This window comes from Microvirga sp. P4_A5 (assembly GCF_056402495.1).
Map to the genome: position 1 here is coordinate 1 of NZ_JBFUHH010000013.1, position 57,188 is coordinate 57,188.

Annotated in this window: 54 protein-coding genes, 1 tRNA gene and 1 other RNA gene (1 of these 56 running past the window's edge); 31 read left to right on the plus strand and 25 right to left on the minus strand. The window is 63.2% G+C overall.

Going from position 1 to position 57,188, the window contains the following annotated elements; all coding sequences use genetic code 11:
* Nucleotides 1-38: 38 nt before the first annotated feature.
* From AC1DVM_RS06325 to AC1DVM_RS06340, 4 genes are all read right to left on the minus strand, one after another.
* Nucleotides 39-115, minus strand: a tRNA-Arg gene (locus AC1DVM_RS06325).
* A 102-nt stretch (nucleotides 116-217) separates the two neighbouring features.
* On the minus strand, nucleotides 218-1,657 hold the full coding sequence (locus tag AC1DVM_RS06330) for a sensor histidine kinase (protein WP_477252961.1): 1,440 nt from the start codon (nucleotides 1,655-1,657) through the stop codon (nucleotides 218-220).
* A gap of 9 nt (nucleotides 1,658-1,666) precedes the next feature.
* Nucleotides 1,667-3,085 carry a dihydrolipoyl dehydrogenase family protein gene (locus AC1DVM_RS06335; RefSeq protein WP_477252963.1) on the minus strand — a complete coding sequence of 473 codons (1,419 nt, stop codon included), beginning with the start codon at nucleotides 3,083-3,085 and terminating at the stop codon, nucleotides 1,667-1,669.
* A complete protein-coding gene (locus AC1DVM_RS06340) occupies nucleotides 3,082-3,879 on the minus strand; it encodes a TVP38/TMEM64 family protein (protein WP_477252965.1) in 798 nt (265 codons plus the stop codon). The genes AC1DVM_RS06335 and AC1DVM_RS06340 overlap by 4 nt, the downstream gene beginning before the upstream one ends.
* Nucleotides 3,880-4,145: 266 nt before the next feature.
* Between AC1DVM_RS06340 and rpmH the strand changes: the two genes are divergently transcribed.
* The 9 genes from rpmH to AC1DVM_RS06385 all read left to right on the plus strand — a co-directional run bounded on the left by rpmH (nucleotide 4,146) and on the right by AC1DVM_RS06385 (nucleotide 13,517).
* Nucleotides 4,146-4,280, plus strand: coding sequence for a 50S ribosomal protein L34 (gene rpmH / locus AC1DVM_RS06345; RefSeq protein WP_027314822.1), 135 nt, complete (start codon nucleotides 4,146-4,148; stop codon nucleotides 4,278-4,280).
* A 21-nt stretch (nucleotides 4,281-4,301) separates the two neighbouring features.
* Nucleotides 4,302-4,760 (plus strand): ribonuclease P protein component, encoded by a 459-nt coding sequence (gene rnpA / locus AC1DVM_RS06350; protein ID WP_477252966.1) that lies wholly within the window; start codon nucleotides 4,302-4,304, stop codon nucleotides 4,758-4,760.
* The gene (gene yidC, locus AC1DVM_RS06355; RefSeq protein WP_477252968.1) at nucleotides 4,753-6,600 is read left to right on the plus strand and encodes a membrane protein insertase YidC; all 1,848 of its coding nucleotides are present in this window, start codon (nucleotides 4,753-4,755) and stop codon (nucleotides 6,598-6,600) included. Before rnpA ends, yidC begins: the two co-directional genes overlap by 8 nt.
* A 138-nt stretch (nucleotides 6,601-6,738) precedes the next feature.
* Nucleotides 6,739-8,259 carry a CYTH and CHAD domain-containing protein gene (locus AC1DVM_RS06360; protein ID WP_477252970.1) on the plus strand — a complete coding sequence of 507 codons (1,521 nt, stop codon included), beginning with the start codon at nucleotides 6,739-6,741 and terminating at the stop codon, nucleotides 8,257-8,259.
* 71 nt (nucleotides 8,260-8,330) lie between these two features.
* The gene (gene yihA / locus AC1DVM_RS06365; protein WP_477252972.1) at nucleotides 8,331-8,987 is read left to right on the plus strand and encodes a ribosome biogenesis GTP-binding protein YihA/YsxC; all 657 of its coding nucleotides are present in this window, start codon (nucleotides 8,331-8,333) and stop codon (nucleotides 8,985-8,987) included.
* Nucleotides 8,984-9,355: a DUF423 domain-containing protein gene (locus AC1DVM_RS06370; protein WP_477252974.1), complete on the plus strand. Its 372-nt coding sequence runs from the start codon at nucleotides 8,984-8,986 to the stop codon at nucleotides 9,353-9,355. The genes yihA and AC1DVM_RS06370 overlap by 4 nt, the downstream gene beginning before the upstream one ends.
* Nucleotides 9,356-9,422: 67 nt before the next feature.
* Nucleotides 9,423-10,337 (plus strand): acetylglutamate kinase, encoded by a 915-nt coding sequence (argB, locus tag AC1DVM_RS06375; protein WP_477252976.1) that lies wholly within the window; start codon nucleotides 9,423-9,425, stop codon nucleotides 10,335-10,337.
* A gap of 77 nt (nucleotides 10,338-10,414) precedes the next feature.
* The gene (locus AC1DVM_RS06380; protein ID WP_477252978.1) at nucleotides 10,415-11,146 is read left to right on the plus strand and encodes a pyrimidine 5'-nucleotidase; all 732 of its coding nucleotides are present in this window, start codon (nucleotides 10,415-10,417) and stop codon (nucleotides 11,144-11,146) included.
* A gap of 97 nt (nucleotides 11,147-11,243) precedes the next feature.
* A complete protein-coding gene (locus AC1DVM_RS06385; RefSeq protein WP_477252980.1) occupies nucleotides 11,244-13,517 on the plus strand; it encodes a hypothetical protein in 2,274 nt (757 codons plus the stop codon).
* An 84-nt stretch (nucleotides 13,518-13,601) separates the two neighbouring features.
* Here AC1DVM_RS06385 and AC1DVM_RS06390 read toward each other — a convergent pair whose 3' ends face one another.
* Nucleotides 13,602-14,105, minus strand: coding sequence for a YciE/YciF ferroxidase family protein (locus AC1DVM_RS06390; protein WP_477252981.1), 504 nt, complete (start codon nucleotides 14,103-14,105; stop codon nucleotides 13,602-13,604).
* Between the two features lie 144 nt (nucleotides 14,106-14,249).
* Entirely contained in the window at nucleotides 14,250-15,437 is a 1,188-nt protein-coding gene (locus AC1DVM_RS06395) for a DNA recombination protein RmuC (RefSeq protein ID WP_477252983.1), read from the minus strand.
* A gap of 87 nt (nucleotides 15,438-15,524) precedes the next feature.
* Here AC1DVM_RS06395 and def point away from each other — a divergent pair, with 87 nt between their 5' ends.
* Genes def through truA form a run of 3 tightly spaced genes read left to right on the plus strand, consistent with a single transcriptional unit; the run spans nucleotide 15,525 to nucleotide 17,737 of the window.
* Entirely contained in the window at nucleotides 15,525-16,046 is a 522-nt protein-coding gene (def, locus tag AC1DVM_RS06400) for a peptide deformylase (RefSeq protein WP_477252985.1), read from the plus strand.
* Nucleotides 16,043-16,975 carry a methionyl-tRNA formyltransferase gene (fmt, locus tag AC1DVM_RS06405; RefSeq protein WP_477252986.1) on the plus strand — a complete coding sequence of 311 codons (933 nt, stop codon included), beginning with the start codon at nucleotides 16,043-16,045 and terminating at the stop codon, nucleotides 16,973-16,975. The genes def and fmt overlap by 4 nt, the downstream gene beginning before the upstream one ends.
* An 18-nt stretch (nucleotides 16,976-16,993) precedes the next feature.
* On the plus strand, nucleotides 16,994-17,737 hold the full coding sequence (gene truA, locus AC1DVM_RS06410; RefSeq protein WP_477252988.1) for a tRNA pseudouridine(38-40) synthase TruA: 744 nt from the start codon (nucleotides 16,994-16,996) through the stop codon (nucleotides 17,735-17,737).
* Here truA and AC1DVM_RS06415 read toward each other — a convergent pair.
* The 7 genes from AC1DVM_RS06415 to ffs form a co-directional block, all read right to left on the minus strand.
* Nucleotides 17,734-18,324, minus strand: coding sequence for a hypothetical protein (locus AC1DVM_RS06415; RefSeq protein WP_477252990.1), 591 nt, complete (start codon nucleotides 18,322-18,324; stop codon nucleotides 17,734-17,736). The genes truA and AC1DVM_RS06415 overlap by 4 nt on opposite strands.
* Before the next feature lie 87 nt (nucleotides 18,325-18,411).
* On the minus strand, nucleotides 18,412-19,581 hold the full coding sequence (gene dapE, locus AC1DVM_RS06420; protein WP_477252992.1) for a succinyl-diaminopimelate desuccinylase: 1,170 nt from the start codon (nucleotides 19,579-19,581) through the stop codon (nucleotides 18,412-18,414).
* Nucleotides 19,582-19,586: 5 nt separating this feature from the next.
* Nucleotides 19,587-20,429: a 2,3,4,5-tetrahydropyridine-2,6-dicarboxylate N-succinyltransferase gene (gene dapD / locus AC1DVM_RS06425; RefSeq protein ID WP_477252993.1), complete on the minus strand. Its 843-nt coding sequence runs from the start codon at nucleotides 20,427-20,429 to the stop codon at nucleotides 19,587-19,589.
* A gap of 85 nt (nucleotides 20,430-20,514) precedes the next feature.
* On the minus strand, nucleotides 20,515-21,120 hold the full coding sequence (gene recR, locus AC1DVM_RS06430) for a recombination mediator RecR (protein WP_477252995.1): 606 nt from the start codon (nucleotides 21,118-21,120) through the stop codon (nucleotides 20,515-20,517).
* A gap of 7 nt (nucleotides 21,121-21,127) precedes the next feature.
* Complete coding sequence (locus tag AC1DVM_RS06435) at nucleotides 21,128-21,448, minus strand: YbaB/EbfC family nucleoid-associated protein (protein WP_477252996.1); 321 nt, start codon at nucleotides 21,446-21,448, stop codon at nucleotides 21,128-21,130.
* Between the two features lie 20 nt (nucleotides 21,449-21,468).
* Nucleotides 21,469-23,283, minus strand: coding sequence for a DNA polymerase III subunit gamma/tau (locus tag AC1DVM_RS06440; protein ID WP_477252998.1), 1,815 nt, complete (start codon nucleotides 23,281-23,283; stop codon nucleotides 21,469-21,471).
* Between the two features lie 45 nt (nucleotides 23,284-23,328).
* An RNA gene (gene ffs / locus AC1DVM_RS06445) (signal recognition particle sRNA small type) lies at nucleotides 23,329-23,425 on the minus strand.
* A gap of 109 nt (nucleotides 23,426-23,534) precedes the next feature.
* Here ffs and AC1DVM_RS06450 point away from each other — a divergent pair.
* Nucleotides 23,535-23,951, plus strand: coding sequence for an HIT domain-containing protein (locus AC1DVM_RS06450; protein WP_477253000.1), 417 nt, complete (start codon nucleotides 23,535-23,537; stop codon nucleotides 23,949-23,951).
* A gap of 6 nt (nucleotides 23,952-23,957) precedes the next feature.
* Nucleotides 23,958-24,860 (plus strand): NAD(+) diphosphatase, encoded by a 903-nt coding sequence (gene nudC / locus AC1DVM_RS06455; RefSeq protein WP_477253001.1) that lies wholly within the window; start codon nucleotides 23,958-23,960, stop codon nucleotides 24,858-24,860.
* A gap of 3 nt (nucleotides 24,861-24,863) precedes the next feature.
* Here the strand turns inward: nudC and AC1DVM_RS06460 are convergent, their stop codons facing one another.
* Together AC1DVM_RS06460 and AC1DVM_RS06465 are read right to left on the minus strand one after the other, a co-directional pair.
* A complete protein-coding gene (locus AC1DVM_RS06460) occupies nucleotides 24,864-25,718 on the minus strand; it encodes a prephenate dehydratase (RefSeq protein ID WP_477253003.1) in 855 nt (284 codons plus the stop codon).
* Nucleotides 25,715-26,458 (minus strand): 3-deoxy-manno-octulosonate cytidylyltransferase, encoded by a 744-nt coding sequence (locus AC1DVM_RS06465; protein WP_477253004.1) that lies wholly within the window; start codon nucleotides 26,456-26,458, stop codon nucleotides 25,715-25,717. Before AC1DVM_RS06465 ends, AC1DVM_RS06460 begins: the two co-directional genes overlap by 4 nt.
* Nucleotides 26,459-26,701: 243 nt before the next feature.
* On the opposite strand from AC1DVM_RS06465, the gene AC1DVM_RS06470 reads away from it, so the two are divergent.
* The 16 genes from AC1DVM_RS06470 (at nucleotide 26,702) to AC1DVM_RS06545 (ending at nucleotide 46,100) form a co-directional block, all read left to right on the plus strand.
* Nucleotides 26,702-27,244, plus strand: a complete 543-nt coding sequence (locus AC1DVM_RS06470; protein WP_477253005.1) for a c-type cytochrome — start codon at nucleotides 26,702-26,704, stop codon at nucleotides 27,242-27,244.
* Nucleotides 27,245-27,355: 111 nt separating this feature from the next.
* Entirely contained in the window at nucleotides 27,356-29,239 is a 1,884-nt protein-coding gene (locus tag AC1DVM_RS06475; RefSeq protein ID WP_477253006.1) for an extracellular solute-binding protein, read from the plus strand.
* The gene (locus AC1DVM_RS06480) at nucleotides 29,236-31,098 is read left to right on the plus strand and encodes an extracellular solute-binding protein (RefSeq protein WP_477253008.1); all 1,863 of its coding nucleotides are present in this window, start codon (nucleotides 29,236-29,238) and stop codon (nucleotides 31,096-31,098) included. Before AC1DVM_RS06475 ends, AC1DVM_RS06480 begins: the two co-directional genes overlap by 4 nt.
* A gap of 113 nt (nucleotides 31,099-31,211) precedes the next feature.
* Nucleotides 31,212-32,324: a microcin C ABC transporter permease YejB gene (locus AC1DVM_RS06485; protein WP_477253009.1), complete on the plus strand. Its 1,113-nt coding sequence runs from the start codon at nucleotides 31,212-31,214 to the stop codon at nucleotides 32,322-32,324.
* A gap of 1 nt (nucleotide 32,325) precedes the next feature.
* A complete protein-coding gene (locus tag AC1DVM_RS06490) occupies nucleotides 32,326-33,489 on the plus strand; it encodes an ABC transporter permease (protein ID WP_477253011.1) in 1,164 nt (387 codons plus the stop codon).
* Nucleotides 33,486-35,114: an ABC transporter ATP-binding protein gene (locus AC1DVM_RS06495; protein ID WP_477253012.1), complete on the plus strand. Its 1,629-nt coding sequence runs from the start codon at nucleotides 33,486-33,488 to the stop codon at nucleotides 35,112-35,114. Before AC1DVM_RS06490 ends, AC1DVM_RS06495 begins: the two co-directional genes overlap by 4 nt.
* 14 nt (nucleotides 35,115-35,128) lie before the next feature.
* Entirely contained in the window at nucleotides 35,129-36,121 is a 993-nt protein-coding gene (locus AC1DVM_RS06500) for a cation diffusion facilitator family transporter (RefSeq protein WP_477253013.1), read from the plus strand.
* 58 nt (nucleotides 36,122-36,179) lie between these two features.
* Nucleotides 36,180-37,400 carry a phosphopentomutase gene (locus AC1DVM_RS06505; RefSeq protein ID WP_477253014.1) on the plus strand — a complete coding sequence of 407 codons (1,221 nt, stop codon included), beginning with the start codon at nucleotides 36,180-36,182 and terminating at the stop codon, nucleotides 37,398-37,400.
* Nucleotides 37,401-37,530: 130 nt separating this feature from the next.
* Entirely contained in the window at nucleotides 37,531-38,793 is a 1,263-nt protein-coding gene (locus AC1DVM_RS06510) for a GTP cyclohydrolase II (protein WP_477253015.1), read from the plus strand.
* Between the two features lie 92 nt (nucleotides 38,794-38,885).
* Nucleotides 38,886-40,139 carry a URC4/urg3 family protein gene (locus tag AC1DVM_RS06515; protein WP_477253016.1) on the plus strand — a complete coding sequence of 418 codons (1,254 nt, stop codon included), beginning with the start codon at nucleotides 38,886-38,888 and terminating at the stop codon, nucleotides 40,137-40,139.
* A 36-nt stretch (nucleotides 40,140-40,175) separates the two neighbouring features.
* Nucleotides 40,176-40,805 (plus strand): uracil phosphoribosyltransferase, encoded by a 630-nt coding sequence (upp, locus tag AC1DVM_RS06520; protein WP_477253018.1) that lies wholly within the window; start codon nucleotides 40,176-40,178, stop codon nucleotides 40,803-40,805.
* Between the two features lie 47 nt (nucleotides 40,806-40,852).
* A complete protein-coding gene (locus tag AC1DVM_RS06525; RefSeq protein WP_477253020.1) occupies nucleotides 40,853-41,764 on the plus strand; it encodes a 2-dehydro-3-deoxygalactonokinase in 912 nt (303 codons plus the stop codon).
* Between the two features lie 120 nt (nucleotides 41,765-41,884).
* Nucleotides 41,885-43,384 carry a phosphomannomutase/phosphoglucomutase gene (locus AC1DVM_RS06530; RefSeq protein ID WP_477253021.1) on the plus strand — a complete coding sequence of 500 codons (1,500 nt, stop codon included), beginning with the start codon at nucleotides 41,885-41,887 and terminating at the stop codon, nucleotides 43,382-43,384.
* Nucleotides 43,385-43,445: 61 nt separating this feature from the next.
* Entirely contained in the window at nucleotides 43,446-44,828 is a 1,383-nt protein-coding gene (locus AC1DVM_RS06535) for a leucyl aminopeptidase family protein (protein ID WP_477253022.1), read from the plus strand.
* Nucleotides 44,829-44,886: 58 nt separating this feature from the next.
* Nucleotides 44,887-45,234, plus strand: a complete 348-nt coding sequence (locus AC1DVM_RS06540) for a MarR family transcriptional regulator (RefSeq protein ID WP_477253024.1) — start codon at nucleotides 44,887-44,889, stop codon at nucleotides 45,232-45,234.
* On the plus strand, nucleotides 45,231-46,100 hold the full coding sequence (locus AC1DVM_RS06545; protein WP_477253026.1) for a C40 family peptidase: 870 nt from the start codon (nucleotides 45,231-45,233) through the stop codon (nucleotides 46,098-46,100). Before AC1DVM_RS06540 ends, AC1DVM_RS06545 begins: the two co-directional genes overlap by 4 nt.
* Here AC1DVM_RS06545 and deoA read toward each other — a convergent pair.
* The 9 genes from deoA to AC1DVM_RS06590 form a co-directional block, all read right to left on the minus strand.
* Nucleotides 46,090-47,406, minus strand: a complete 1,317-nt coding sequence (deoA, locus tag AC1DVM_RS06550; protein WP_477253028.1) for a thymidine phosphorylase — start codon at nucleotides 47,404-47,406, stop codon at nucleotides 46,090-46,092. The genes AC1DVM_RS06545 and deoA overlap by 11 nt on opposite strands.
* Before the next feature lies 1 nt (nucleotide 47,407).
* The gene (gene deoC, locus AC1DVM_RS06555) at nucleotides 47,408-48,169 is read right to left on the minus strand and encodes a deoxyribose-phosphate aldolase (protein ID WP_477253054.1); all 762 of its coding nucleotides are present in this window, start codon (nucleotides 48,167-48,169) and stop codon (nucleotides 47,408-47,410) included.
* On the minus strand, nucleotides 48,169-48,984 hold the full coding sequence (locus AC1DVM_RS06560) for a purine-nucleoside phosphorylase (RefSeq protein ID WP_477253030.1): 816 nt from the start codon (nucleotides 48,982-48,984) through the stop codon (nucleotides 48,169-48,171). Before AC1DVM_RS06560 ends, deoC begins: the two co-directional genes overlap by 1 nt.
* 2 nt (nucleotides 48,985-48,986) lie before the next feature.
* Entirely contained in the window at nucleotides 48,987-49,391 is a 405-nt protein-coding gene (locus AC1DVM_RS06565; protein ID WP_477253031.1) for a cytidine deaminase, read from the minus strand.
* A 1-nt stretch (nucleotide 49,392) separates the two neighbouring features.
* Entirely contained in the window at nucleotides 49,393-50,301 is a 909-nt protein-coding gene (locus AC1DVM_RS06570) for an ABC transporter permease (protein ID WP_477253033.1), read from the minus strand.
* Between the two features lie 2 nt (nucleotides 50,302-50,303).
* A complete protein-coding gene (locus AC1DVM_RS06575; protein WP_477253035.1) occupies nucleotides 50,304-51,407 on the minus strand; it encodes an ABC transporter permease in 1,104 nt (367 codons plus the stop codon).
* Complete coding sequence (locus tag AC1DVM_RS06580) at nucleotides 51,404-51,838, minus strand: VOC family protein (RefSeq protein WP_477253056.1); 435 nt, start codon at nucleotides 51,836-51,838, stop codon at nucleotides 51,404-51,406. Before AC1DVM_RS06580 ends, AC1DVM_RS06575 begins: the two co-directional genes overlap by 4 nt.
* On the minus strand, nucleotides 51,838-53,361 hold the full coding sequence (locus tag AC1DVM_RS06585) for an ABC transporter ATP-binding protein (RefSeq protein ID WP_477253037.1): 1,524 nt from the start codon (nucleotides 53,359-53,361) through the stop codon (nucleotides 51,838-51,840). The genes AC1DVM_RS06580 and AC1DVM_RS06585 overlap by 1 nt, the downstream gene beginning before the upstream one ends.
* Nucleotides 53,362-53,445: 84 nt before the next feature.
* On the minus strand, nucleotides 53,446-54,447 hold the full coding sequence (locus AC1DVM_RS06590) for a BMP family lipoprotein (RefSeq protein WP_477253038.1): 1,002 nt from the start codon (nucleotides 54,445-54,447) through the stop codon (nucleotides 53,446-53,448).
* Between the two features lie 154 nt (nucleotides 54,448-54,601).
* On the opposite strand from AC1DVM_RS06590, the gene AC1DVM_RS06595 reads away from it, so the two are divergent.
* Nucleotides 54,602-55,426 (plus strand): HesA/MoeB/ThiF family protein, encoded by an 825-nt coding sequence (locus tag AC1DVM_RS06595; protein WP_477253039.1) that lies wholly within the window; start codon nucleotides 54,602-54,604, stop codon nucleotides 55,424-55,426.
* Here the strand turns inward: AC1DVM_RS06595 and pheT are convergent.
* Nucleotides 55,423-57,188, minus strand: partial view of a phenylalanine--tRNA ligase subunit beta gene (pheT, locus tag AC1DVM_RS06600; RefSeq protein WP_477253041.1) — the 3' portion only. 658 nt of this gene lie beyond the right edge of the window; only the last 1,766 of its 2,424 coding nucleotides appear in the window; the start codon falls outside the window, past its right edge — the gene reads right to left on this strand; the stop codon is at nucleotides 55,423-55,425. The genes AC1DVM_RS06595 and pheT overlap by 4 nt on opposite strands.

The window sequence follows — 57,188 nt, forward strand, 5'->3', positions numbered from 1 at the left end:
GACAGGGACAGTCTAAGTGCTTGTGATTTAAGGAAAAATGGCGCGCCCGAAAGGATTCGAACCTCTGACCCCCAGATTCGTAGTCTGGTGCTCTATCCAGCTGAGCTACGGGCGCCTGCGGTCCAGCTTGCGAGAAGCGGCGTGGACCGGAGGCGGCTGATTAGATCGTTCTGGCGCGCTTGGCAAGCCCGTTTCTGCGAAGTTTGGTTCAGTTTGGCTATTGCGGCCCGTCGCCCAACTGACGGTCGGGAATGGTGAGGCGGAAACAGGTGCCGGTGGCGCCCTCGTCAAGGGTGATGGTGCCGCCGTGGAGGCGGACGATCTCCGCCACGATGGTGAGCCCGAGGCCCGTGCCGCCCTTGCGGTTGGAGACCTGGAACGGCGTGAAAAGATCGACCCGGAGCCGGTCGGGGATGCCGGGGCCGTTGTCCCGGACGCAGATGACGACCTCTCCGCCCTTGCGCACCGCGCTCACGTCGATTTCCGGCGTCCCCTCATTGGTTCCTGCCTGGCTGAGGGCTTGCACGGCGTTGCGCACGAGATTTACGAGGACCCGGGAAAGCTGGTCCTCGTCCGCGTCGATCATCAGTTGCTCCGGCACATCGATCCGAAAAACGATCCCGCGCTCCGGGGCGAGGTCGGTCAGGTTGGCGAGATCCGCGATCACGGGCTCGAGTTGCATCATCCGGCGATGCGGCAGCCGCTCGGCGGCGCGGCCATAGGCGAGGGTCGCCTCGCAAAAGGCAATGGCGCGATCGAGGGTCGCCACGAGGCGGGGCGCCACACGCTGCACGGTGTCGTCGCTGACGCGATCGAGCCGGTCGGTGAGCAGGTGGGCGGTCGTGAGCATGTTGCGCAATTCGTGATTGATCTTGCTGACGGCCAATCCGAGCTCTGCCAGGCGTCGCTTCTGACGCAGCTCGTCAGCCAGGGTGGTTTCCATCTGCGCCAGCGCCTGCTCCGCGAGCCCGATCTCGTCCCCGCGGGCGGTCGGTCGAATGACCCGCGACGCATCCTCGGGATTGGTCGAAAACTCGGCGATGTTCCCGGTAAGGCGCCTCACCGGACGAACGATCACCCATTGCAGGGCAAAATAGAGGAAACTCGCGGTGATCGCGGAGATGAGCAGCGACACCAGGAGAATGTTGCGGGAAAATTCGAGCATCGCCGAGCGCAGCGGGCGCGGGTCGAGGATCAGTTCGACGAAATCGACGCCCATGCCGGCGCCGATGACGCGGATTGGCTCGTTCCCGGGATCGACCAGTGTCTCGAAGGCGTCGCGGGTCAGAACCATCCACGATTCATTGCGAAGGTCGACGGTCCTCGCGACTTGGGAAGGCATGTCGCCCGCCGCGAGAAGGGAGCGCTTGCCGCCGCCACGAATGGCGATGGCCTTGGCTCCCACGCCGGCAAGAAGTCGCATTTCCAGTTCCTGCGGCAGGCTTTCCTCGGTGGCGGCATCCAGCACCAGGGCTGCGATCTGGGCCGCGGCGAGGCGGTCGCTGAGCCAGGTCCGTCGAAAATTGACGACGGATGGAACGTAGATCAGCACCTCGGCCACCATCACGAACAGGATGGTCAGCAGCAACAGCCGCGTGGACAGCCCGAAATGCCTCAGCAGGCTGGCGGGAGCAAGACGGGGCTGACCGGGTCTCATGGGGATTATCTAACCCCACCGCCGGACAAAGCCGAGAGCCCTGCGCAACCAAGGCGCCTGCGCCGAGAGTTTGAGATATTCCAAGGCGGCGCTTCGACCGACGTCCGAATAGGCGGGGCCTGACAAAGCAACCCCGGCAAGGTCGGACACAGCCAGTCCGTTTGCCATCGCCAAAGCCCACGGCGCCACGAGATCGTGGGCACGGGCCCCGACGATCGAGCAACCGAGGATTTTGCCGGTGGACGTCGTGACCACTTTGATGTGCCCCTCTGTCGTCCGGTCGGCGATCGCGCGGGAATTGTCGGCGAAGGGCGCCCGCAAGACGCAAATGGACGTGGATCTTTCCCTCGCCTGCGCTTCCGTAAGTCCAACGGAAGCGATTTCGGGAGCGCCGTGAACGAGCCGCGGCACTGCCGTTGGGTCAAAGCGCGTCGGCAACCGCAGAACGGCGTTTCGGAAAGCGAAACCTGCCTGCTGCGTCGCGAGCGGAAGTGTATGGTCGACCGCATAGACTTTCGGGTTGGTGGTGCGCAGGTGATGGTCGAGTTCGAGGCCCTCGGGTCCGGTGCGAATTTTCGCGGCGGCCAGGTTCAGGCCATCGAAAACCGGGCTCCTTCCGCTGGCCAGGACGAGATGACCTGCCTCCGGATGAACCTCCCCATGGGAGAACCTGGCCACGATGCCGCCATTGGCACCTTCCTCGAAAGCCACATCCGAGCCTAGTCGAAAATCGATTCCCTCCCGGCGCAGGCTCCGGTCGACGATTGCAACCATCTCGGGATCCTCCCGTTTCAGGAGGCGCTCTTCCGGCGCGATGACCGTAACGCGGGAACCGAGACGCCGGTAGGTCTGCGCGAGCCACACCGCTTCCGATTCGGCGCCGAGGATCAAAAGGTCTCGCGGCAACGCTGCCAGATCCAGGACCGAGTCTTCGGTGAGATACGGCACTGTTTCGAGTCCGGGAATGGCCGGGAGATCCGGCCGGCCTTCCGGCGCGAGGACGAACCGGCGTGCGCGGATGGTCGTGGATCCCGCCAGCAAGGTTGCCGGATCGGCGAAATGGGCTGTCTCGTGGATGACATGGACGCCCATTGCCCGGTACCGGTCGAGCGCCGCCATGGGAGCGTCGCGAGCCACGACGTGGCGCATATGGGAGCGGAGACCGGCCCAATCGATCTCGGGTTCGGCACGCTCACGCCCGATTCCCAGGTCGAAAGCGGTCCGCAAGGCGTGGGCTCGGTCGGCCGCTGCCCGCAGGGTGGCTGCCGACAGGCCCCGCTCCTCGGCCCGAGACGGTTCGCCAACCAGGACGACCGAAACGCCCAAAAGCGCCCCGGCGGCGGCAAGGGACAAGCCTGCGGGCCCAGTTCCCACCACGCACAAATCCGGCTGCAGCGTCGCGCCGCCTTTGTTCAGGGGCTTTTTCACCCGTCAGTCTCCTTGCGCCGAGCCTGCCATTTCCTCACGAGGATGGGACCAAGCGCAAGAAGGCCCAGCGCTGCAAGAGCTATCATGAGTTGCGGCGTGAGCAAGCTCTCGGGCTGAAACTGGATTTCACACGCGCTCTTTCCCGCCGCGGCACATTCGGAAACCTGCCGCTCGTGCGCCGCAAAGGCGGCGTCCAACCCGGATCCCGCCACCGCGAAGGCGTAACAGATGGGAATCGCGCCGAGCAGGGTCGCGGCCATGAAAGTTCTGAAACGCATTCCGAACAAGGCCGCCGCCAGATTGGTGATCCAGAAGGGCATCACCGGCAGGAGACGCATAAACAGGAGGTAGGAGAACGATTCCGCACGAAAATTGGCGGCGAGTTGCTGAATCCTCGGGCCCGCCCAGCGCAAAAGCGGCTCGCCGATGGTCGACCGCGCGATCAGGAAAATGCTGGCCGCCCCCGAGGTCGCGCCGAGGGCCGCAACGGCGCCCCCGAGCGGCCAGCCGAACAGGAAGCCTCCCGCCACGCTCATAAAAGCCGCGGCCGGAATTGAGAGCGTCACCATGGCGGCGTAGATCAACAGATAAAGCCCGATTGCCGCCAAGGGCCGTGCGGCAACGACCTCGCGGATGGCCCCGCGATGCCCGGCGAGCGATTCCAGCGTGAAATAGCGGTGGGAGCCGGTTGCAAAGAAGGCTCCCAGAAGCACAATGACAAGCGTGAGCGGCACAAGGCGCAGGAGACGGGCTTGCCCGTTCCGCTCCGGCTTCTCCATGGACGATTCGGCCACTCTGGCTCCCTTGCGACGATCCCGCTCTATCTAGCGTATCGGCGCATTCTGCACAGGTCGCGCCGGACCCAAGGTGGAGTTTTGCCGCCGGCGGAGGGGCAGACGAGCGTTGACTTTGAGGCCTCGTTCCGTCATAAGCCCGCATCTGACGGCGCCCGGTTTGGGCGCTGATCGTATTTTAGAAACAGTTTTGGGGCGGAAGCCCTCCAATTCAGACGGGCGCGAGCCGTGAGCACCGCTGCCCCTCATTCGACCGGAGAAGAGCCGTGAAGAGGACTTATCAACCGAGCAAGCTCGTTCGCAAGCGCCGCCATGGCTTTCGCGCGCGCATGGCCACAAAGGGTGGCCGCAAGGTGATTGCCGCTCGTCGCGCTCACGGCCGCAAGCGCCTGTCGGCGTAAGCCCGCACCCTGGCCGGCCCGGTGTGCGAGCCCTATGCAGGTTCGATCGGGCGCCTGACGAAACGACCTGACTTCGTTGCGGCGGCCTCCGGCCGCCGCTTTCATACGGAGCGGATGACGGTGCAAGGCCGCCTCAGAGAAGCGGATTGYGGACTTCGTTTCGGATTGACCGTCACCAAGCGGGTGGGTCATGCGACCGAGCGAAACCGCATCAAGCGGCGGCTTCGGACGGTCTGCCAGAAAGCAGGCGTGGATTTTCGTCACGTCGCCGCCGATATCGTGATCATCGGGCGCCGCGACATCCTGACCGCTGACTATGACCTGCTGATAGACGATCTTCGGCGTGCGCTGCGGGTCGTCACGAAACCCAAAAGTACGCAGCTTAAGAGCACGCAGCTCGAAAGCACGAGGCCGGAGGCTCCCCCCTCCTCCTCCTCACCTCCCACCAACGGCGAGCGTCGCGGACATCCCAATGCGTAACGAAAACAAGAACCTTATCGTGGCTATCGCCCTGTCGATGGCGATCCTGATCGGCTGGCAGTATTTCTTTGCCGCGCCCGAGGCGGAGCGCCATCGTCAGGCCCAGCAGCAATCCGCTCAGGTCAATCCGAACGCGCCCAACGCACCCGCGACCCCGAGCCAGGCCGGAGGGCCGTCCGTCCCCGTCCCCGGGACGGTTCCCGCCTCGCCTGCGGCACAAGCGGTCGAGAGCCGCGAGGCGGCGCTGGCACGCTCGCCGCGCGTCGCCATCGACACCCCGGCCATCCGCGGCTCGATCAACCTGCGCGGCGGGCGCGTGGACGACGTGTCGCTCAAGACCTACCACGAGACCGTCGACCCCAAGAGCCCCAACATCGTGCTGTTCTCGCCCTCGGGCACGCAGAACCCCTACTACGCCGAATTCGGCTGGGTCGGCGCCGAGCCGGGAGCGCTGCCGGGCACCAACACTTTGTGGACTGCCGACAAGTCTACCCTTACGTCTTCGAGCCCAGTGACGATGACCTGGGATAACGGTCAGGGGCAGATCTTCCGGCGCGTCGTGTCCGTCGACGACAAGTTTATGTTCACCGTCAAGGATTCGGTCGAAAACCGCGGGTCCGCGCCCATCACGCTTCATCCCTACGGGCTGGTGTCGCGGCACGGCACGCCGACCACGCTAGGCTATTACGTCCTGCACGAGGGCCTGATCGGCTTCGTGGGCGACCAGGGATTGCAGGAATACACTTATTCGAAGCTCGACAAGGAAAGCCCGGTTCCGGGCCAGAACACCCTCGGAAAGGTCTGGGATAACGCCGTCGGCGGCTTCTTGGGCATCACCGACAAGTACTGGGCGGCCGCTGTGGTGCCGGATCAGGCGCAAGCCTATCAGGGCTCGTTCACGGCGCGGCAGGACCCGACCGGCAAGGTCTATCAAGCAAATGTTCTCGGGGCAGCTCAGACGCTGCAGCCCGGCGCCACGACGGAAATGACCCAGCGCCTCTTCGCCGGCGCCAAGGAAGTCGCGGTCGTCGATCAGTATCAGGACGGCTACGGCATCAAGAACTTCGACCGCCTGATCGACTGGGGCTGGTTCTATTTCATCACCAAGCCGCTGTTCAAGGTTCTGGACTTTTTCTATCGCCTGTTCGGAAACTTCGGCGTCGCGATCCTGATCGTCACCGTCATCCTGAAAATCTTCTTCTTCCCGCTCGCCAACAAATCCTATGCGTCGATGGCGAAGATGAAGGCGGTTCAGCCCGAGATGACGTCGATCCGGGAGCGCTACGCGGACGACAAGGTCAAGCAGCAACAGGCGCTGATGGAACTCTACAAGAAGGAGAAGATCAATCCGGTGGCAGGCTGCTGGCCCGTTTTGATCCAGATCCCGGTATTCTTCGCGCTCTATAAGGTGCTGTTCGTCACCATCGAGATGCGTCACGCGCCGTTCTTCGGCTGGATCCGCGATCTCGCAGCGCCGGATCCCACATCGGTCTTCAACCTGTTCGGCCTGCTTCCCTACAATCCGGGAGCGGTGCCGGTGATCGGTCACTTCCTCATGCTCGGCGCTTGGCCGCTCATGATGGGCATCACCATGTGGCTGCAGATGAAGATGAATCCGGAGCCCCCGGATCCGGTCCAAAGGCAGGTTTTCGCCTGGATGCCCGTGATCTTCACCTTCATGCTGGGCTCTTTCCCCGCCGGTCTCGTGATCTATTGGGCTTGGAACAATCTTCTGTCGGTGACGCAGCAAGGCTTCATCATGCGGCGCAACGGCGTGAAGATCGAGTTGTGGGACAATCTTCGGGCGCTGTTCCGGAAAAAAGCCCCCGCAAAGGGCTAAACACACCGAGCCTCCGCAATCGAAATCCCCGGATCGCTTCCGGGGATTTTTTTGTCTCCCAAGCCTGGCCTTTGCGGGTGCGCCGAACGCGCTATATGCCTGCCATGACCAGCGGATGGCAGCGTTTCAGTGGCGCCGATGCACGATAACTCGCCCTCGGGCGCGGCCATGGCGCAGGAACGCGAGCTGAAGCTCGAATGCGACCCGCGCGACGTGGGACGCCTGCTCCATCACCCGCTTGTCGCAAGCGCGCTGCCCAGTCCGGAAAGCAGCGGAATTCTTGACGCCACCTATTTCGATACGCCGGACCAAACATTGCGGCGCGCCGGTATCGCGCTGCGCATTCGAAAACACCATGGCCGTCACATCCAGACGATCAAGGCCGAAAAAGGCCCGCGGAGGATCGCACTCAATCGCGCCGAATGGGACACGGAGGTGGATGGGCCCATGCTCGACCGGCGAGCCGCCGCAGGAACACCGCTTGCGCCGTTCCTCGACGACGAAGCCATCCGACGCCAGATCCGGCCCGTTTTCACGGTCAGAACGCGACGGCACGCTTTTCTGATCGACGCCCACGGCGCCACGATCGAACTCGTCCTTGACCGCACCATCGTGAAGTCCGGAAGACGCACCAGCCATCTCACTGAAATCGAACTGGAACTCAAGGCCGGCGAGCCGCGCGCCCTGTTTCTCACCGCGCAGGAACTGGCCCGCGAGGTTCCGTTGCGGCTTTCCACGCTTGCGAAATCCGACCGCGGCTATCGCCTGCTCGAACGCTCTCCACCAGCACCGGTAAAAGCCCGGCCGCCCCGTATTCGGGCCGGGACCGCGAGCGCCGAAGCTTTCCAGACCATCGCGCGCGAGGCCCTGTCACAATTTCTCCGGAACGAGGAATTGTGGCGGTCCTTTGCAGATCCCGAAGCGCTGCACCAGATGCGCGTGGGATTGCGGCGGCTGAAAACCGCCGTCTCGTTGTTCAAGCCGGCTTTTTCATCCGGCGGCGTCCGGAAGGTGAAGAACGAATTGCGACTTATCGCGAGATTGCTGGGCCCTGCTCGAGATCTCGACGTGCTTTCCCAGCGATTTCAGGATGAAGTCAACCAGCCGACTGAGAGCGAGGTTGCGGACGTCGAACAGCGGCGCGAGGCCGCCTATGCGAAAATCAGGCGAAAACTCGACAAACCTCGTTACAAAAGGGCAATTCTCCATCTGGCGGTGTGGATTGAAGGGGGCAACTGGCTCACCATTTCGTCGTGCAGGATCCAGAAGGCGCGAAGCCGACCCGTCGAGCGTCTTGCGAAGAAGCGGCTTGCGCGCGGCTGGAAACGAATCTTCCGCGACGCGAAGCGCATCGAGAAATTCTCCACCGAGAAGCGACACGCACTTCGGATGCGGATCAAGGGCCTCCGGTACGGTGCGGAATTTTTCGCCGACACTTTCAAAGAACGGCACAGCGGGCCCAGGAAAGAACTGCTGCGAACCCTCGAAAAGCTGCAGGACCTGCTGGGCGACATGAACGATTTTGCGCTCCGGCAGCAGGCCTTCCCGGACAGCGCCACCGAAAGCGCGGATCAAAGCGCCGCGGCCATCGATGCCCTGATGCCGGAAGCGCAGAAAGAGGCCCATCGGCTGCGTTCCCTGAAGCTCTTCTGGGAGTAGATTTTCGGCGCGTTCGGATCGCAGTGGCTACCCCGGCTTGAAGAAGCGCCCCGGACCGTCGATAAGAGGCCATGAGTGACATCGATCCTGACATTGATCCCTTCGTCGAGGCCGGCCGCAAGTTGTTTGCCGGCGAGGCGGATTTCATCTGGGCGGCCAACACGCTGAAAAACCTTCCGCCCATGTCGAAGGTGGAAATCGCGTTCGCCGGTCGTTCCAACGTGGGCAAATCGAGCCTTGTCAACGCCCTCACCGGGCGCAACACGCTGGCCCGGACGTCCCACACCCCCGGCCGCACGCAGCAGCTCAATTTTTTCGATATCGGAGGCCGCTTCCACCTCGTCGATATGCCGGGCTATGGCTATGCGGCCGTGGAAAAGGCGAAGGTTCAGGCTTGGACCAAGCTCATCCACGATTACCTTCGGGGCCGCTCCAGTCTCGCGCGGGTCTATCTCCTCATCGATGCGCGCCATGGCATCAAACCGGTAGACGAGGTGCTTCTTGAAACCCTCGACAAGGCGGCCGTTTCCTATCAGATCGTGTTGACGAAAGCCGACGAACTGAAGCCTGGCGGCATTGAGGAACGCACGGCCGAGACCTCCGCGAACATCGCCAAGCGCGCCGCGGCCTTTCCGGAGATCATTCCCACTTCCAGCCGGGCCGGAACCGGCATCGCGGACCTGCGCACATCGGTCGCGAGGCTGTTGAGCGAACGAGGCGCCGGATGATCCTTCCGGAGCGCGTTCTTGTGGCTCTCGGAGCGCTGGCAGGTGTCCTTGGCGTCGCCCTCTCGGCGGCAGCGTCCCATATGACCGGAAACGCCTCGCTTCAGATCGCCGCGCAATTCCTGCTCTTCCATGCCCCGGCGCTCTTGGTGCTCGCCGCCCTCGTCTCGCAGGGCGGGGTCAATGCCCGACTCGGTCGCCTCTCCGGCTTCCTCATGGCGCTTGGCTTGGTACTGTTCTGCGGAGACCTGTCGCGCCGCGCCCTGTCGGGCGTTGCCCTCGCGCCGATGGCCGCGCCCACCGGTGGGGTCCTGTTAATGATCGGCTGGGCCCTGGCGGGCACCTCGGCTTTTGTGCGGCCCAGATCGTAAGCCCTGTTTCCAGACCGGCCACGCTGGGCTAGAACCCAACCCGTTTCGTTCACCTTCGGAGCCGCCCATGTCCGAGAAGCCTTCCCCGGTCGACCAGCTGCCGGACGTTCACGTTCAGGCCGAAGTGCTCGTGCAGGCGCTGCCGCACATGCAGCGTTACGACCAGGAGGTCGTCGTCATCAAGTATGGCGGCCACGCCATGGGCGATCGCGCGGCGGCGGAAGATTTTGCCGAGGATGTGGTTCTGCTCGAGCAATCGGGCATCAAGCCCATCGTGGTCCATGGCGGCGGCCCGCAGATCGGCAGGATGCTCGAAAAGCTTGGCATCAAGTCGGAGTTTCGGGCCGGATTGCGCGTCACCGATCAGGCGACTGTCGAAGTCGTCGAGATGGTTCTGGCAGGCTCCATCAACAAGCAGATCGTCGGCTGGATCGGCGCGGAGGGCGGCAAAGCCATCGGCCTTTGCGGCAAGGATGGCAACATGGTGACGGCCCGTAAGGTCAACCGCACCACCATCGACCCCGATTCGAACATCGAGAAGGTGGTGGATTTGGGTTTTGTCGGCGAGCCCGAAACGGTCAACCGGGCCGTGCTCGATCAGGTGCTGGGTGCCGAATTGATCCCGGTTCTCGCGCCGGTCGCGGTCGGCAACGACGGGCAGACCTATAACGTCAACGCGGATACCTTCGCGGGCGCCATTGCAGGCGCGATGATGGCCAAACGTCTTCTGCTGCTGACCGACGTTCCCGGGGTGCTCGACAAGAACAAGAACCTGATCCCCGAAATGACCATCGACGATTGCCGCCGCCTCATCGCGGACGGCACCATCACCGACGGCATGATTCCCAAGATCGAGACCTGTATCTACGCGTTGGAGCGCGGCGTGGAGGCGGTGGTCATCCTCGACGGCAAGGTGCCCCATTCGGTTCTGCTCGAGCTTTTCACCGATCACGGCGCCGGCACTCTGATCCGCCGCGCCTGAGGCCTTTAAATCGTCTCCCTCCGGGCGTATATTGGAGCAATGGGGCCATCACGGCCCCATTGTCATCTTTGGATACCATGAAAGCCTCACCGGCCGATAATAGTCTCCCTGTAACAGAATCCCGCGCGTTCTCCCATGTGGACACCTGGGTGTTCGACCTCGATAACACCCTCTACCCGCACACCTCCCTCATCTGGCCGCAGGTGGACGAGCGCATCACCCTCTATATTGCCAACATGTTTGGAATCGACGGATTGTCGGCACGGGCCTTGCAGAAATATTTTTACCACAAGCACGGCACGACCCTGCGGGCACTCATCGACGAGCATGACGTCGACCCGTACGATTTTCTGGATTTCGCGCACGATATCGACCATGCGTCGATCGAGATCAACGCCAATCTGGGCGATGCCATCGAAAGACTGCCCGGCCGCAAGCTGATCCTTACCAACGGCTCACGCAAGCATGCCGAAAACGTCGCGCGGAAACTCGGCATTCTCGACCGATTCGAGGATATTTTCGACATCGCGGCGGCCAACTTCGTCCCCAAGCCGGATCGGCGGGCTTATGAGACGTTTCTTGAAAAGCACGGCGTGGAGCCGGCTCGCTCGGCGATGTTCGAGGATATCGCCAAAAACCTCGTGGTCCCCTACGAACTCGGTATGACCACCACCCTCATCGTGCCGCAGACGCTCGACCCGTTCCGGGAGGAATTCGAGCAGGAGGCCGTGCGCACGCCGCATATCGATTATGTGACGGACGATCTGGCGGATTTCCTTAAGGAATGCGTGGCCATGGGACGTCGCTGAAGTAACCGATCGTGGTCCCCCGTCGCGTCGCCGCTCCAATTGCCAAGAGCAACCCCTCCTGCTAGTTATGTTATATCAACATAATGGGGGGCGTCTCGTGGCGACGTACGATCAAGATACCAACGCCTATCTTCTCGAAGCCGGCGACGTGACGTTCACCATGCCGGCCGACCCGGCCGGCGGCATCGACGCTTCGGTGACTGGGAACAATCTCGACAATACCATCGCCGGAAATGCCGGCAATAATCTGATCGATGGCGGCGCGGGGGCGGATACACTTTCCGGCGGCCTGGGCGATGATACGTATGTGGTCGACGAGGCAGGGGATGTCGTGGATGAAGCGGCCGACGAGGGGGACGATACGGTCTTTGCGTTCATCAATATCGATCTGAGCCTGGCGGCTTTTGCCAACGTCGAGAACGCGACTCTCTTCGGCGCGGTCAATCTCGATATGACGGGGAATGACCTGGACAACGACCTGTTCGGAAATACAGGCGACAATTTTATCTTTGGCGGAATGGGCGACGATTATCTGACCGGTGGCGGCGGTCTTGACGAACTGGCCGGCGGAGAAGGGGACGACCTTTACTACATCGAGGACGCCAGCGCGGTCGTGACTGAAAACGATGGCGAAGGAGACGACACGATATTTTCGATTATCGACATCGACCTGAACAATTACGCCCATGTCGAAGATGTCATCTTGTTCGACGAGAACGATCACAACCTCACAGGGAACAATGGGGCCAACGGGCTCTATGGCAATATCGGAGTCAACAGCATCGTCGGTGGCGCGGGGAATGATTCGCTCATAGGCGGCGGAGGGGCCGACACGCTGGAAGGTGGGCAGGGTGACGATATCTATTTTGTCGATGATACGGACGGCACGCTGACGGAGCTCGTCGGCGAAGGCATCGATCAGGTGGTTGCGTCCGTCAGCTTCGCCCTCGGGGACGAGTTCGAAAGACTGCAACTGGACGCTCACGGCAACATCGACGGCACCGGCAACGGCCTGGACAACGAGATCATCGGCAACGATGGGAACAACCGGCTGAACGGCGGCGCGGGGGCCGACACTCTCGCCGGGAGCCTCGGCAACGATGTGTACGTGATCGACGGAGCCGACCTCATCGAAGAGTTCGCGCTAGAAGGGACCGACCGCGTCGAAATCACCGCGGCTTTCACTCCAAACACCTATACGATTGCGGCTTTCGTCGAGAACGTCACCGTCGCCGGAACGAGAGATTTCGATGTTACCGGCAATACGGCCGACAATTTCATCGCGGGCAACAGCGGACGAAACACACTGACCGGAGATGCCGGGTCCGATACGCTCGATGGTGGTGCGGGATCTGACGTGATGATCGGTGGCACCGGCGACGATCTCTACATCGTCGATTCCGTGGGGGATGTCGTCACCGAGAACGTTGGCGGCGGGACCTTTGATCGCGTCATCACGAAGGTCAGCTACACGCTCGGCGCGCAGCTTGAATATCTCGCGATGGAAAACGGGGCCGGCAATCTCGCCGGCACCGGCAATGCCCTCGACAACACGATGTTCGGCAATGACGGGAACAATGTGCTCGACGGTGGCGCGGGCCGCGACCAGCTCAACGGTGCCACAGGAAACGACACCGTCCACGGCGGCGACGGCGACGACACGATCAATGAATCCGGCGACGGCAACGACGTCTTGAATGGCGGCGCCGGGACCGACGACCTTCGCGCCGAGGGTGGCAACGACTTGCTGGACGGCGGCACGGGAGCGGACCTTCTGAAAGGCGGCGCGGGCAACGACAGCTACCTGGTCGATAACGCTCTCGACATCATCGTCGAAAACGGGGGGGAAGGCCTTGATGCCGTCACCGCGAGCGCGAGTTACGCGCTGAGCGCCGGCGCATCAGTCGAGATGTTGACGGCGGCCGCAGGTACCGCTGCCATCAACCTCAGCGGCAACGAGGGCCTCAATACCATCGTTGGAAACACCGGCAGGAACACCCTATCCGGCATGGACGGCAACGATCTCCTGACGGGCGGCAAGGGGAAGGACACGTTCGTGTTCGCCACCGCGCTCAACAAGACAACGAATGTCGACAAGATCACCGACTTCAACGTGAAGGACGACAGTATCCAGCTCGACGACGCGGTCTTCAAGAAGATCGGCAAGGGTACGGCCCTGAAGCCTGGCAAGCTCAACAAGAAATTTTTCGCCCTCAACAAACCGAAGGATAAGGACGACCACATCATCTTCAACACCAAGAAAGGCGTTCTCTCCTACGACGTCGATGGATCCGGCAAAGCCAAAGCCGTCGACTTCGCCGTTCTCAAGAAGGGATTGGTTCCGACGGCGCTGGATTTCTTTGTGATTTAAGCACCGGCTTCCGCCGGACAAATGAAAAGCCTCTCCACTACGGAGAGGCTTTTTGCGTTCTGGTCGTTCCTGCGTGAGGCGTGCTCAGGCAGCGCGGGTATTGACCTTGGTCTCGGCAATGCGCGAAAGCTTCTGGTCGGCGGATTTCTCCTGGTCGAGGACCTGATGCAGAACGCCCGCGCAATCCTCCCGGCCGAGTTGCTTTGCCCAGGCGACCAGCGTCCCGTATCGCGTGATCTCGTAGTGCTCCACCGCTTGAGCGGCAGCGAGCAACGCGGCGTCGAGAACTTCCGGATCGTCGATGTCGCCGGCAATCTCCTGGGCCTCGTCGATGATCCCGTCGATCGCCGGGCAGGTTACGCCCTTCGGATCGTGGCCGTGCATGCGAAAGACCTGCTCGACCATCTTCACGTGCTGCTGTGTCTCGCCGAGATGCGTCTGGAAAGCCTGCTTGAGCTGCGGATCTGTCACTTTCTCGATCATTTCAGGCAACGCCTTCGTGATCTGCTGTTCCGCGTAATAGATGTCCTGCAGCGTGTGGACGAAAAGATCATCCAATGTCTTGATGTCTTTCGAGAAAAGACCCATGGCGCGGCTCCTTCGATTTGGGGGCGTGAACGGCCAGCGCCAAGCGCTGGCGACGGTGTTCGCATTGCGTCAGGAGAACGTCGCGGCGCGTCGGGGGTTCCGATTGGGGAGTCGAACGATGGCCAAGCGCGCGGGGAGAGGTGGCTAGTCGACGGCGCGGAGATTGCGCCCCTGCAAGCGCAGCAATTCGGCCTGCGCGGCGGATTCGCCGTCATCGAACTCGAGCGTCTCGATCGACCGCCCACGCTTCTTGATCTTGTCCGTCGAGATGCGCACTTGCGAGATGTCGTCCTGCGCCTGCTGGAAGTGGGTGGCGAGTTTGGTCACCCTCGTGTCAAGACGTTCCACATCCTCAAGCAGCTTTTGCACTTCGATCTGGATAACGCGGCCTTCCTCCCGGATACGGGCGTCTCTCACCAGGGCCTGCATGACCTGGATGGCCATTGCCAGCAGAGAAGGCGACACGATGACGATGCGCGCGCGGTGCGCTTTCTGGACCACGTCGTCGAAATGTTCCGACAGGTCGGCGTAGATGGATTCCGCCGGCACGAACATCATCGCCATGTCCTGCGTCTCGCCCGGGATGAAATACTTTTCCGAAATGTCCTTGATATGAACCAGCATGTCGCTGCGCACCCGGGCGGCGCCGCGGAGTCGCAACTCGTCCCCCTTCGCGTCGCGGAACTGCGTGAAGGCCTCCAGGGGAAATTTCGCGTCGATCACGAGACCGCGCTCGTCACCCGGCAACCGCACGAGGCAATCCGGGCGCCGCCCGCTCGAAAGGGTCGGCTGGAACTCGAACGCTCCGTTCGGCAAGCCGTCGCGGATGATCGCCTCCATGCGACCTTGCCCGTAAGCGCCACGGCTCTGCTTGTTGGACAAGACATCCTTCAAGCCGACGATCTCACCCGTGAGGTCTTTCAGGTTCTGCTGCGCCGCATCGATCACCGCCAGTCGCTCGTGAAGCTTCGACAGATTCTCGTTCTGGTGCCGGCTCGTCGTCTCGAGACCCTGCCCAACCCGATGCTGAAGCCCGTCGATGCGCTCGGAGATCATGCGGACGAAATCGCTCTGTCGGGTGCCGAAAACCTCGGCGACGGTCTGCATCCGGCCGGTCATTTCCGACTGCAGGCGGGTCATCTCCGCCACCTTGTCGTCCATCTCCCGGGCACGCTCCGCCGCAAGGGCGGCTTCCAACTCCCGCTCCCGGCGCGAGCGCAGCAGCAGGATCGTCAGAACCAAGAGAAGGCCGAGGCTGCCGGCCGCGGTCCCGATCGCCACCTGACCCCAGGTAAGCGAAAGGGAGCCGAGCGTGAGGGCGATATCGTTCATGAATCAGGGCGTTCCCGTTGACGTCGCCATCCGAACATAAGATGAACGATTTGACCATCCCGAGCCAACCGCTTATCTCCGGCCATCATGACCATCAGACCTCTTATCATCCTCCCGGATACCAAGCTCCGCCTCGTTTCCAAGCCGATAGAGGCCGTGACCGAGGAGGTTCGCCGGCTGGCGGACGACATGCTTGAAACCATGTATGATGCCCCGGGCGTGGGGTTGGCGGCCATTCAAGTGGGCGTGGCGGTGCGGATGGTCACGATGGATGTGTCGAAATCCGAGACGGAGCCTCAGCCGATGGTGCTCATCAATCCGGAGGTCCTGGACTCCTCCGACGAGACCAGCGTCTACGAGGAAGGCTGCCTGTCGATCCCCGAATATTATGAGGAAGTCGAGCGCCCGGCCCGCGTACGGTTTCGTTACACCAACCTGCAGGGCGAAACGATCGTGCAGGAGGCCGATGGACTGATGGCGACCTGCGTGCAGCATGAGATCGACCATCTGAACGGCGTGTTGTTCATCGATTACCTGTCCAAGCTGAAACGTGACCGGGTGATGACCAAGTTCAAGAAGGCGGCGAAGCGCGAAGCGAGCGGCGCATGAGCCTCCGTGTCGTCTTCATGGGAACCCCGGAATTCGCGGTTCCGACGCTCGCCGAAATCGTCGGCCAGGGTCATGACGTCGTGGCGGTCTACACCCGGCCTCCGGCCGCCGCCGGGCGTGGCCTGGAACTCCGGCCCTCGCCGGTCCACCGCATGGCCGATCAGTTCGGCCTGACCGTCTTCAACCCAACGACGTTGCGGACCGAGGAGGCGAGCGCCACCTTCCGCGACCATGAGGCCGATGTGGCGGTTGTCGTCGCATACGGGATGCTCCTGCCGAGGGCGATCCTCGATGCGCCGGCTCTCGGTTGCCTGAACCTGCACGCATCGCTCCTTCCGCGGTGGCGCGGCGCGGCGCCCATCCAGCGGGCCATCATGGCAGGGGATGCAGAGTCGGGCATTGCCGTCATGATGATGGAGGAAGGGCTCGACACGGGCCCGGTCGGCATGGTCGAGCGTGTCGCCATCACGCCAGACATGAGCGCCGGCGATCTGCATGATCGGATGATGGTATTGGGTGCCGACCTGATGGTGCGGGCCCTTGCCGCCTTTTCCCGAGGCGCGCTCGGCTTCACGCCGCAATCCGAGCAGGGCGTGACCTATGYGCACAAGCTGCGCAATGAGGATTCGCTGATGGACTGGACCCAATCCGCGCGGGCCCTGCACGATCATGTCCGCGGCCTGTCGCCCTTTCCCACCGCTTATTTCCTCGCCGATTTCGGCAAGGGCGTCGAACGAGTCAAAGTTTTGCGCACCCGGGTCGAGGAAGGCCAAGGCGCGCCGGGCACGGTCCTGGACGATCAGGCGCTGGTCGCCTGCGGCTCCGGCGCCCTTCGCCTGCTGCAAGTGCAACGCCCCGGCAAAGCACCCGTGACAGGGGCCGAATTCCTGCGCGGCGTGCGGCTTGGGCCGGGAGCCAGACTCATATGAACCACGGGCTGGGCTGAAATGCCCCGTTACAAGCTGGTGGTCGAATACGACGGCACGCCCTTCACAGGCTGGCAAATTCAGGCCAATGGGCTGTCGGTCCAGCAGGTCGTTGAGGAAGCCATCGCGCGATTTTCCGGCGAAAGGGTGCGCATCCACTGCGCTGGAAGAACCGATTCCGGCGTTCACGCGACCCATCAGGTCGTTCACGTGGACCTGACGAAAGATTGGCCCGCCGAGACCGTGCGCAATGCCACGAATGCCCACATGAAATCTCTGCCGGTCGCGGTCCTGACCGCGCACCCTGTGGCGGAAAGTTTCAATGCGAGACTCTCAGCGGTCAAGCGGCACTATGTCTACCGCATCCTCAACCGACGAGCACCCGCGGCGCTTGAGTTGAACCGCGTCTGGCATGTTCCCTGGCCGCTCGATGCTGACATGATGCACGAGGCGGCTCGGTCGCTGTTGGGCCGGCACGACTTTACGACCTTTCGCGCGTCGGAATGCCAGGCCAACAGCCCGATCCGCACCCTCGACCGGCTGGATGTCGAGAGAGACGGCGAGGACATCCGGATCTACGCTTCGGCGCGCTCGTTCCTTCATCACCAGGTTCGCTCGATGGTCGGAACGCTCGAGCGGGTCGGCTCAGGACGATGGGAGGTGAACCAGGTCCGTGAGGCGCTCGAGGCCCGCGACAGAACCCGCTGCGGCCCGATGGCGCCGTCTGCGGGGCTTTATCTGATCGGCGTCGACTATCCTGCCTAGATCAGGAGGCTTCGGACAACCGCCCCGATAAAGACGTTCAGGATCAGGCCAAGACCAATGACGGCGACTGCCAGCATATTCGGCACGCCGAGGGTCGCTTTCGTGGCGAACCATTGAGCCCGAAAAACGAGCACAAAGAACGCCAATGTGAACAGTCCGGCAAGGGCGGCTGGCGCCCAGCCGATCAGGAACAAGAACGCGGGTATCGACATCACCAATATGCCGATGACGGAAATCCAGTTGGTGACAATGACGAACGGCACGTATCGCGCCGTCATGCCCATGGCGCGAGACAACCATATCATCGCCACCGGCAACGCCACGAAGCCAGCGACGTGGCCCAATGCGACGATGAGGTCAAACCACACATTGTCGAAAAGCGAAGCGCCGGGGAGGCGAAAGCCGAACCGGACCCGTTCGAGGGCCAGGGACACCACATAGGCCGGGATGGTCAAAAGGATTGCCGCGAACGAGTGCCAAAACCCCCGCTCGCTCATGTCGAACGCCCGCAAACCTTCGGCGCGGTTATGGAGAAGGTCCAGCGTTCCCCGAAACGAACGGTGTACCTCGTCGGCTGTCACGATCATCGGACGATGTCCCAGGGCGAAATCTGTCGGGCCAACTGGCGTCTACCGGGATTCGTTCCCTTCGAAAAAACTGTCTGCGCCCGATCCTCAGACCTGAGGCCCGGGGCCAAAGTAGGCGCCGAGAATGCCGCGATAGATCGCCGTGAGGCGGTTGAGATCGATGACCGCGACCCGCTCGTCGATCTGATGCATGGTCTGGCCCACCAGGCCGAATTCGACCACCGGGCAATCCTTGACGATGAACCGGGCATCCGAAGTGCCGCCTGTGGTCGACAATTTCGGCTTATGGCCGGTCTCGGCCTCGATCGCATCCGAGACGAAGCCCACGAACGCGTTGGGTGGGGTGAGAAACGCCACGGCATTGGTGGGCTCGAAGATCACGCGATAACGAACCTCGTTGCCTGCGGCTTCCCGCAGACGGCGATCGATCTCGTCCTGAAGACTTTCGGGTGTCCAGGTGTCGTTGAACCGGATGTTGAACGTCGCGCCTGCCTGGGCCGCGATGACGTTGGCTGCGGGATTGCCGACATCGACTGTGGTCACCTCCAGATGGGACGCGTCGAAATGCTCGGTGCCCTCATCGAGCGGGTCGCGGAGGAGGCCTGCAATCAGGCGCATCATGCCGGGGATGGGATTGTCGGCGAGGTGCGGATAGGCCACGTGTCCCTGCTTTCCCTCGACGACGATCCTGCCGGTCAGGGAGCCGCGCCGGCCGATCTTGATCATGTCGCCGAGCGCATTCGGGTTCGTCGGCTCGCCGAGAATGCAATGATTGAACCGCTCGCCCCGCGCCTTTGCCCATTCCAGAAGCTTGACGGTGCCGTTGATCGCCGGCCCCTCCTCGTCTCCCGTGATGAGGAAGCCGATGGAACCTTCGAAATCGGGGCGATTCGCGATGAATTGCAGGGCTGCTACAATCATGCAGGCGATGCCGCCTTTCATGTCGACCGCGCCGCGGCCATAGAGGTCGCCGCCCTCGATCGCGCCGCTGAACGGATCATGCCGCCATTGCGCCGCATCGCCTGGGGGCACCACATCCGTGTGGCCGGCGAAAAGAAGAAATGGCCCGCCGGAACCGTACCGCGCATACAGGTTCTCGACGTCCGGCGTTCCCGGCTCGGAGAAAACCGGACGGTGCACCTCGAATCCTGCCTCCCTCAAAACCGATTCGATGAACGCAAGCGCGCCCCCTTCCTCGGGTGTGACGGAGGGGCAGCGTAGGAGGGATTGGGCGAGAGAGAGCGGCGAGACGTCCATTTGAGCTAATCGCGCAACAGCTCGTTGATCGCCGTCTTGGCGCGGGTCTGGGCGTCCACGCGCTTCACGATCACGGCGCAATAGAGAGAGGGGCCGGGCGAGCCGTCCGGGAGAGGCTTGCCGGGAAGCGAGCCCGGCACCACCACCGAATAGGGCGGCACCCGACCGACGAAAACCTCGCCGCTGCTGCGGTCGACGATCTTGGTGGACGCGCTGATGAATACGCCCATGGAAAGCACGGAGCCCTCGCCGATCACGACGCCCTCGACCACTTCCGAGCGCGCGCCGATGAAACAATTGTCTTCGATGATGGTGGGATTGGCCTGAAGCGGTTCAAGAACGCCGCCGATGCCGACGCCGCCCGACAGGTGAACCTGCTTACCGATCTGCGCGCAGGACCCGACGGTTGCCCAAGTGTCGACCATCGTGCCCTCGTCCACATAGGCGCCGAGATTGACGAAGGACGGCATCAGCACAACGCCGGGCGCGATATAGGCGCCGCGTCGCACGGTGCAATTCGGAACGGCGCGGAAGCCCGCCGCGGTGAACTCGCTGGCTGACCAGCCGTCAAATTTGGACGGAACCTTGTCCCACCAGACGGCCTCGTCCGGCCCACCCTTGATGATCGCCATATCGTTCAGGCGAAAGGAAAGGAGCACCGCCTTCTTGAGCCATTGATGCACCTGCCACGCGTCGCCGGATTTCTCCGCCACGCGCGCCTTGCCGGAATCGAGCAGGTGCAGCGCCGTCTCGACCGCCTCACGGACCGCGCCCTTGGTCGAGGCAGTGACACTGGCGCGATCCTCCCAGGCGGTGTCGATCGTGGCGGCGAGATCGTGATGGGACATGGTCAGCTCAACGATGCGGGTTGTGAAAAGTGGCGGATTTCCTGCTTACCAACAGCCCTCCGGCATGTCACCCTCCAGACCCCTATCAGAAACTCGTCCGCTGACGGATCGCCGCCGAGAGCGTGCCGTCGTCGAGGTAATCGAGTTCGCCGCCGACGGGGACCCCGTGGGCGAGCTTCGTCACTTTCACAGGCAGATGCGCCAGAAGTTCGGTAATATAATGGGCGGTCGTCTGGCCATCGACCGTAGCATTAAGCGCCAGAATGATTTCCGCGACCCCGGGCTCCGAAGCCCGTTCCACGAGGCGGTCGAAATTGAGATGCTCGGGGCGTACTCCGTCGAGAGGTGAAAGCACGCCGCCCAGTACGTGGTAGCGTGCGGTGACGGCGCCCGATCGCTCCAGCGCCCAAAGATCCGAGACGTCTTCCACCACGACGAGGATGGAAGGATCGCGGCGCTCATCCCGGCAGATGGTGCAGGGGTCGGACGTGTCCACGTTCCCACACGTCGAACACACCACTATGCGCTCACTGGCGACCCGCATGGCATCGCTCAAGGGCGTCAGCAGCGTGTCGCGTTTCTTGATGAGATGAAGAGCCGCACGTCGAGCCGAGCGAGGGCCGAGCCCGGGCAGGCGCGCGAGCAACTGGATCAGCCGCTCGATTTCGGGGCCGGCAACGGATTGCGCCATCGATTCCTCAGAACATCTTCAGGCCGGGCGGCAGCGGCATGCCCTTCGTGAGGTCGGCCATCCGGTCCTGCGCCGCCCTGTCGGCCTTCGCGCGCGCGTCGTTCATGGCCGCGACGATGAGGTCCTCGAGGATTTCCTTCTCGTCCGCGTTCATCATCGACGGGTCGATGTTGATCGCCTTCAGGGCGCCTTTGCCGGAGACCTTCACCACGACGACACCGCCGCCGGCGGTTCCTTCGACCTCGATGGTCTCCAACTCAGCCTGAGCGTCCTGCAGCTTCTGCTGCATGGCCTGAGCCTGCTTCATCAAACCCATGATGTCGCGCATCGCGATGTCTCCTCACTGACTTACAAATCGTCGTCGCTGTCGGACTCAAGACCCTCGAGGCCAACGGGATCCAGGTCGGGCGCGGAAGCGTCGGCGGACTTTTCCGACCGGTCGACGACGTTGACGATCTGCGCACCGGGGAACTTGGCCAGGACGGCCTGAACCAGCGGATGGTTGGCAGCGCCTTCCTTGCGCTGTCGCTCGGCGAATTCAGCCTGATTGTGGAGGGTGGGAGCGCCGCTGTCCGAGGAGAGCGCCACCATCCATCGTTGCCCGGTCCATTGCTGGAGAGCGCGCGCGAGATCGTTCGCGACGGTGCGGCTGGCGCCGTCCGCAAGACTGAACTCGATATGCCCCTCTTCGAAGCGAACCAGATGAACGTCCCGCTCCAGGGCGCGTTTGAGCACGACGTCTCGCTGCTCGCCCGCCATCGCCACCACATCTTCGAAGCGACGGAGGCGAACGGCCGGGGGCGCATCAGGCGCAGAGGCAGGCTGGGGCTGAGGCCGCGCCTGGGAGGCGGCGAGCGCCATCGTTCCAGAAACAGCAGGCCCGGACGGGCGCGGAGAAGGGGCGCTCGGTGTCGTGCCTCCGGTCGTGAGCGGCCCGCTATCCTTGAAGGCCCGCAGGGCCTCGTCGGGCGTCGGCAGATCGGCCGCGTAGGCGAGCCGCACGAGCACCATCTCGGCGGTGGCGACGGGGCGGTTGGAGGCTTGGACCTCAGGAATGCCCTTGAGGAGAATCTGCCAGGCGCGCGAGAGCGAGCGGACCGACAGGCTACCGGCGAATTCCAGGCCACGGACGCGCTCAGCCTCCGAAAGCACCGGGTCCTTTGCGGCATCCGGGATGAGTTTGAGGCGGGTGACCACGTGTGAAAATGTCGCGAGATCGGAGAGGATCACCGCCGGGTCGGCGCCCGCATCGTATTGCGCCCGCAACCCCGCGAAGGCCGCCGGCACGTCGCCCCGCATGATGGCCTCGAACAGGTCGATCACCTGCGTACGATCGGCCAGACCCAGCATTTCGCGGACGGTGTCGCCGGTGACGATCCCAGCCCCATGGGCGATGGCCTGATCCATCAGCGAGAGCGAATCGCGAGCCGAACCTTCGGCGGCGCGCGCGATGGCCGCCAATGCCTCGGCATCCGCCTGTACGCCTTCCGAAGCGCAGATCCGGCCAAGATGGGAGACCAGCGCATCCGCTTCGATACGGCGCAGATCGAATCGCTGGCAGCGCGACAGAATGGTGACCGGGACTTTCCGGATCTCAGTCGTGGCGAAGATGAACTTCGCGTGCGGCGGCGGCTCCTCTAGCGTCTTCAGGAAGGCGTTGAACGCCTTCTCGGACAGCATGTGGACCTCGTCGATGATGTAGACCTTGTAGCGCGCGGTCACGGGCGAATAACGAATGCCGTCGATGATCTGGCGGACGTCGTCGATGCCGGTATGCGAGGCCGCGTCCATCTCCAGAACGTCGACGTGGCGCGATTCCATGATGGCTTCGCAATGGACGCCGAGATCCGGCATGTGGATCGTCGGAGCGCCGGAGCCGTCCGCCTTCTCGTAGTTGAGACCCCGGGCCAGAATACGCGCCGTCGTGGTTTTCCCGACGCCCCGCACCCCGGTGAGCATCCAGGCTTGCGGGATGCGGCCGGTCTCGAACGCATTCGACAGGGTGCGAACCATCGCCTCCTGGCCGATCAGATCCTCGAATGTGCGGGGGCGGTATTTGCGGGCCAGAACCCGGTAGGCGGAGCCTGTCGCGGGCGGCTCAAGCGGGAAGCCCGGCAGAGCCGGCTCTTCGTCCAAGGGCGTGCCGGCTGTGGTTTCGTCCATCGACTAAGATAGCTTTGGGATCCAACAAGGCGCCCGAGGCGCCGGGGTGGGAGGCTGGACGAAGACCCGTTCGGTCTCGTTAGGGCTGCTTCCTTCCGGACCTGACCCAGTTGGCGAGTGAGACGTCCCTCGCCAACCTCCCGCCGCCTATATGGAGTTTTCGAATGCGGAACGCAAGCCGCAACGGGCATCCGGCGCGCACTCGAGAAGATGGGGTAGGCACCGGCGGGAAAGCTCAGCTAACGTAACCTATGACCCAGGATTTCCAGCTTGATTCCCGCCTTCGCACCGACACGATCCCGGTCGGCGATCTGCCCCTCTGCTCGGTGCTCCTGTTGAACGACGCCCGCTTTCCGTGGTTCGTTCTCGTACCGCGCCTGCCGGGCCTGACCGAAGTCGCGGACCTGTCGGAGGAGCAGGCGATGGAGCTGATGCGGGAGATCCGGCTGGCATCCTCCGTCATGATGACCCTCGCGAAGCCCGACAAGATCAATATCGGAGCCTTGGGTAACATCGTCAGCCAGCTCCACGTCCATGTCATCGGCCGCTTTCTCTCGGACCCCGCCTGGCCTGGCCCGGTTTGGGGCCACGGCTCGAAAGCCCCCTATCCCCACCATGCCGCGACCGCGCTGATCGAGCGCGCGGCCGGCCTTTTCGCAGCGGCCTGATCAACCATGACCATCCCCCTCGGCTTCATCAAGAATTCCCTCGCCCGACACAGCGCCGAGCGCGACCCGCAAGCGCTCGAACGCCATAAGGCGCATCCCGACGGCGCCGTGGTTCTGGTGGCTGGCGGCGTTCCTGTCCTCGCTGCGGGCCGCCCCGGCACATGCCTGTTGCCGACCTCGGTCCTTCGGCGCCTCCCAGACCACGCGGAGCAGGTTTTCCTCGGCACCCTGGACAATCGCCCCGTCGTCGCCACCGCGGCTGCGACGGAGGCAGCCGACCTTTTTCGCGACGACCCTGCCTTCATCGTATCGGATCTGCGCACCATCGCAGGATCGGGCCTCGTTCCCGAAGGTGAACTTGGTCTGCTGGCCATGGCCAAATCCATGCTGGACTGGCATGCGCGCCACCGCTTCTGCGCCAGTTGCGGCGCCCGGACCATGGTGGCCCATGCGGGCTTTCGCCGCGATTGCCCGGCTTGTGAAGCGCAGCATTTTCCCCGCACCGACCCCGTGGTGATCATGCTGATCACGCGGGGCGAGACGTGCCTGCTCGGCCGGCAGGCGAGATTTCAGAACAGGACCTATTCGTGCCTCGCGGGCTTCCTGGAGCCCGGCGAAACGGTCGAGGACGCCGTCCGCCGCGAAACCTTCGAGGAAGCGGGCGTCCGCGTCGGCGCCGTGCGTTATCTTGCGTCGCAACCCTGGCCGTTTCCATCCTCGCTGATGATCGGCTGCGTCGGGGAGGCCGAGAGCGACGAAATCGTCATCGACACGACCGAGCTCGAAGATGTGCGCTGGTTCTCCCGCGACGACATCCGGCGGATGCTGGCGGGAGCACATCCCGAATTCGCCGCCCCTTCGCCGATTGCGATCGCGCATCACCTGCTGCTGGCATGGATGAAAGAGTAGCGGCTATTCTGCCGCTTCCTTGACCTTTTCGCGGAACGGGTCGGCCGGATAGACGCCGAGAATCCGCATTTCGCGGGAGAAGAACTCCAGTTCTTCCAATGCGCGCTTGAGATTGACGTCCTCGGGGTGACCGTCGACCTCGGCGTAGAACTGGGTGGCGAGGAATTCACCCTCCAGCATGTAGCTTTCGAGCTTCGACATGTTGATGCCGTTGGTGGCGAACCCACCGAGCGCCTTGTAGAGCGCCGCCGGCAGGTTGCGGACGCGGAATACGAAGCTGGTCACGGTCGGGCCCTGTCCGGCGGCGGCCCATTCGGGGGTTTTCGACAGAATCACGAAACGGGTCGTGTTGTGGGTCTCGTCCTCGACGTTCTCCGCGAGGATTTCGAGGCCGTAGATTTTCGCCGACATTCGGGGCGCGAGCGATGCCTTCGTCGGATCGCCCCACTCGGCGACCTCGCGCGCGGAGCCGGCGGTGTCGCCGCTCACCACCGCCTTCAGGCCGAGCTTTCGGATGATCTTCCGGCATTGGCCGAGGGCATGGACATGGCTGTGCACGCTCTTGATGGTTTCAAGCTTTGTTCCCGGCAGCGCCATCAGCTGGAAGTGAATGGGGAGGAAATGCTCTCCCACGATATGAAGGCCGGAGGTCGGCAGAAGATGGTGAATGTCGGCGACGCGTCCGGCGATCGAATTTTCGATGGGAATCATCGCAAGCCCGGCCTGCCCTTCGGAGACGGCTGCGAACGCGTCTTCGAATGTGGGAGACGGCAGGACGCTCCAGTCCGGAAAGACCTCTTCGCACGCGATATGCGAGTTGGCGCCGCGTTCACCTTGGAACGAAATGATCTTGTTCATGGCGTTCTCCGGGCGGCGACGATCGCGCGGGCCCTTTCGAGATCGTGAGGCGTGTCGACGCCCAGCGGCACGTCATCCACCACGATGGCGTCGATGCGCATTCCCGCCTCCAGCGCGCGGAGCTGCTCGAGCTTCTCGCGCATTTCGAGAGGCGATGGCGGCAGGCTGACGAAGCGCTCCAGCGCCTTGCGGCGATAGGCGTAAAGCCCGATGTGATGGTAGAGCGGTCCCTCGCCGTAGGGGGCGGTTGCGCGGGTGAAATAGAGAGCGCGGAAGCGTGTCTCGGACAGTGGCGAGCCTACCATTTTCACCACATTCGGGTCTGTCCGCTCGGCCTCGCGACGGATCGGGACGACCAGCGTCGCAAGGTCGACCGCCGGGTCGGACAGGGGCAGGATCGAGTTGGCGATCGCCACGGAATCGATGGTCGGCAAGTCGCCCTGGACGTTGACGACCACGTCGTGCCGTTTACTCGGGTCGAGCTTTTCCACAGCTTCGAAGATGCGATCCGAACCGGAAACGTGGTCCGCGCGGGTCATCACGGCGAGGCCGCCGGCGCGGGTGACGACCTCTGCGATCGCCTCTGAATCGGTGGCGACCGCGACCGGTCCGATCCCGGCTTCCATGGCCCGGCGCCACACGTGCACGATCATGGGCTCGCCGCCGATATCCGCCAAGGGCTTGTTGGGCAGCCGGGTTGCCGAAAGGCGCGCCGGGATCAGGATGATGGGGTCGGACATGGTGCCCTGCATGGGTGAAGTCCGGGCGTCCTTACCAAGCCGGCAGGACTTTGTCATGCCACAGGGTGAAAACGGCCCCTGCCGGGGCGGGAACGCGAACTGCGACCACGAGACCGAGCGAAACCCCATTGTCAAACACCCGTCTGTGCGGCTAAGCAACGCCACGGTCGCGGGTTCCTGCCCGCGCCGAACCCTTCCGTTGCGCTGGATCGCCGTTTTCCTGAGGCGAGGAGAGCTTAGTTCATGAATATCGAGACCAATAAGATCGCGGGCGCAGTCTTCGGTTCGCTCCTCTTCGTGGTCGGCGTCAACGTCATCGCCGGAGGAATTTTCTCGCCCCATAAGCCGGCCGTCCCGGGCTATGATCTCCCGGCTCCCGAGCAGGCCGCCGCCGGCGCCGCATCGGAGCCCGCGGCTGCCGCCGAGCCTCTGCCCGTCCTCCTGGCCAAGGCCGATCCAGCCAAAGGCGCCGCCGCGGCCAAGAAATGCCTCGCCTGCCATAGCTTCGAGAAGGGTGGACCCAATAAGGTCGGCCCTGATCTTTACGGCGTGATCGGCCGACCGGTCGCTTCTCATGAAGGCTTCAACTATTCGGCCGCTCTCAAGGGCAAGGGCGGTGAATGGACCTTTGAGGCCGTCAACGACTTCATTCATGCCCCCAAGAAAGCCGTGCCCGGCACCATCATGGCGTTCGCGGGCGTGGCGAAGGCCGAAGAGCGAGCGGATATCCTGGCCTATCTTCGCAGCCTGTCGGACAGCCCCGCACCCCTGCCCGCCGCCCAGTAAGCGGCCGACAGCCTCTCCTCTTTTTGAACAGCCGGGCCTCTCGCCCGGCTTTTCTTTTGCCTGCTTCCCTTGCGCTCGCCGTCAGGGGCGCAAAAATGTACCGCACCGCCGATGACGCCGCGGGCGGAGGAGAGCCTTGTGATTCGCACCCTTGTGCCGTGCCTGCTCGTTGCCTGCCTTGCCGTCTCGCCTGCCTCCGGGCAGGAAGCCCCCGCGACCGAGATCTGGCGGCATGGAGCGGGGCTCCTCGAGAGCCCCAGATACCCCGCCGGCTTCAAGCATTTCGACTACGTGAACCCGGACGCGCCGAAAGGCGGGCTCGTTCGCCTCGGGGCCCAGGGCACGTTCGACAACTTCAACCTCGTCGTGGCGGGCGTTAAGGGCGCCCTGGAGCAAGGCGTGGGGCTCGTCTATGAGACCCTCACGACCCCTGCTCTCGATGAGCCAAGCGCCGCCTATGGGCTGCTGGCCGAGGCGTTTTCCTATCCCGACGATTATTCGTCGGTGACATTCCGTCTGCGCCCGGAGGCCCGCTGGCATGACGGCAAGCCGGTTACGGCCGAGGATGTCATCTACTCGTTCGAGGTTCTGAAGGCGCACAGTCCGACATACGCGTTCTATTATGGCAACGTGGTCAAGGCGGCGAAGATCGGGGAGCGGGAGGTCAAATTCACCTTCGACGAAGCCGGCAATCGCGAACTCCCACAGATCATGGGACAGCTTCCGGTGCTTCCCAAACATTGGTGGGAAGGGACTGCCCCCGATGGACGCAAGCGCGACGTGACGCAGACCACGTTGGAGCCGCCGCTGGGATCGGGGCAATATCGCATCAAGAATTTCGCGGCGGGCCGGGATGCATCCTACGAGCGCGTGAAGGATTATTGGGGCGCTGCCGTCAACGTGAACGTGGGAAAATACAATTTCGACGAGATCCGCTACGAATATTATCGGGACGCGATTGTGCTGCTCGAAGCCTTCAAGGCCGATCGAATCGATTTTCGCGTCGAGAACAGCGCCCGCAACTGGGCGACCGGATACAACTTTCCCGCACGTGAGGACCGCCGCGTCATCCTCGAGGAGTTTCCCGCGCGTGCCTCCGGGGTGATGCAGGCTTTCGTGCTCAATCTGCGCCGGGAGAAGTTCGGCGATCCGCGCGTGCGGCGCGCGCTCAACCTTGCTTTCCCGTTCGAAGACATCCGCAAAACGATCTTCTACGGCCAGTACGAGCGTATTTCGAGCTACTTCAACGGGCTTGAAATTGCTTCGTCGGGATTGCCGGAAGGAAAGGAACTGGAAATCCTGGAATCGGTTCGGGACAAGATTCCCGCGAAGGTTTTTACGAACGCGAACGCGAACCCGATCGGCGACACGCCGGATGCGGTTCGCAACAACCTGCGCGAAGCGGATCGCCTGCTGCGCGAGGCGGGCTGGGAATTGAAAGATCGGCGACGCGTCAACGCCAAGGGCGAAACGCTCACCATAGAACTACTCGGCGACAGTCCGAACGATGAGCGTGTGTACCTTCCCTACAAGGCTTCTCTGGACCGCCTCGGCATCGCCACATCGGTTCGCATCGTCGATGACGTCCAGCATGTGAACCGGACACGGTCGTTCGATTTCGATATCGTGTCCGGGATTTGGGGTCAGTCGCTCTCGCCGGGCAACGAGCAGCGCGAGTTCTGGGGATCTCAAGCCGCCAAGCGTGAAGGTTCGCGCAATCTCGCGGGCATTTCCGATCCCGGTATCGATGCATTGATCGACCGCGTGATCTTCGCGCGCGACCGCGCCGAACTCGTCGCCGCCACGAAGGCGCTTGATCGCGTTCTGCTGGCCCACGACTACATGGTGCCGCAATGGACCTACGGGAAGCAACGCACCGCCCGATGGAACCGCTTCAGTCATCCTGAGACGCTTCCGCGCTACGGCGCGTCGGGCTTTCCGACGGTCTGGTGGTACGATCAGACGAAGGCAGACAAGACGGGAGCAATCAGGTGAAGTTTCCAACCCGCAGAAACGTGCTTGTCGGCAGCGCGGCAGCCGCGCTCCTGACATCCGGGACCGGGCGCGCCTTTGCGACTGCGGCCAGCGTCGAGGCACATGGGATGTCGAGCTTCGGGGATTTGAAATACCCGGCGGATTTCAAACATTTCGATTATGTGAATCCTTCCGCTCCAAAAGGCGGGACGCTGGCCATCCAGATCAGGCAGACGACCGGAAACCAGAATTTCGACACCTTTAACACCTTGAACGTTTTTGTCCTCAGAGGTGACGGAGCGGCTGGCATCCCGGCGACGTTCGATACGCTGATGGTCGGTTCCGGCGACGAGCCGGATGCCGTCTACGGACTTGTTGCGAAAAGCGCGGAGGTCTCCGAGGACAAGCTGACCTACCGGTTTCGCCTCCGCCCGGAAGCGCGCTTTCACGACGGTTCTCCACTCGGCGCCAAAGATGTGGCGTTTTCGCTGAATATACTGAAGGACAAGGGCCATCCGGTATTTCGCTCGATTCTGACGCAAATGGTCGCAACCGAAGCGGAAGCCGACGATCTGCTGGTCGTGCGTTTCTCGCCGCAGCGAAGTCGCGATCTGCACCTCGTGGTGGCCGGAATGCCGATCTTCTCGGAGCGTTACTGGCAGGGCCGCGATTTCGAAGCGGCGACCCTTGATGCCCCTCTCGGCTCGGGTCCCTACAGGGTGGGTCGCTTCGAGACCGGCCGTTTCATCGAACTCGATCGTGTGCCGGATTACTGGGCGAAGGACCTGCCTGTGAATGTGGGCCAGAGCAATTTCGACCGCATCCGCTACGAGTATTTCCGCGACCGGACCGTCGCCTTCGAGGCGTTCAAGAACGGCACGTTGAATTTTCAGGAGGAGTTCACATCCCGAACCTGGGCAACGGGCTATGATTTTCCGTCCCTGCGCGAGGGCCGTGTCAAGAAAGAGACGATCCCCAACGAGTCCCCGGCTCCGATCCAGGGCTGGTATTTCAACATCCGACGCGATGCGTTCAAGGACCCGCGAATTCGCCAGGCCATCGGGCTCGCATTCGATTTCGAATGGACCAACGCCAATATCATGTACGGGTCCTACAAGCGGCTGACATCCTACTTCGAAAACACCGACATGAAGGCCGAGGGACGCCCCTCCCCCGAAGAGCTCGCCCTCCTCGACCCGTTTCGTCAATCGCTTCGGGCGGAAGTCTTCGACGAGCCCGTCGAGCCCCCCGTTTCAGACGGATCCGGTCAGGACCGACGGCTCTTGCGGCGGGCCGACGAATTGTTGCGGGAAGCCGGATGCAAGCGTGAGGGCGCGGTTCTCAAACTCCCGAATGGACAGCCGTTTACGATCGAATTTCTCGACTTTCAGAGCGCCCTTCAACCTCACACCCAGCCCTTTCAGTCGAACCTGAAGAAGCTCGGCATCGAGGCTCGCTCGCGGATCGTCGATGCCGCTCAATACCAGCGTCGCATGGACGACTACGATTTCGACATGTCGAGCCGCGCGCTCAGCGGCGCCGGGACACCGGGAGATTCGCTGCGCGTCGTCTATGGGTCGCAGGCCGCGAAGTCGCCGGGCAGCCGCAATATCGCGGGCATCGCCGACCCGACCGTCGATGCCCTGGTGGATCGGATTGCGGTCGCCAAGACGCGAAAGGAGCTCGTGGTGGCCTGTCGCGCCCTCGACCGGGTTCTTCGCGCCGGCCATTACTGGGTCCCCATGTGGTACAAGGGGAATGACTGGCTGGCCTATTGGGACGAATTCGAGCGTCCCGCAGTTAAGCCGGAGCTCGATTCCGGCGCGCCGGGAACGTGGTGGCACGATCCCGAGAAGGCCAAACGGATCGGCCGGGGCTGAGCCAGGGCCTTGAAGTTGTCTTTCCATCGCATGTTAGGATAGGGCTTGAACGGTCAATCCGGGTTTTGTGGCAAACATCTCGGCCCCTTGCGCCGAATAACCGAAAGAGCCTGATGCTCGCATATATCGCGCGCCGCATCCTCCTGATGATCCCGACTTTGCTCGGCATCATGCTGATTTCGTTCGCCATCGTGCAGTTCGCTCCCGGCGGGCCGGTCGAGCGCATCATCGCACAACTTCAGGGACAGGATTCGGGGGCGACCTCGCGCATTTCAGGTGGCGGGGGCGATTTCGCCGGCGGGCAAAGTTCTGTCGGAGGCGGAGCGTCCGACCAATCCTCGTCCCGCTACCGCGGCGCTCAGGGTCTCGATCCCCAATTCATCAAGCAGCTCGAGGTTCAGTTCGGATTCGACAAGCCAGCCTACGAGCGTTTCTTCAAGATGCTGTGGGATTATGCCCGCTTCGATTTCGGCAAAAGCTATTTCCGGGACATCTCGGTGCTGCAGCTCATCGGCGAGAAGCTTCCGGTTTCCGTCTCGCTCGGATTGTGGATGACGCTTCTCTCCTATGCGATTTCCATCCCGCTCGGAATTCGCAAGGCCGTCAAAGACGGGTCGTCCTTCGATGTGTGGACGTCCGGCATCGTCATCGTCGGCTACGCGATCCCCGGCTTCCTGTTCGCCATCCTGCTGATCGTTCTCTTTGCGGGCGGGTCGTTCTGGCAGATCTTTCCCTTGCGCGGACTGACGTCCGAGAACTGGGATCAGCTATCGCTCGGCGGGAAGATTCTCGATTATCTCTGGCACATCACTTTGCCGATCATCGCCATGGCGCTCGGCGCATTCGCCACGTCGACCCTGCTCACCAAAAATTCGTTTCTGGATGAGATCCGCAAGCAATATGTCGTCACGGCCCGGATGAAGGGATTGTCGGAACGACAGGTCCTGTACGGCCACGTTTTTCGCAACGCCATGCTGATCGTCATCGCGGGTTTTCCGGGAGCCTTCATCGGCGCCTTCTTTGCCGGAGCCCTGCTCATCGAGACAATTTTTTCTCTCGACGGCTTGGGACTTCTCTCGTTCGAATCCATCGTCAACCGCGATTACCCGGTGGTGTTTGCGAACCTCTACATCTTCTCGCTTGTCGGACTCGCGGTGAACCTTCTGTCCGATCTCACCTATACCTGGATCGACCCGCGCATCGATTTTGAAACGCGGGAGGTGTGAGATGAACGAAACCGTCGTTCTCCCGTCGCCCGCACAGGCCCCCGTCGCGCCCCCGATGCCCAAGCAGGGACTGATCAAGCTCTCGCCCCTGAACCGTCGCCGGCTGAGGAACTTCGAGGCCAACAGGCGGGGGTATTGGTCGTTCTGGATTTTCCTGGTCTTGTTCGTGCTGAGCCTGTTCGCCGAGTTCCTCGCCAACGACAAGCCGATCCTCGTCTCCTACAAAGGCGAGTTGCTGTCGCCGGTCTTCACCGAGTATCCGGAGGAGAAGTTCGGCGGGTTCCTGGCGCAGACCGATTACCGGGACCCCGTCATCTCGAAAGAGATCGAGGCGAATGGCTGGATCCTGTGGGCACCGATCCGTTTTTCCTACAACACGCATAATCTCGACCTGCCCGTACCGGCGCCCGCTCCCCCGACGTGGCGGCTGACCGACGAGCAATGCCGCCCCATCGCCGAGCGAAGCGGTGGGACGGGCTGCCGCGACATCGAATGGAACTGGCTTGGGACCGACGATCAGGGACGAGACGTGGTGGCCCGGCTGATCTACGGGTTCCGCATCTCCGTGCTGTTCGGGCTGATCCTTGCCGGCATCTCCTCCGTCGTCGGCGTCCTGGCCGGTGCCGTGCAGGGCTATTTCGGTGGCTGGGTCGATCTCATCTTCCAGCGCTTCATTGAGGTCTGGACGGCGATTCCGGCGCTCTATCTGCTGATCATCATCTCGGCGATCATCACGCCCAGTTTCTTCGTGCTGCTCGGAATCCTCCTGTTGTTCTCGTGGGTCTCGCTCGTCGGCGTGGTACGCGCCGAGTTTCTCCGCGCGCGAAACCTCGAATACGTGCGTGCCGCGCGGGCCCTTGGGCTTTCGAATTCCACGATCATGTACCGGCATCTCCTGCCGAACGCCATGGTGGCGACACTCACCTTCCTGCCCTTCATTCTCAACGGCTCGATCGCGACGCTGACCTCGCTCGATTTCCTCGGCTTTGGCCTGCCCCCAGGCTCGCCCTCGCTTGGCGAAATGCTGGCGCAGGGCAAGGCGAACCTGCAGGCGCCATGGCTCGGGCTGACCGGCTTTTTCGTTATCGCGCTCATGCTCAGCCTGCTGATCTTCATCGGCGAGGCGGTGCGCGATGCGTTCGATCCGCGCAAGGCGTTCCAATGACAGAACCGCTCATCTCCGTTCAGGATCTGTCGGTGGCATTTCGTCAAGGCGGCGAGGATACGCTCGCGGTCGATCGCGTGTCGTTCGATATCCAGCCGGGAGAGACGGTCGCGCTCGTGGGAGAATCCGGATCGGGCAAATCGGTCTCGGCGTTGTCGATCCTGAAACTGCTCCCCTATCCGTCGGCCCACCATCCGTCAGGCCGCATCCTCTTCAAGGGACAAGATCTGATCGCTGCCGACGAGGACGCCATGCGCCGCGTTCGCGGCGAAGACATCACGATGGTGTTCCAGGAGCCCATGACGTCCCTCAACCCGCTTCACACGATCGAGCGGCAGGTCGGCGAGATCCTGAAAGTCCATCGCGGCATGTCGGATCGCGACGCCCGGGCCCGCACCCTCGAACTTCTGGCACTCGTGGGCATTCGCGATGCCGAGAGCCGGCTCGGCGCCTACCCGCACCAGCTCTCGGGAGGGCAGCGGCAGCGCGTGATGATCGCCATGTGCCTCGCGAACGAACCGGATCTCCTCATCGCCGACGAACCCACGACCGCGCTCGACGTCACGGTGCAGGCTCAGATCCTGAAATTGCTGGCAGAGTTGAAGGGCCGGCTGAACATGTCGATGCTCTTCATCACCCACGATCTCGGCATCGTCCGCAAAGTAGCCGACCGGGTCTGCGTGATGCTCAAGGGCAGAATCGTCGAACACGGAAAAGTCGAAGAGGTGTTTGGCAATCCGCAACACGAATATACCAGGCGATTGCTGGCAGCGGAGCCCAAGGGGCGTGCGAACCTGGTCGCGAGGGATGCGCCGACCGTGGTCGAGGCCGGGCCTATCAAGGTCTGGTTCCCGATCAAGCGGGGTTTCTTCCGCAAGACGATCGGTCACGTGAAGGCCGTCGATGGGGTGTCGGTGCGAATCCGGAAGGGAGAGACGATCGGTATCGTGGGCGAATCCGGTTCGGGCAAGACGACGCTCGGACTCGCGATCATCCGGCTGGTCTCATCCGAAGGACCGATCGTGTTTCTGGGCAACCGCATCGACGGCCTGCGCTCGAACGACATCCGCCCGATGCGCAAGGACCTGCAAGTGGTGTTTCAGGATCCCTATGGCTCTCTGTCACCGCGCATGTCGGTGGCGGAGATCGTAGCGGAAGGGCTGCAGGTCCAGAACCGCGATCTCACCTATCTGCAGCGCCGGGACATCGTGGCACGCGCGCTCTTCGATGTCGGGATCGATCCGGCGACCATGGACCGCTACCCCCACGAGTTTTCCGGCGGCCAGCGTCAGCGCATCGCCATAGCGCGCGCCATTGCGCTTGAGCCGCAATTCATCATGCTCGACGAGCCGACCTCGGCCCTCGACATGTCTGTTCAGGCCCAGATCGTCGAGCTTCTCCGGGACCTGCAGAAACGACGCGATCTCGCCTACATGTTCATCAGTCACGATCTGCGGGTCGTTCGCGCGCTGGCAAACCACGTCATCGTGATGCAGAATGGAAAGGTCGTCGAAGAGGGGTCGGCGGAGAAAATCTTCGAAGCCCCTGAGACTGAGTATACGCGCGCCCTGTTTGCCGCCGCGTTCAACCTGGAAGCCGACGTTATCGACGCGGTCAGACAATAGATCGGTGACGGGCCATGCATTCGCACCATTCGCACGCCTCTCACTCCCACGGACACGCTCCCCCTGCGGGGCACGGGCGAGCCTTCCTGATCGGCATTGCGCTCAATCTCGCCTTCGTGGCCATCGAGGTGACATACGGATTTCTCGCGGATTCGATGGCGCTCCTGTCGGATGCCGGACACAACCTGAGCGATGTGCTAGGTCTTGCGATCGCCGGAGGGGCGGCGTTTCTCGCGAAGCTCGGTCCCTCGCAGCGCTTCACCTATGGTCTGCGCTCCAGCACGATACTGGCGGCCCTGTTCAACGCGCTCCTCCTCCTCGTGGCGGTAGGCGGCATCGTTTGGGAATCGATTGACCGCCTTCTGAACCCTGCACCTGTCGCCGCCATCACCGTGATGGTGATCGCCGGCATCGGCATTCTCATCAATGGTTTTACGGCTCTGCTGTTCATGAGAGGCGGCAAGGACGACATCAATATCCGTGGCGCCTTTCTTCATATGGCGGCCGATGCCGCGGTCTCGCTCGGCGTCGTCCTGGCAGGCGCGGTCATTCTTTGGACCGGATCGACCTGGATCGACCCGGTGATCAGCCTCGCGATCGCGGGCGTCATCGTTTGGACGACCTGGGATCTGCTGCGCCAATCGCTGACTCTTTCGCTTCAAGGCGTCCCGAGCGCCATCGTGGTGACCGACGTTCGCACGGCCCTTCAACAGATGCCGGGCGTGTCCCGGGTCCATCACCTCCACGTATGGGCTGTCAGCACCACGGACACCGCGCTGACCGTCCATCTCGTCATGCCCGGCGGACATCCCGGCGACGCCTTTCTCGCCAATGCACAAAAATCGCTGAAAGCCGATTTCGGGATAACTCACGCGACGATTCAGATCGAGCTCGGCCACGACGTGGGTCACGGTGCCGGCGAGACATGCCCGCTCGTCGCTGGAGATGCCGGGCATGACCATGATCGTGCCCACGGTCATGGTCATGCCGACCCACACGCGCATTAGCCTTCTGGTCCACCGCGTTGTAATGCCGTATCGGTGATGTGTGTTTGAGGGAGTTTCGATGCCGCGCGCTCTGATCATCGTGCTGGATTCCGTGGGTATCGGCGGCGCCGAAGACGCGTTGGATTACGGTGACGCAGGCGCCGATACGCTGGGCCACATCACCGAGGCATGCGCCACCGGGCGCGGAGACAAGGAAGGTCTCCGGACGGGTCCGCTGCGGCTACCGCACCTCTGCGCCCTCGGTCTCGGGCTTGCCTGTGAGGCCTCCACCGGACACGTCCACCCGGCACTTGCACCGGCGGGCCCGGTCAAGGGGGCGTGGGGCTACGGGGTCGAAACTTCCATGGGGAAGGATACCCCCTCGGGCCATTGGGAGATCGCCGGTGTGCCAGTCGATTTCGACTGGGGCTATTTCCCCAACACCATTCCGTCCTTTCCCGAGGCGCTCACCGACTCACTGATCGCAAAAGCCCACCTGCCCGGCATCCTGGGGAACAAGCACGCCTCGGGGACCGAGATCATCGAGGAATTGGGCGCCGAGCACGTGCTGACCGGGATGCCGATCTGCTACACCTCCGTCGACAGCGTCTTGCAGATCGCGGCTCATGAGGAAACGTTCGGCCTCGACCGTCTCTATGAGGTCTGCCGGATCGCCCGGGAGCTCTGCGACCCGCTCAATATCGGGCGCGTCATCGCGCGTCCGTTCGTGGGCACGGCCGAAGCGGGCTTTGCGCGGACAGGCAATCGCAAGGATTTCGCCACGCAGCCGCCCCGGGACACGATCCTCGACACGCTCGCGAAGGCGGGGCGGGCAATCGTCACGGTTGGCAAGATCGGCGATATCTTCGCCCACCGGAGCACGGGCCGCGAGATCAAGCCGCACGGCAACGACGCCTGCCTGTCTGCCGCCATCGAGACGATGAATACCCTTCCCGATGGCGGCCTCGTCTTCGCCAACCTGGTCGATTTCGACAGCGAATTCGGCCATCGCCGCGATATCCCGGGCTACGCGGCAGCACTGGAGGCGTTCGACCGGCGCATGCCGGAGATCAGGACGATCCTGCGCGAGGGGGACCTTGTGATCGTCACGGCCGATCATGGCAACGATCCGAGCTGGCACGGGACCGACCACACCCGCGAGCACACGCCGATCCTGTGCTTCGGTCCCGGCGTCAAGGCCGGCCCGATCGGGCGGCGCAGGAGTTTCGCCGATATCGGCGCGACGGTCCTCTCACATCTGGGCGTACCGTCGCGTGGCCCCGGCGTCGCTTGGCCCTAACCCGCTGGAATCAAGGTGACATTCTAAGGCGTTGACGCCGCCGTTACTTTGGATCACGCTCCCACGGATCGTCTGGAGGCTCTCCCACGATCCCTGGAGAGTTTTCCCGCTCTTGCGTGGAAGATCAGTGATGAATTCGCCTAACCGTTCGACGCATATCAGGCTCACCTCCCACCCCGAACCCAATACCGCCACGGCCCGACGACCCGTCGCCTGGGGCGCGGGGGACCCCAAGACGCGAGGGCCTATCGTCGGATCGGTCACCAATCCGGCGGACCGCAACGTCATCGGCGCCCATGGCGGGTCCTACGCACTCTACCGGGCCCTCGCGATATCAGCCCGTGCGCTCAATCCGCTCGCCCGACCGGACCTGCACAACACGCATCCCACGGCGACGATCGGGCCGCATCCGCAATGGTCGGAGCCGGGGAAGATCGTGTCGCTCGACCCGTGGGGCCACATGGTGGGAGAGGTGTACGCGGAGGAGATTGCAAGCGGCCTCGATATTCGTCCGACCATCGCCATCACCAAGGCACGGTTGAATATGCCGGAGATTCTTGGCGCCATGACGGCCAAGCGCCTCAAGGCGGACGGGACGATCCTGCACGAGAGCGGCGATATCTCGGTGACCAAGGTGGCGGTCGACCCGGTCTGGTATCTCCCCGGCGTCGCAGCGCGCTTCGGCACATCCGAGGGCGAATTGCGTCGCACGCTGTTCGAACAGACCGGCGGCATGTTTCCGGAACTGGTGACACGTCCGGACATGAACGTGTTCCTGCCGCCCATCGGCAACATCACCGTCTACATCATGGGCGATGTGGCGGGGTTGAGTGACGAGAAACGTCGCATTGCCTGCCGGGTGCACGACGAATGCAACGGTTCCGACGTCTTTGGGTCCGACATCTGCACCTGCCGCCCCTATCTGGTGCACGGCATCGAGGAATCGGTGCGGGAGGCACAAAATGGCGGTGTTGGCGTCATTGCGTATAACCGCAAGGAAGGCCGGGCCCTTGGCGAAGTCACGAAATTCCTCGTCTACAACGCCCGGAAACGCCAGGAGGGCGGAGACTCGGCCGCGACCTATTTCGAACGTACCGAATGCGTGGCGGGGGTCCAGGATGCGCGGTTCCAACAGCTCATGCCGGACGTTCTTCATTGGCTCGGCATTCGTCGGATCGATCGCCTGATGTCCATGTCGAACATGAAATACGACGCGATCGTGGGCTCCGGCATCGAGGTCGTCGAGCGGGTTCCGATCCCCGCGGACCTCGTCCCGCCCGACGCGCAGGTGGAGATCGAGGCCAAGAAGGCGGCGGGTTATTACACCCCCGAGGGTCCTCCCGAAGCCTCGGGTCTCGACCAGGTCAAGGGCCGCGATCTCGAACGCTTCTAGGCTTAACCCTGACTCCACGTGAACCCGAGCGGCCATCCCTGACCGTCTCGGATGTATGATATCGCTTCAACAGAGAGCCAGCGGAGCGCGTTGTGACGGAAAACCTGACCCCTTTCTCCGCGACCCTGGCGGCCCGAAGCCTCCTGAGCGCGGCGGCCGTGCGTGATCGGGCCCACCGGATGCTGCAACTGGCACAGGACGGCAAGCTCGACCACTTTCGGGTCGATTTGAGCAGGCTGGACGCCTGCGCGGATGAGGTCGTGGCGACGATTCGCGCGGCCTACCCGTCTCTCGAAATCCCTTTCCACGCCCGGTGGCGGCATTTCTCCGTGGGCGGCCATGAGCGCTGGGGAGCGGTGATGCACAGCGCTCCCTGGACCGACGTGGGGCAAATGGGCCGCGCCGCCTTCGATCTCGCAATCGTGTCTGTCTTGCTGGATGCCGGCGCCGGGGCCGGTTGGCGCTATGTGGAAGGCCGCACCGGTGAAATCTTCAGCCGCTCGGAAGGCCTCGCCGTTGCCAGTTTCGACATGTTCATCGCCGGCGCGTTCTCGAGCAATCCGGACGATCCCTTCCGGGTGGATGCGGACGTCCTGCTGGCGCTCACGCCCGAGGATCTCGCCGAAGGTTTCCAGGTTCGGGCAGACAATCCCCTCGTGGGTCTCGAAGGACGGGCGGGGCTGCTCAACCGCCTCGGACGGACCGTCGCCATCAACCCGGACATATTCGCACAGCATGACGACCCGAGACCTGGCGGCCTTTTCGACGTCATCGTCGCCACCGCGACCGAGGGGCAAATCAAAGCCGCATCGATCCTCGACGCATTGTTGACTTACCTCGGACCCATCTGGCCCGGCAGAATTTCGCTGGACGGAATCGATTTGGGCGACACTTGGCGCCACGCGGCGCTGGAAACGCCGGATGAGACCAACGGCCTGGTGCCTTTTCACAAACTGTCGCAATGGCTCTCCTACTCGCTGATCGAGCCCCTCGAATGGGCCGGTTACAACGTGGTGGATCTGGACGAGCTCACGGGCCTCCCCGAATATCGCAACGGCGGCCTGTTCCTCGACACGGGCGTGATCGCCCTGAAAGACCCGTCCGACGCGGGCAAATCCCATACGGTGGATTCAGCGCTTGTCGTGGAATGGCGCGCTCTGACGGTTGCTCTCCTCGACTTGATCGCCGAACCGATCCGTCAAGAACTCAAGCTCGATGCAAATCGCTTTCCTCTCGCCAAGGTGCTGGAAGGCGGAACCTGGGCAACCGGGCGGCGATTGGCCCGGGAGCGGCGGAGCGACGGCTCTCCACCCCTTTCCGTCGTCAGCGACGGCACCGTATTTTAAGAGAAACAGACCATGATTCAAAACGAGAGCAAACGAATGCAAGGCGTGACAGTCGTCGATCATCCGCTGGTGCAGCACAAACTGACCTTGATGYGGGAAAAAGAACGGTCGACGAAGGGCTTCCGTCAGCTCTTGAACGAAATCGGGATGCTGCTCTGCTACGAGGTCACGCGCGACCTTCCGATCGAACGGATCGAAATCGAGACGCCGCTCACAAAAATGGTGGGCGCACAGATCGCCGGCAAGAAGCTGGTGCTGGCGCCGATCCTGCGCGCCGGGGTCGGCTTTCTGGACGGCATGCTGACGCTCGTGCCGGCCGCGCGTGTGGCCCATATCGGCCTCTACCGCGACCCGGAATCGCTGCAGGCGGTGGAGTATTATTTCAAGGCGCCATCAGACCTCGCCGATCGCATGATTCTCGTGCTCGACCCCATGCTGGCGACGGCGAATTCGGCCGTGGCCGCCATCGACCGATTGAAGGAACGCGGAGCCAAGGATCTGCGCTTCGTCTGCCTTCTGGCATCGCCTGAAGGCATCGAGAAGCTGCGGGGCGCGCACCCGGACGTTCATATCTGGACGGCCGCCATCGACGAACGCCTGAACGACCACGGCTACATCCTGCCCGGCCTCGGAGATGCCGGCGACCGTATGTACGGAACGCGCTGATCGCCTCACCGGTTGAGCCCTGAAAGATTGAGAGCGAGGAAACCCATTTGCGTTTCATTGTCGTCGACTGGGGTACCACGCGGTTTCGCGCCTATCTGGTGGAGCACGAGACGATCCTCCAGAAGGTGTCGTCGGACGACGGCGTCTCGGCCCTTCAACCGGGACAGCATGCCGGGGTCTTCCAGCGCCATTGCGGCTCCTGGCTCAAAGCCGAGCCCGACGCGGCCGTCCTGCTGGTCGGCATGGTCGGCAGCCGTGAAGGCTGGGTCATGGCACCCTATGCCCTGTGTCCGGCCGGCCCAGTCGAGATCGCCCGCGCGATGATACCCGTGGATATCGGCAATGGCCGGAAATGCCACATCGTACCCGGCCTGCTCTGCGAGCCGGCACCCGGCGCCTTCGACGTGCTGCGGGGGGAGGAGACGCTCGCGCTCGGATCCGGCGTTCGCGATGGGCTGGTATGCTCTCCGGGCACGCATCCGAAATGGATCACGATGAAAGACGGGCGCGTCGAGCGCTTCGCCACCTACATGACCGGCGAGATGTACGCGCTGCTCGTGGAGCATTCGATGATCGGCCGGCCGGCCACCGAGCCTGAGGATCACGCCGGGTTCGAGCTCGGCCTGAAGGCCGCCGAGCGCAACGCGGGGACCCCCGAAGATCGGCGGGTGGGCCTCCTTCATCTGCTTTTCGGGGCGCGCGCCGCCGTCGTTTCCGGCCATATGAAGCCCGATCTCCTGCGGCCTTATCTCTCCGGGCTCCTGACGGGGGATGAATTGAACGGCGCCTTGTCGCAATTTGGTCACGCTTCTCCGGTGACTGTACTGGCAGATCCACCACGGGCAGCCCTCTATGAGCAGGCGCTGGCACGCCGGGGGATCGCCATCACCACGAGACAGCCCAGGGCCGCGCTCCTGGCCGGGTTGGCCCGCATTCTCCGTGAGGGCACCATGCCGTAAGGCGATCCCCTCCGGAACCACCCTGCCGTCCCTTGTGGGTGCGATGGGTGGTCAGCCTCCATTCATCGCGATACCCTAAAGGTCACGCTCTCAACTCACCCTCCCCTGTTCGGATGGACCATGTTTCCCAAGCCCCAAACCGCCCTTTTGCCCAACACCTTCGAGTATGAATCCTTCCCCCTCGTGAAGCCTACCGGCTTTCGTGAATACGATGCCCGGTGGTTGTTCGAGAAGGAGATCAACCTCATGGGCGTGCAGGCGCTTGGCATGGGCCTCGGCACGCTCATCCATGAAATGGGCGTCCGTCCGGACCTCGTCACCGGGCATGACTTTCGCGGCTATTCGTCCTCCATCAAATATGCGCTGATTTCCGGCATGATGGCCGCGGGCCTGCGCGTCAAGGACGTGGGCCTGGCGCTTTCGCCGATGGCCTATTTCGGTCAATTCGAGCTCGATTGCCCCGCGGTCGCTATGGTGACCGCCTCGCACAACGATAACGGCTGGACCGGCGTGAAGATGGGTGCGAACCGTCCCATGACCTTCGGACCCGAGGAGATGAACCGGCTGAAGGACATCGTGATGAACGCCGCCTTCACGCTGCGCGAGGGTGGAAGTTACGAGTTCGTATCCGATTTTCGCGAGCGCTACATTGCCGATCTCACCGACCGCCCCAAACTGAAGCGCAAGCTGAAGGTCGTGGCCGCGTGCGGCAACGGCACCGCCGGTGCCTTCGCGCCGCAGATGCTCGAGATGATCGGATGCGAGGTAGTCCCACTCGACGCCAACCTGGATCACAGCTTCCCGCGCTACAATCCCAATCCCGAAGACATGAAGATGCTTCATGCGATTGCCGACAAGGTCCGCGAGACCGGCGCCGATGTCGGCCTCGGCTTCGACGGCGATGGCGACCGCTGCGGCGTCGTCGACAACAATGGCGACGAGATCTTCGCCGACAAGATCGGCGTGATGCTGGCGCGCGATCTTTCGAAGCTGTATCCCAACGCGCAATTCGTCGTGGACGTGAAATCGACCGGCCTCTTCGCGACCGATCCTGAGCTCAAAGCGCAGGGTGCCAAGACCGATTACTGGAAGACCGGCCATTCCTATATCAAGCGCCGCGTCAATGAATTGTCGGCGCTCGCCGGCTTCGAAAAGTCGGGCCATTTCTTCTTCAACAAGCCCGTCGGCCGTGGCTATGACGACGGTCTGCTGACCGCCATCGCGGTCTGCGAGATGCTGGATCGCAATCCCGGCAAGTCGATGGCGGATCTCTATAACGCCGTCCCCAAGACCTGGGGCTCGCCCACCATGGCGGCAAAATGCGCCGACGAGATCAAATACGACGTGGTCGAGCGTGTGGTGAAGCGCTTCTCCGGGATCAGCCAGAAGGGCGAGAAAGTCGGCGGTCACCCGATCGTGGATCTCATCACTGTCAATGGCGTCCGCGTCGTGACCGACGACGGCACCTGGGGCCTAGTTCGCGCATCGTCCAACAAGCCCGAGATCGTTGTCGTGGTCGAAAGCCCGGTTTCCGAAGCTCGCATGCGCGACATGTTCAAGGTGGTCGACGACGTGCTTCGCGAGAACCCGGAAGTCGGCGCCTACAACCAGACGATCTGATCGACAGACCCCCGGCGGACCCTCCCGCCGGGCTTTATCCATTCCTCTTCGAGTACTTCCCATGCTCCACCCGCTTCTCGCGCTCCCCTCAGAGGACTCGCTTCCCGTCTGGCTTGCGACTGAGAGCACCTGGGCGGGGATTTTCGAGATCCTTCCGGCAAGCGCGCAGACCTTCGCGAGGGCCCAAGGCTTCGACGCCAAGGCAGGGCGTCATTGCCTGTTGCCGAATTCGGATGGCGGTCTTCTCGGCGTCGTTTTCGGTCTTGAGAACGAGGGCGTGCGACGTGTGGACCCGTTCCTCGTCGGCAAGCTTGCGACGCTTCTGCCGGCGGGCGCTTATCGGCTCGAAACACCGCCGGCGCAGCCCGCGCTCGCAACGCTCGCCTGGCTGCTTGGTGCATACGCGTTCGATCGCTATCGCAAACACGCTCCGCGATCGGCGAGGCTTGTGGTGCCGGAAGGTGTCGATGCCGACGAAGTCTCTCGCATCGCCGATGCGGTGAACGCGAGCCGCGATCTCGTCAACACGCCCACGAGCGATCTTGGACCGGACGGGATCGAGGCGGCAGCGAGAACCCTCGCCGAGAAGCACGGCGCTTCCTTCGCAAGCATCGTCGGTGAAGACCTTCTCGAACAGAATCTTCCGATGATCCACGCGGTGGGACGCGCGTCGGCTGTTGCGCCGCGATTGATCGACATCACCTGGGGCAGCGAATCCGCACCGCGCGTCACGCTCGTCGGCAAAGGCGTCGCTTTCGATACGGGCGGCCTCGATATCAAGCCACCTTCCTCGATGCTGATCATGCGCAAGGATATGGGGGGCGCCGCCGCAGCCTTGGCGCTCGCCGATATGATCATGGGGGCGAAACTGCCCGTGCGTCTGCGGGTGCTCATTCCCGCCGTCGAAAACTCAATCTCGAGCAATGCCTTCCGTCCCGGCGACATTCTTTCGAGCCGCAAGGGCATTAGCGTCGAGATCGGCAACACCGACGCCGAGGGCCGGCTCATTCTCGCCGATGCACTGACTCTGGCGGACGAAGACAACCCCGACCTGCTCGTGGACTTTGCGACGCTCACGGGAGCGGCCCGGGTGGCTCTTGGCCCCGAACTCCCGCCGTTTTTTACCGATGACGATGCGCTGGCAAACGAAATCGCCACGCAGGGTCTTGCGGCGAACGACCCGGTTTGGCGGCTGCCGCTCTGGTATCCGTACCAGTCCCTTCTGGATTCGAAATTCGCCGACTTGAACAACACGGGCGGGTCCATGGCGGGGTCCGTCACGGCAGCGCTCTTTCTGCGTCGTTTCGTGTCGTCCGCGAAGGCTTATGTCCATTTCGACATCTACGCCTGGAACAATACCGCCCGGCCAGCGCGACCGGAGGGCGGCGACGTGCAGGCCGCGCGTCTGATGTACTCGCTGTTGAAAGATCGCTATCGCGCTTGATTCCCGCGGGCGTCCTATCCCGGCCCGGACGATCCCAATCCGAAACGAAGAGGTCGCGATGGCTGTTGATATCCGAACCTCGCAAAGTCTTAGGCTCTGGCACGATGTCAATCTCGACCTCGTGCACCAGGGCGGAGACCTCTCGTCCCGCCAGATCGCCATCCTGCTGACGATCTACCTCGAATCACCTCCCCACACGGTGCGGGGCCTGGCGCAGAAGCTCGGTGTGACCAAGCCGGTGATCACCCGCGCGTTGGACACCATGGGCAAGCTCGACCTCGTATCGCGGCGCCGCGATGAACTCGACCGCCGGAACGTCATCATCCAGCGGACGGTGGTGGGTGCCTTGGCGGTCGAACGCTTGGGCGATATCATCACAGCGCGTGCCAAGGAACTGCCCCGATGATCTTCGACCGTCGTATCACACCCTTCCGTGCCGACCTCGCCGCCGAGCGGCTTCGGGGACAGGTCGAGGCGGAGCGCTTTGCCTCCGGATCGCTCAAGCGGATCGCCGTGGCGTTCCAATCGCTTCACCGGCATCCCGCGGAGGCCGCGCCCGTCGACACGCAGGCTTTGTTTGGCGAAGAGGTGGAAGTGTTCGACGAGAGGGACGGGTGGGCCTGGGTGCAATTGAAGGCCGACGGCTATGTGGGATATCTGCCTGCGAGCGCGTTGGGCGAACCAGGGCCTGAGCCGACCCATCGCGTGGGCGCGCTTCGCACCTTCGTGTATCCGGGGCCTAACTTGAAACTGCCCAATCTCGGCCTGCTCACCCTCAGCAGTCTCGTGGCCGTGGCCGAGCGCGAGGGCGATTACGCGCAGCTTGCCACCGGCGGATATGTGATGGCGGCGCATCTCGCCGACATCCAGCATCACGCTGAGGATTTCGTCTCGGTGGCAGAGCGCTTTTTGCACACGCCTTATCTGTGGGGCGGCAAGACCAGCATCGGCATCGATTGTTCGGGGCTCGCCCAGACCTCGCTGAGGTCAGCCGGCTTCGACGCCCCACGGGATAGCGACATGCAGGAGGAAGCGATGGGCACACGCGTGGAAATCCTGCCCAACCTCGCAGGCCTGCAGCGCGGGGACTTGGTGTTTTGGAAAGGTCATGTGGCGATCATGCTGGATCAGTCACGCATGATCCACGCGACGGGACATACCATGACGGTTTCCATCGAATCGCTCGCGGCGGCCGAGGAGCGTATCCGCACGGTCAGCTACGGGCCAATAACCGCCATCAAGCGGCTCGGAGCGCTCGGCGCTAGGCGCTGATCCGTTCGATTACCACCGCACGGGATTGCTTCGGACCCTCGCCAAGAGTGTAGGCACGTCGCAATGCGCGAGCGGCCGCGTCCGCGTCCGCTTCGGTCTGCGCGTGCACGATCCCCAGGGGACGGTCCCGATCGACCGCCGCGCCAATTTGGGCAAGCTCCGTCAGACCGACCGCATGGTTCACCGCGTCCTGGGGACGCGTTCGCCCACCGCCGAGGGCAACCACGGCGACACCCACGTCCCGCGTTGCAATTGCGTGGACGATTCCGGTTCGCTCGGGGTAGACGGCGCGGATGACCGGCGCTGCCTTCAGATGCGTTTTATGCCGCTCGACAAGATCGTGCGGCCCCCCGAGCGCGACGACCATTCGCTGGAACACCTCCGCTGCCTCGCCGGATGCGATGGCGTTCCCGATTTTCGCGCGGGCCTCGGTGAGGTCCGTGGCCAGCCTGCCGAGCAGGAGCATCTCGGCGCTCAATTCCACCGTGACCTCGTGAAAGCGCGCTTCGCGCCGTCGGCCGGAGAGATAGTCCGCCACATAGGCGACTTCGACCGCGTTCCCGGCATGAGACGCGAGCGGCTCGTTCATATCGGTCAGCAACGCGCTCGTGGGAAGGCCGGCGCCGTTGGCGACCAACACGAGGCTTTGGGCAAGCTCGCGGGCATCCGCGATATTGTCCATGAAAGCGCCCGAGCCGCATTTGACGTCCATCACCAGGCCCTGCAACCCCGCAGCCAGTTTCTTCGACAGAATCGAAGCGGTGATCAGGTCGATGGATTCCACGGTCGCCGTCACATCCCGGATCGAATAGAGACGCTTGTCCGCCGGCGCGAGATCCGCTGTCTGTCCGATGATCGCGCACCCGACCTCGCGCGTCACACGGCGGAAGGTTTCGATGTCCGGCTGGGACATATATCCCGGAATGGCGTCCAGCTTGTCGAGGGTCCCGCCCGTGTGGCCCAGTCCCCGGCCGGAGATCATCGGCACGTAGCCGCCGCAGGCTGCGACCGCAGGCGCGAGCGCTAGGCTGACCGTATCGCCGACCCCGCCGGTGGAATGTTTGTCGAGCACGGGGCCCGGGAGATCCCACGACAGGACTTCGCCCGAATGCGTCATGGCGCGCGTCAGCGCCACGCGTTCCGCGATGGAAAGTCCGCGGAAGAAAACCGCCATGGCGAACGATGCCGCCTGCCCCTCCGAGACGCGACCCGACGTCATGCCTTCGACAAAGCCGGCGATCTGCTCGGCATCGAGTTCGTGACCCTCGCGCTTGAGGCGGATGATTTCCTGCGGAAGATGGCTCATGTCAGTAGGCTCCGGCGATCGTCTTTCCCGACCGCCCTTCGATGGTGTCGATAAGCGCATCGTATACGCTGCTTGCCCCGATGCGGAATGTGCCAGGCGTCGCCCAGCCCTGCCCCATGATGCGGTCCGCAAGCTCGAGATATATCCTGGCATCGGAAAGCGTACGGATACCGCCCGACGGTTTCAGCCCGACGCTTCGGCCCGAAGATTTGATGGCGCGCAGCATGATCTCGGCCGCCTCCGGCGTAGTCGATACGGGCGTCTTGCCCGTAGAGGTCTTGATGAAATCCGCCCCTGCCGCGATGGCGAGATGACTTGCCCTTTCGATCAGCGCAGGCTCGACGAGTTCGCCCGTCTCCAGGATGACTTTCAACAATCGGCCCTGATCCACCTTCTCGCGCACCGCTTCCACCATCTCGGCCGCCACCGCGAGATCGCCGCGCCGCACGGCATTGTAAGGCAGGACGAGGTCGATCTCCTGGGCACCGTCCGCGAGCGCCTCTCCGACGTCATCGCAGACGCGCGCCACGTCTTCGCCACCGGCAGGGAAATTGACGACGGTTGCGATGCGCACCGCCGAGCCCTTCAGCGCGTCGACGGAAAGCCGGACGAATTGCGGCCATACGCAAACCGCCGCCACAGGTCCGCGCGGGTCGCGAGCCTTCGCGCAGAGGCTTTCGATCGCGGACGGCGTGCAGGTGTCGGTCAAGTCGGTGAGGTCGAGGCTGCGCAGGGCGCGAGTTGCGATTTCAATGTTCGACATCATGAAAGCTCCGCAACGAATGAACGGATGAGGCGCCTGAATTTCGCCGAAGCTTCGGCCGCCGTATCCTTGGTTTCCTGGTGTGACGGCGAGGCCCCCTCGATTCCTGCCGCGAGATTGGTCACGAGCGAAATCGCCGCAACCCGCAGCCCATAATAGCGCGCGAGGATGACTTCCGGCACGGTCGACATGCCGACGAGGTCGCCTCCGAGAATTTGCGTCATGCGGATTTCTGCAGGGGTTTCGAAACTGGGCCCGGAAAACCACGTATAGACGCCCTCGGGCACATCGATCCCCTCCTTGGCCGCCGCACGTTGCAGAATGCGACGCAAATCGGCGTCGTAAGCGCCGGTAAGCGACACAAAGCGCGCTTCCGTGTGGTCCCGCATCAGAGGGTTCGCACCGGCAAGGTTGATATGATCGCGGATCGACACCAGCGAACCGGGACGGATATCGGCGCTCACCGAGCCAGCCGCATTGGTGAGGACGACCACCCGGATGCCAAGTTCCCCGACCACACCGATCGGCACACGCATGGCGCCGGCATCGCCCGTCTCGTAATAATGCGCCCGCCCCTGGAACAGCAGCACACGCTTGCCTTCGAGCATCCCGGAAACGAGCTTGCCCGCATGACCCGAAACACCGCTGTGGGGAAAGTGCGGGATGTCCGCATAGGCGAGGCTGACGGGATCGCTGACCTCGTCGACGAGGGTCCCGAGTCCGGTTCCCAACACGAAAGCGGCGTCGAACGTTCCCGACAGGCCCTGCGCGCGGATATGCGCCGCGACGTCCCGGATTTGCTGGTTCATGGTCATCTTTATCGCTCAGTCAGGTGGTCGGGCCCGAACGAAAAGGGCAGCAATTCGTCCAGCGTGAAACTGCGCCTGACGCCCTCCGGCCCCGCGACGTGAATCGCCGTTTCGGGCGCGGCGAATTCGCGGATTCGCTGCCGGCATCCGCCGCAGGGCGTCACCAGATGTTCGCCTTCCCCCATGACCACGATGGCGGCGATGCGGGTCGCGCCGGCAGCAACCATCGCCGAGATCGCGCCGGCCTCGGCGCAGCTTCCCACCGGATAGGCTGCATTTTCGACGTTGCATCCGGCAAAAATCCGTCCGTCGGAGGCTGCGATCGCGGCGCCGACTTTGAAGCGGGAATAGGGCGCGTAGGCTTTTGCCTGAATGGCGCGTGCCGCTTCGAACAGCGTATCGAGATCGCTCATGTCAGCGCTCCTTCACGTAGGGAATTCCCGATGCGCGCGGCGGTGTCGCCCGGCCAATGACGCCTGCCAGCAGGATGACGGTCATCAGATACGGCAGAGCCTGGATCGCCTGAACCGGAACCTCGCCGATCCCTGGCACGACAATGCCCTGCAATCGAATCGAGATGGCGTCCAGAAGGCCGAAGAGGAAACAGGCCCCGAGCGCCGGCCACGCGCGCCATTTGGCAAATATCAGCGCCGCCAGCGCGATGAAGCCCTTGCCGGCTGTCATGTTGGGGAGAAAGCCTGCCGATTGGGCGACCGACAAGTAGGTGCCGGCAAGGCCGCACAACACGCCGCCGATGATCACCGCGGCGTAGCGAAGCCCTGTCACGGATATCCCGGCTGTGTCCACCGCGGCGGGATTCTCGCCGACCGCGCGCAGGCGCAAACCGAATCGCGTGCGGGCGAGAACGAATGCCGTGAGCGGCACAGCGAGAAGCGCAAGGGCAACGAGCGGTGAATGTCCGAACAGCACATCCCCGAAACGCTGCACACCCTCGAGGGGTGGTGTTCGGCCGCCCTGCCCGTACCACGCATTGCCGACGATGGCGGTAAGACCCGCCGCCAGCATGTTGATGGCAACGCCGGACACGATCTGATTGCCGCGCTGGCTGATGGAAGCGAAGCCGTGGAGCAGCGCAAAGACCACGGACGTGCCAATTCCGGCAAACAATCCGATCCAGGCCGAGTCGAAGGCGTGCGCGGCCGCGGCTGCGGAGAATGCGGCCACCAGCATTTTCCCTTCGAGGCCGATATCGACCACGCCGGCGCGCTCCGACCACAAGCCGGCAAGACAGGCCGCCAGCAGCGGAACCGACAGCCGCAACGCCGAATCCAGAATCGTCACAATGCTTGCGAGATCCAACATCGTCACGCCCTCGCCAAGCTCGGGCGCAAAAGCAGCCGGGCTACGACGCGCCGGAACAGCCCGTCGAGCGCCCCTGCGAACAGAATGATGATGCCGCCGATGACGATGATCATGTCCCGCGTGATCGCCGGTTGCTCGAAGGCGAGCTCGGCGCCACCCTGGTAGAGGATGCCGAATAGCAGCGACGCCAGCACGATACCGACCGGGTGCGCGCGTCCCATGAGCGCGACTGCGATGCCGACGAAACCGTAACCTGCGGTGAATTCGAGCAAAAGGCGATGCTGGTAGCCCATCAATTCGTTGACGGCCAGGCCGCCGGCCAGCGCGCCGGAGATCACCATCGCGATGATGATGACGCGCGAGGGCGAAATGCCCGCATAGATAGCCGCTGTCGGATTCGAGCCGACGACACGGATCGCGTAGCCCAGCCGCGAGCGATAAATCAGAAGCCACACGGCGACACACGCCGCCAGCGCGAGAAGAAGGCTGAGATTGAGCTGCGACGGCGGGATTTCGATGCCGAATGCTGCGAACACCTCATGCATGAAGGGAATATGGGACTGGAGAGGAAATTCGCGGGTTTCCGGGTTCATCGATTGCGGCTCGCGCAAGACATTGACCAGCAGATAGACGATGAGCACGCTCGCGAGCCAATTGAACATGATGGTCGTGATGACGATGTGACTGCCGCGCCGGGCCTGCAGATAGCCCGGGATCGCAGCCCAGGCGGCTCCAAAGGCCGCCGCGCCGAGAATGCCCAGCGGAGCAAGCAGGAAACCCGGCAGGAAGCTGAGATTGTTGAGCGTCAGCGCAATGCCGAGGCCCGCCAATGTCGCCTGACCTTCGCCGCCGATATTGAACAAACCCGCGTGATAGGCGACCGCGACCGCGAGCCCGACGAAAATGAAATCGGTCATGTAGAAGAGGGTGAAGCCCAGACCTTCGCCGCTGCCGAGGCTTCCCTGCAGCAGCAGCCGCGTCGCAGTCAGCGGGTTCTCCCCGATGCCGAGCACAACCAGCCCCGCGACCAGGAACGCCGCCACCACGGAGAGCGCGGGCACCAAAACCGTATCGGCCCATCGGGGAAGGTCGATGGGAGCGCTCACTTGACGCTATCCGGGAGGAACATGTGACCTTCCTCGTCGAGCGGGAAAGCCGGGTTCCAGGCGACTTCCCAGAGGTGGCCTTCGGGATCGGCGAAATAGCCCGAATAGCCGCCCCAAAACACATCCTGAAGCGGCTTCGTGGCTTTCGCGCCGGCTGCGATCGCGAGCGCGTAAACCTCATCCGCTTCTTCCTTCGAGCGGGCATTATAGGCAAGGGTCACGGCCGAAAAGCCGGTCGGCCTGTCTTGCACGCCCGCGTCCTTTGCAAGATCGGCGCGGCTCCACAATGCGAGCGCCAAGCCATTCGCCTGGAAGAAGGCGACTTCGGGCTGGCTCGCCGACGACGCCCTCCAGCCCCAGGCTTCATAAAACGCACGCGCTTTCGCGAGATCGGTCACCCCGAGGGTGACGAGTGTCAATCGTGGTTGCATCATGCCGCCTCGTCGTTGACGCCGGCCATGAGCAGGCCGAGATCCTGCTCGTCCGCGTCGGATGCCTTGCGCTCGCCCGTGATCTGGCCGCCGCACATGGTCAGAATGCGGTCGGACAGGTTCATGATTTCTTCCAGTTCCACCGAAACCAGCAGGATGCCGACGCCCGCGTCGCGAAGTGCGATCAGACGGCGGTGGATGAACTCGATGGCGCCGATATCCACGCCCCGCGTCGGCTGGCCAACGAGCAGCACCTTGGGGTTCCGCTCGATCTCGCGCGCCAGCACCATCTTCTGCTGATTGCCGCCGGAGAACTTCGAAGTCTTCAACCGCGGCGCCTGCGGGCGCACGTCGTAATGCTCCATCTTGGCCGCCAGATCTTCCACCATGCGATTGTGGTCGAGCAGCGGGCCACGTCCGAGCCGCGGGTCGTCCGCGAAACCCAGAACCGCGCTCTCGAAAGCAGGAAAGGCCGGAACCAAGCCCATGCGCAGGCGGTCTTCCGGAACGTGCAGAAGGCCGAGCTGGCGCATCCGGTGCGGGTTGTGCGCGTCAGGCGGCACATCGCGACCCTCAAGGCGGACGGTGCCCAAGACCGGTTGTCGCATGCCAGCGATCGCTTCGAGAAGCTCGCTCTGTCCGTTTCCCGAAACGCCCGCGATGCCGACGATCTCGCCCGCATGAACGGCGAGAGACACGTTTGCGACACGCAGGACGCCGCGTGAATCGATCACCGAAAGATTGTCGATCTCGAGCAACTTCTCGCCCCGCTCACGTTCGGATTTTTCCACGCGCAGCAGCACGCGCCGACCCACCATGAGCTCCGCGAGTTCGGGCGGCGACGTGTCGGCGGTTTCGACGCTCGACACCATCTCGCCGCGCCGCATGACCGACACCCGGTCGGTGACCGCCATGATCTCCCGCAGCTTGTGGGTGATGAGAATGACGGTCTTGCCCTGTTGCTTCAGTGCCCGCAACAAGTCGAACAGCGCGTCCGCTTCCGGCGGCGTCAACACGGCCGTGGGTTCGTCGAGGATGAGAATGTCCGCGCCGCGGTAGAGCGCTTTTAGAATTTCGACACGCTGCTGCAAGCCAACCGACAATTCGCCCACGATCGCCTTCACGTCGATCTCAAGCCCGTAATCGCGGGAGAGACGCGCAAGCTCCTCGCGGACCTTCGCTTCTCCTACCCTCAGCAGGACTCCGCCTTCGGCGCCCAGCATCACGTTCTCGACGACGGTCAGTGTCTCGACGAGCATGAAATGCTGGTGCACCATCCCGATTCCCGCCGCGATCGCATCGGCGGGCGAAGTGATGGAAGTGAGCTTTCCGCCGACGTGAATGGAGCCCGAATCCGCCTCATAGAAGCCGTACAGAATCGACATCAACGTCGACTTGCCCGCGCCATTCTCGCCCACGATGCCGTGGATGGTTCCGCGCTCGACCGAAAGATTCACATCGCGGTTGGCATGGACCGGGCCGAAGCGCTTGTCGATGGCGGTCAGTTGTATGGCGGGCGACATCAAAGCTCAGACGTTCTCCGGAAATACCGCTTGCGACACCGTCCCGGAACGCCGACAGACCGGCGCTCCGGGGGAGTCAAAACTTCACATCGGGCACTTCGAGTCCGACATGTAATCGTGCACCTTGATGCTGCCCGACTTGATACCCTCCGAGGCCTTGTCGACGGCAGCCTTCATCTCGGGCGTGATCAACGCCTTGTTGTTGTCATCCAGCGCCCAGGCAACGCCATCTTCCTTCAGCCCCAGCACGGACACGCCTGGCTTGAACGTATTCTTCTTTGCCTGGTCGAACACCGTGTAGGTCGCGACATCGACACGCTTGACCATCGAGGTCAGCATCTTGCCGGGGTGCAGGCCGTTCTGGTTCGAATCGACGCCGATGCCGAGCTTGCCCGCATCCGCGGTCGCGCGCATCACGCCGATGCCAGTCCCGCCGGCCGCGTGATAGACGACGTCCGCGCCGCGATCGATTTGACTCTTGGCGAGTTCGCCACCCTTGACGGGATCGGCCCAGGCCGCGCCCGTCGTGCCCGTCATGTTCTGGAAGACCTCGGCATCCTTCTTGGCGTACTTCACGCCCTGGACGTAGCCGCAGGCGAACTTGCGGATGAGCGGGATGTCCATGCCGCCCACGAAGCCGACCTTCCCGGTCTTGGAGGCCTGCGCTGCGAGCAGGCCGACGAGGAACGAGCCCTCATGCTCCTTGAACACGGTCGATTGCACATTGGGCTTTTCCACCACCGCGTCGATGATGGCGAACTTGGTCTTGGGGAACTCGTCGGCAACTTTCTTGAGCGCGGTTTCCTGGCTGAAACCGACGGCCACGATCGGGCTGTATCCCTCGCGCGCGAACCGGCGCAGGGCCTGCTCCCGCTGCGCATCGTTCTGCGGCTCGAAATCGCGGTAATCCGCACCCGTCTCCTTCTTGTACTTCTCAGCCCCCATATGGACGCCTTCATTGAAGGATTTGTCGAACTTGCCTCCGAGGTCGTAGACGATCGCAGGCTTGAAAGCGTCCTGCGCGAGGACGGCGGTCGTGGAGATGGCGAGGCCCGCAAGCGCGAGGGCGAGGCTGGTGGCTTTCATCGGCAATGTTCCCTGTCTGGCCCGGATTGTAACCCGGTTGCTTGCCGACGATGGCATGGGAAGGGCCGTCGCGCCAAGCACCCCTGTCGATCCGCCCACGATATTTCCTCCGGCCAGCGGTTGATAGCCCGGAGGATGCGGATAAAGTCTCGCCATGCCGCTCAGCCCCGACGAAATCGACCGCTACGCTCGCCACATCGTGCTTCGCGACATCGGCGGGCCGGGACAGCAAAAGCTGAAGGCGGCGCGCGTGCTCGTAGTGGGTGCGGGCGGACTCGGCTCTCCGGTCATCGAGTATCTGGCGGCGGCGGGCGTCGGGACCATCGGGATTGTCGATGACGATGACGTATCCCTCTCCAATCTGCAGCGGCAGGTGATCCACGGAACGGCGGATCTGGGGCGCCCTAAGGTCGACAGCGCGGCGGATGCAGTGCGCCGACTCAACCCGCATGTCGCCGCCGTGCCCCATCCCCTCCGCGTGACTTCCGAAAATGCCCAGGATCTTGTCGCCGCGTACGATCTGGTGGTCGACGGCTCGGACAATTTTGAGACCCGGTACGCCGTCTCCGACGCGTGCTTTCATGCGGCAAGGCCGCTGGTCACGGGGGCGCTCGGCCAGTTCGACGCCACGCTGACGACGATCCGCGCCCATCAAACAGGGCCGGACGGCGTGCCCTATCCCACCTATCGGTGCCTTTTCCCGTCGCCTCCGCCGCCGGGCACGATCCCGAGCTGCGCCGAAGCCGGCGTCCTCGGCGCGCTGGCCGGGGTTCTCGGAAGCCTGATGGCGATGGAAGCAATCCGGGAGATCGTGGGGTTCGGCGAGAGCCTGGTGGGCCGGTTGCTCATGATTGACGCCCGCTCGATGCGTTTCGAGACGATCCGCTATGCCTGGGACGAGAATAACCCGCTGAGCGGAAGAGGCGGTCCGTCATCCCGGCCCGTGCGGAGGACCGGCCGGGACGACGTTCAAACCTAGCCGCGGAGGACCGCGCCGGTCTTCTTTGCCACCTCGGCGACGATCTTCGCCGTAATGGCTTCGATCTCCACGTCGGTGAGGGTTTTCTCCGTCGGCTGGATGGTGACAGCGATCGCAACCGATTTCTTGGCCGGATCGATCCCCGTCCCCTCATAGACGTCGAAGACGTCGACGCCGACGATGAGCTGGCGCTCCGCATTCTGCGTCGCCTTGACGATGTCGCCCGCCGCCACATCACGCCCGACCACGAACGCGAAATCGCGCGTGACAGGCTGGAAGTCCGACAGGACAAGCCGTGGCTTCATCTTGGTGGGCTTCGCCTTGGGCGGCGGCAATCCGTCGAGCGTCAGTTCGAAGGCCACCACCGGCCCCTTGATGTCGAGCGCTTTCAGCACGTTCGGATGAATTTCACCGAAAGCACCAATGACGTTCTTCGGGCCGAACTGAAGCGTTCCCGAACGACCGGGATGGAACCAGGCCGGACCGCCGGCCACAACCTGCAGGCCGCCGGCGGGGATTCCGAGCGTTGCAAGCAGGGCCATCGCGTCCGCCTTGGCGTCGAACGCATCGACCGGGCTCGCAGCGCCATCCCAATGACGACCGACACCCTCCACCCGGGCGGTGCCCCGGCGAATGGCGGTGGCGTCCATCCGCTGACCTTCGGGCTCGTCCGACGCGAAACATTGGCCGACTTCGAACAGCGCCACATCGCCGAAGCCGCGATCGGCATTGCGCTGCGCGGCCTTGAGAAGGCCCGGCAGAAGGCTTGGACGCATATCCGAGAGATCGGATGCGATCGGGTTTGCCAGGGCGAGGCGCGGATCGCCCCCGCCGAACAGCTCGGCTTCGTTCTTGCCGATGAACGACCACGTGATGGCTTCAACGAGACCCCGGACCGCCAGCGCGTGCTTGGCGAGACGGGTGCGCTTTTGGATGAGCGTCAGAATAGGCTTCGCGACGGCCGCTTCGAGACGCGGCAAGGGTTGCGGCTCGATCCGGTCGAGGCCGACGATGCGGATGACCTCCTCGACGAGGTCGGCTTTGTCCTCGATATCCGGGCGCCAGGATGGCGGAGTCACCCTCACCCTGTCGCCGGAACCGTCCACGACAAAACCGAGCTTTTCGAGAATGCGCTTCGACTCCGCCGGCTGCACGGGCAGGCCTGACAGACGCGAAACCTCCGACCACGGGAAGTCGATGACCCGGTTATTCTGCGGCACCTTGCCGGCCACCATTGGCTCGCTGGCCTCACCGCCGCAGATCGACATCACCATGCTGGCGGCAAGGTCTAGTCCCGGAAGCGTAAAGGCGGGATCGATACCGCGTTCGAACCGATAGCGCGCATCGGTGATGATACCGAGCTTTCGACCCGTTTGCGCGATGTTGAGCGGGTCCCAGAGAGCGGATTCGATGAGGACATCCGTGGTCTTTTCGTCGACGCCGGAATGCTCGCCGCCCATGATGCCGGCAATGGATTCCACGCCGTTCTCGTCGGCGATCACTACCGCTCCCTGGTCGAGCGCATAGTTGCGTCCGTCCAGCGCCAGCAACTCTTCACCGCCGCGCGCGCGGCGGACGGCCAGATGGCCCTTGACCTTTCGGGCATCGAAGACGTGCAGCGGACGTCCTCGGTCGAACGTCATGTAGTTGGTGATGTCGACGAGCGCGTTGATCGGGCGCAGGCCGATCGACAGCAACCGGCGCTGCATCCATTCCGGCGAAGGGCCATTCCTGACGCCGCGCACGAGGCGCAGGGCGAAGA

Coding starts and splice junctions, on each gene's coding strand:
- AC1DVM_RS06475 (WP_477253006.1), top strand. CDS start 27,356: ATGACGCCGCGGGCGGAGGAGAGCCTTGTGATTCGCACCCTTGTGCCG.
- AC1DVM_RS06580 (WP_477253056.1), bottom strand. CDS start 51,838: ATGCAACCACGATTGACACTCGTCACCCTCGGGGTGACCGATCTCGCG.
- AC1DVM_RS06435 (WP_477252996.1), bottom strand. CDS start 21,448: ATGCGCGACATCATGGGTTTGATGAAGCAGGCTCAGGCCATGCAGCAG.
- dapD (WP_477252993.1), bottom strand. CDS start 20,429: ATGTCCCATCACGATCTCGCCGCCACGATCGACACCGCCTGGGAGGAT.
- yidC (WP_477252968.1), top strand. CDS start 4,753: ATGCGTAACGAAAACAAGAACCTTATCGTGGCTATCGCCCTGTCGATG.
- AC1DVM_RS06360 (WP_477252970.1), top strand. CDS start 6,739: ATGCACGATAACTCGCCCTCGGGCGCGGCCATGGCGCAGGAACGCGAG.
- AC1DVM_RS06370 (WP_477252974.1), top strand. CDS start 8,984: ATGATCCTTCCGGAGCGCGTTCTTGTGGCTCTCGGAGCGCTGGCAGGT.
- nudC (WP_477253001.1), top strand. CDS start 23,958: ATGACCATCCCCCTCGGCTTCATCAAGAATTCCCTCGCCCGACACAGC.
- AC1DVM_RS06570 (WP_477253033.1), bottom strand. CDS start 50,301: ATGTTGGATCTCGCAAGCATTGTGACGATTCTGGATTCGGCGTTGCGG.
- def (WP_477252985.1), top strand. CDS start 15,525: ATGACCATCAGACCTCTTATCATCCTCCCGGATACCAAGCTCCGCCTC.
- AC1DVM_RS06395 (WP_477252983.1), bottom strand. CDS start 15,437: ATGAACGATATCGCCCTCACGCTCGGCTCCCTTTCGCTTACCTGGGGT.
- AC1DVM_RS06415 (WP_477252990.1), bottom strand. CDS start 18,324: ATGATCGTGACAGCCGACGAGGTACACCGTTCGTTTCGGGGAACGCTG.
- AC1DVM_RS06590 (WP_477253038.1), bottom strand. CDS start 54,447: ATGAAAGCCACCAGCCTCGCCCTCGCGCTTGCGGGCCTCGCCATCTCC.
- AC1DVM_RS06390 (WP_477252981.1), bottom strand. CDS start 14,105: ATGGGTCTTTTCTCGAAAGACATCAAGACATTGGATGATCTTTTCGTC.
- AC1DVM_RS06380 (WP_477252978.1), top strand. CDS start 10,415: ATGAAAGCCTCACCGGCCGATAATAGTCTCCCTGTAACAGAATCCCGC.
- AC1DVM_RS06545 (WP_477253026.1), top strand. CDS start 45,231: ATGATCTTCGACCGTCGTATCACACCCTTCCGTGCCGACCTCGCCGCC.
- AC1DVM_RS06535 (WP_477253022.1), top strand. CDS start 43,446: ATGCTCCACCCGCTTCTCGCGCTCCCCTCAGAGGACTCGCTTCCCGTC.
- AC1DVM_RS06500 (WP_477253013.1), top strand. CDS start 35,129: ATGCATTCGCACCATTCGCACGCCTCTCACTCCCACGGACACGCTCCC.
- AC1DVM_RS06465 (WP_477253004.1), bottom strand. CDS start 26,458: ATGTCCGACCCCATCATCCTGATCCCGGCGCGCCTTTCGGCAACCCGG.
- AC1DVM_RS06595 (WP_477253039.1), top strand. CDS start 54,602: ATGCCGCTCAGCCCCGACGAAATCGACCGCTACGCTCGCCACATCGTG.
- yihA (WP_477252972.1), top strand. CDS start 8,331: ATGAGTGACATCGATCCTGACATTGATCCCTTCGTCGAGGCCGGCCGC.
- AC1DVM_RS06470 (WP_477253005.1), top strand. CDS start 26,702: ATGAATATCGAGACCAATAAGATCGCGGGCGCAGTCTTCGGTTCGCTC.
- truA (WP_477252988.1), top strand. CDS start 16,994: ATGCCCCGTTACAAGCTGGTGGTCGAATACGACGGCACGCCCTTCACA.
- AC1DVM_RS06485 (WP_477253009.1), top strand. CDS start 31,212: ATGCTCGCATATATCGCGCGCCGCATCCTCCTGATGATCCCGACTTTG.
- AC1DVM_RS06560 (WP_477253030.1), bottom strand. CDS start 48,984: ATGACCATGAACCAGCAAATCCGGGACGTCGCGGCGCATATCCGCGCG.
- deoC (WP_477253054.1), bottom strand. CDS start 48,169: ATGTCGAACATTGAAATCGCAACTCGCGCCCTGCGCAGCCTCGACCTC.
- recR (WP_477252995.1), bottom strand. CDS start 21,120: ATGGCGCAATCCGTTGCCGGCCCCGAAATCGAGCGGCTGATCCAGTTG.
- AC1DVM_RS06330 (WP_477252961.1), bottom strand. CDS start 1,657: ATGAGACCCGGTCAGCCCCGTCTTGCTCCCGCCAGCCTGCTGAGGCAT.
- AC1DVM_RS06460 (WP_477253003.1), bottom strand. CDS start 25,718: ATGAACAAGATCATTTCGTTCCAAGGTGAACGCGGCGCCAACTCGCAT.
- dapE (WP_477252992.1), bottom strand. CDS start 19,581: ATGGACGTCTCGCCGCTCTCTCTCGCCCAATCCCTCCTACGCTGCCCC.
- AC1DVM_RS06505 (WP_477253014.1), top strand. CDS start 36,180: ATGCCGCGCGCTCTGATCATCGTGCTGGATTCCGTGGGTATCGGCGGC.
- AC1DVM_RS06440 (WP_477252998.1), bottom strand. CDS start 23,283: ATGGACGAAACCACAGCCGGCACGCCCTTGGACGAAGAGCCGGCTCTG.
- argB (WP_477252976.1), top strand. CDS start 9,423: ATGTCCGAGAAGCCTTCCCCGGTCGACCAGCTGCCGGACGTTCACGTT.
- AC1DVM_RS06450 (WP_477253000.1), top strand. CDS start 23,535: ATGACCCAGGATTTCCAGCTTGATTCCCGCCTTCGCACCGACACGATC.
- AC1DVM_RS06490 (WP_477253011.1), top strand. CDS start 32,326: ATGAACGAAACCGTCGTTCTCCCGTCGCCCGCACAGGCCCCCGTCGCG.
- AC1DVM_RS06540 (WP_477253024.1), top strand. CDS start 44,887: ATGGCTGTTGATATCCGAACCTCGCAAAGTCTTAGGCTCTGGCACGAT.
- deoA (WP_477253028.1), bottom strand. CDS start 47,406: ATGAGCCATCTTCCGCAGGAAATCATCCGCCTCAAGCGCGAGGGTCAC.
- AC1DVM_RS06495 (WP_477253012.1), top strand. CDS start 33,486: ATGACAGAACCGCTCATCTCCGTTCAGGATCTGTCGGTGGCATTTCGT.
- AC1DVM_RS06510 (WP_477253015.1), top strand. CDS start 37,531: ATGAATTCGCCTAACCGTTCGACGCATATCAGGCTCACCTCCCACCCC.
- AC1DVM_RS06585 (WP_477253037.1), bottom strand. CDS start 53,361: ATGTCGCCCGCCATACAACTGACCGCCATCGACAAGCGCTTCGGCCCG.
- AC1DVM_RS06565 (WP_477253031.1), bottom strand. CDS start 49,391: ATGAGCGATCTCGATACGCTGTTCGAAGCGGCACGCGCCATTCAGGCA.
- AC1DVM_RS06530 (WP_477253021.1), top strand. CDS start 41,885: ATGTTTCCCAAGCCCCAAACCGCCCTTTTGCCCAACACCTTCGAGTAT.